This is a genomic window from Marinitoga sp. 38H-ov (assembly GCF_011057715.1).
In the GTDB taxonomy this organism is placed as follows: domain Bacteria; phylum Thermotogota; class Thermotogae; order Petrotogales; family Petrotogaceae; genus Marinitoga.
The window spans coordinates 1-49,800 of record NZ_LNGH01000036.1 but is presented as its reverse complement, the minus strand read 5'-3'; the positions used below and the strand labels follow the sequence as shown (position 1 = coordinate 49,800).

The window sequence follows — 49,800 nt, the reverse complement described above, 5'->3', positions numbered from 1 at the left end:
AATCAAGTTTATCTTTAGAAACATCGATACCAACAAACAACATAGAAACACAACCTTTCAGAATTAGATTCTAACTCTGGGTATATAAGAAAAGAGCCTCGTTATATGTAAGAGCTATAGCTCATTCTCCGGTAGCAATTCAACTTATATACCAAAGTTAGTCAGACTATTCAAGGCACTTAAGTGCAGGAGGTGACAGAATTACTTTAGTTATATAATAACTCAGAGTTAGAATTATTTTTTTAAAAATAAATATCAGATTTATTAATTATATGAAAACATTATACACGAGGAGGTAATTCTGTGAAAAAAACAATTATATACATTGGTGTGTTTTTTTCTATTTTCCTTATTATTTCTATTTTTTTATTTTATATAGGGAGAAATAATTATAATAATTTTATTAGTTCAATTAACAAATACATAATTTCTAACAATGAAAAATTAGTAAATTTCGAAAACATTATTCCAAAAAATATAATTAATGTTTTCGAAGGAAATATTTTAATTAACACCGATGAAGAAAAAACTTTTAATATAAACATAAACGAAGAAGGAGAATATGAATTAATTTTAGAATATTCATATTTAAATAATACTTCAAATAATGGATCTTTAGAAATAAAAATAAATAACAGCGAATATTATTTATCCTCAATAGATAATTACTCTTATTATGAAAACAATATTGATTTAGATAGATATGGAAATGAAATTGTTCCAAATCAAATACAATTAAAATACAATATTTCTTTAGTAAAAGATGGTAAAAGAATAAAAAATAATTTATTCTTTTATTTCAAAAATAATAATACGCTAACAATTAGAAATTTAAAATCTCCTATACAAATAAAAAGAATCTTTTTAAAGAAAAAAGAAAATTTAGTTTCATATTCAGAGTACATAAAAGAATATGAAAACAAACCTATTCATGATTCTACTATAATTCTTGAAGCTGAAGAATTAGCTTTAAAATCTGATTCTTTAATAAGTATAGGTAATTTACAAACATCTCAAATTACTCCATATGAGATTAGAAAGAAAAAATTAAATCATATTTTAGAAAAATCATTTTCTCTTTCTGGACAATCAGTTTTTTGGACATTTAATGTTCAAGAAAGTGGATTATATAATATTGGTTTTAGATATATTCAAACAACAAATAAAGGAATACCTTCCTTTAGGAAAATTGCTATTGATGGCGAAGTTTTGTTCAAAGAGTTAAGTCAATATCCTTTTAAATATACTGGATATAATTGGAAAGATGAAATTCTAGGTAATGATGCTCCATTTTATTTTTATCTAGAAAAAGGAAAACATATTATTTCGATGGAAGTGACTACAGGTCCATATGAAAAATATATTACCTTCCTAACCGAAAAAGTAAAATATTTACAAAATTTGGGATTAGATATTAGAAAATTAATTGGAAATAATTTTGATCCAAATAGAACATGGGATATTGTGAAGTATATACCTACTATTGTTGATGATTTATCTTCATTATCAAAAGAATTAGAAGAAAAGTATAATGAATTAATAAACCTTTTAGGTGAAGATAGTAGATCATCAATTTCTGATTTAATGGTTTCTGCTGAATTAATAAAAGATATTTTAAAGGAACCAGAAAGAATTCCTTTTTATTTAGATGTTATTAGCGAAGGTTCAGCATCAATGTCTCAAAGATTGTCAAATTTGGCTTTAAAACTAAAAGAACAACCAATAGGTTTAGATAAAATATATGTTTTCACAAAATTTCCTGATCTAAATTACAATAGTTTATTAATTTCTGCATATGAAGAATTGTATAAATTATATTTATCATTATTAAATAAAAATGAAAGTTATTCTGTATATGAAGAAGTTGAAGAAAATACATTAAATGTTTGGGTAAATAGACCTGTACAATATGTTGAGACATTACAATATTTAATTGATTCTGATTTTACAAAAAAATATGGAATTAATGTTAAACTTTCAATTATGCAAAATGAACAAAAGCTAATTTTAGCTAGTGCAGCAGGTAATTCTCCTGATATTGCATTAAGTATTAGTAGTTGGATACCTTTTGAACTTGCTATCAGAGGCGCATTATATCCACTATCTAATTTCAAAGATTTTATTCCTACTTTGAGAAATGATTATAATTTAGAAACATTATTACCAATGGTTATAGAAGATAAAATTTATGGAGTTACTGAAACTCAAAACTTTTATATTTTAATGTATAGAAAGGATATATTGAATAAATTAAATATTCCTATTCCTAATACATGGGATGATGTGAAAAAGATTTTGCCAGAATTACAACGTAGAGGTATGAATTTCTTTATTCCTTTATCAGAACAAACTACAAAATATTTTAATACTACAGCACCTTTTATATTTCAAAATAAAGGAAGGATTTATTCAAAGAATGGTCTAAAAGCTGCCATTAGTGATGAAAATTCAATAAAAGGTTTTGAACTAATGACTGAATTATATTCAATTTATGGACTTCCAGAACAGGTTGCTAGTTTCTATAATGAATTTAGATATGGAAGAATACCAATTGGAATTTCGGAATTTAACAATTATAATCTACTTACAAATGCTGCTGATGAAATATATGGTTTATGGGATATTGCTCCATCGCCTGGTGTTAAAATAGGAAATGATGTATATAGATACCAAGTTTCAAGTGATAGAGCAGATGTTATATTTAAATCTTCAAATAAAAAAGAACAAGCGTGGCTATTCTTAAAATGGTGGCTTTCTAAAGAAACTCAAGTAAAATACGCAAAAGCATTAGTAAATAGATATGGACCTGAATATATGTGGAACACAGCGAATATTTCAGCATTTAAAGAATTAGACTATTTCCCTGAAAAACACAAACAAACAATTGTTGAGCAATGGAAATGGATTAGAGAAGTTCAAAGGCATCCTGGTGGATATATGACAGAAAGAGAAGTAAGTAATATATGGAACATGGTTGTTATCGAAGGAAAAGAATTAAGACCTTCTATAGATAGATCTGAAATATTAATAAATAGAGAACTTGAAAGAAAACTTACTGAATTTGGATATATACAGGATGGTAAAGTTATAAAAGATTATCCAATGTATGATTCTATTTTCGATTTACTTGAGAGGTGGAACAATGAATAAAAAAAATCACTGGTTAATTTTATCTCCATATTTGATTTTATTTTTTGCTTTTATACTATTACCAATATTTGTAGCAATTTTCTTATCATTCACATATTTTAACACTATTCAACCACCTAAAATTATTGGATTTCAAAACTATATTACATTATTAACAAGAGACGAAATTTTTATGCAAAAAGTATTACCAAATACTATTAAATTCTCTTTAATTGTTGGACCAGGTGGATATATGTTATCTTTTATTTTAGCCTGGTTAATTGCTCAATTACCTAAAATTCCTAGAACAATATATGCATTAATATTATATTCTCCATCTTTAACAGCTGGTGTAACAATGTCCGTTCTATGGAGAGTTTTATTCAACGGAGATCAACAAGGTTATTTAAATGCTTTACTTTTAAGTTTAGGATTAATTGATAAACCAGTACAATGGCTTCAATCTCCTGATCATCTATTAACAATTATGATTATTGTTTCTCTTTGGAGTAGTATGGGTGTTGGATTCTTAGCTATGTTGGCAGGTATTTTGAATATTGACGAGTCATTGTATGAAGCAGCATATATTGATGGTTTAAAAAATAGATTCCAAGAAATTATATATATTACTATTCCTGCTATGAAACCACAAATGTTATTTGGAGCTGTTATGTCAATAGTTTATACTTTTACATCAGCAGGAATTGGTGTTGCATTATCTGGTACTAATCCTACTCCTCAATATGCAGGGCAATTAATTGTAAATCATATTGAAGATTATGGATTTTTAAGGTATGAAATGGGATATGCTTCAGCAGTTTCAGTAGCTCTTTTAATTATAATTTATATATTCTCCAGGATTTCTTGGAAGTTATTTGGCGAATAGGAGGTATTTATATGATTAAAGCCAAAAATAATCCACAATCATTTCATAAAAGTCAAATAAAATATCATTTAATTTTAATTCCTATTTCTTTTGTTATGCTATTACCTATTATATTCATCTTTTCACAAGCGTTTAAACCTATGGATGAATTATATTTATATCCACCTAGATTTTTAGTTAGAAAACCAACTTTGGATAATTTTTTCGAACTTTTTAGAATGACTCAGGGCTCTTCTATCCCTATTAGTAGATATTTAATAAACAGTATATTAACAGCTATTGCAACTGTTATTTTGACAATAATTATTTCTGTATTAGCTGGTTATGGCTTATCTAAAAAGAAATTTAAATCAAAAAATATAATTTTTTCTTTAAATAATTTAGCTTTAATGTTTGTTCCTACTGCAGTTATTATACCTAGATATTTAATCATTCAAAAGATGGGATTAATTGATACATTTTGGATTAATATACTATCATTATTAGCTATGCCTATAGGTGTATTTTTAATTAAACAGTTTATAGATCAAATACCTGATGCATTAATAGAAGCTGCATATATTGATGGAGCATCAGATTTAAATATAATATTTAATATTGTCATTCCATTGTTAAAACCAGCTATTGCAACTGTTGGTATATTAGCTTTCCAAGCTGCATGGAATAGTGCAGAAGCATCTATTTATTATATAAACAATGAAAATTTAAAAACCTTTGCATTTTATGTAACCAATTTAACTGCTTTAACTGGAAACACTGTTGCTGGTCAAGGTATTGCAGCTGCTGCTAGTTTAATTATGTTTGTTCCTAATTTAATTCTATTTATTTTCATGCAATCCAAAGTTATGAATACTATGGCTCATAGTGGATTGAAATAGGAGGAGTTGTTGTGAAAAGATTAATATTATTCAATTTGATTATATTATTAATAATAATTTCTTTTTCTAGTAATAATACTTTTTTAACTTACTCTTTGAGTAAAAACAATCAATGGAAGGTTACTCAAGATGCATATATAGTTAGTGAGGTATTATTTGGAGACTTAGATTTATATTATCCTCAAGATATGTATATATATAATAATAAAATGTATATTGCAGATAGCGGTAATGCAAGAATATTAGTATATGATATGAAAAATAAAAATTATGAAGAAATTGGTGCCTGGTCGTTATTTACACCTTCAGGAGTATTTGTTACCGATGAATATATTTATGTAGCTGATCCTGGTACATCAGAAGTTGTTATATTTGATCATTATGGTGAAGAAGTCAAAAGAATTGGAAGACCTAAAAGTATTTTATTTGGTAAAAATAATAAATTTAAACCAAAAAAATTAGTTGTTGATAAAAGAGGGAATATTTATATTGTTAGTGAAGGTTCATCAGATGGGATTATCCAGCTTGATAAAAATGGTGAATTTCTTGGATTTTTCGGATCAAATAAAACTTATTTTGGTTTCTTAGATAAAATTTTAGATATTTTTTATTCAGAAGAACAAAAATCAAAATTGTTAAGTAGAATTCCTAGGCCATACAATAACTTAACAATTGACAAAAAAGGTTTAGTTTATACAGTAACAAGAAAATCCGGTGGAGATGCTATTAAAAAACATAATACTATAGGAAATAATATATTATACCTTTCAAGAAAAAATGGTATGATAGATGAAAAAAACTTTGTTGACTTAGCGGTAGACAATTCAGGAAGAATATATGCATTAACTGAAACAGGTTTAATATATGAATATGACTCTGAAGGAAGACTTATTTTTTCTTTTGGTGGAAGAGCTATTTCATCAGAAAAAAATGGTTTAATTTCAGTTGCTACTGCTATTAGCGTTGATGAAAATAACAATATCTATGTGTTAGATAGAGATAGTGGATTAGTTCATGTTTTTACACCATCTATATATGCAGACTTAATTCATCAAGCCTTAGATTTCTATGTACAAGGTAAATATTTAGAAAGTAAAGACATATGGCAAAACGTTTTAAAATATGATGGGTATATAAATATTGCTCATAATGGAATTGCAAAAGCATATTTTCAAGAAAAAAATTATGAACTTGCAGCAAAACATTTTAAGATAGCTTCTAATAGAGAAGGATATTCTGAAGCATTTTGGGAAATAAGAAATTCCTTTCTTCAAAAATATATTCCTCATATATTAGCTATAATTATTTTAATATACATATTATTAGAATTTAAAATTATAAAATTTAAAAAGAAAAAAATAAAATCCAGATTGATTAATGATATATTATACATAAAAAATCTTCTAAAACATCCTATAGATAGTTTTTACTATTTAAAGAAAGGAACACATGGAAGTATATTATCTGCTACAATAATATACTTTATTTTTGCATTAGTTGTGGTTTTTGATTATATGGGTAGAAGTTTTATATTTAATCTAAACACTTCAGAAAGATCTGTATTTTATGTAATGTTTGTAGCTTTAGGACCAACTATATTATTTGTTTTCTCTAATTATTTAGTAAGTTCTATAAATGATGGAAAAGGTACTTTAAAAAATATTTATATATTTACTGCATATTCATTTGCTCCTTATATACTTTTACAACCATTTGTAATTTTATTGTCTTATGGCCTAACATTTAATGAAAGTTTCTTAATTCAATTTTCATCATTATTTATTATTGTTTGGACATTTATAGTGCTATTTTTAGGAATACAAGAAACTCATCACTATAGTGCTGGAGGTACTATCAAAAGTATTTTATTATCATTAGTTTGGATTTTAGTTATTATTCTAATTTACTCAATAGTTTTCATGCTATGGGATCAAATATTTGAAACCATATATAGTATTGTTCAGGAGGTTTTATACCATGCTCGCTAAAAATATATTTACAAAATTATCATATGAAAAGTTAAGAATAATAAAATCAAAAATTATAGTATTAATTGTTTTATTAATTACTACAATTTCCTTTTCTGAAGTTTATTCATCAAATAGATACACTAAGGTTGATAATTTAGCTAAGGTAAAAAATTCATTGAGTTTAGAAAATTACACATTAGTTTTAGAAAATGAATATTTTGAAATATATACAAATGGAAAAGATATAAGAATTAAGAATAAAAAAAGCGGATATATATGGGGCAATCCTGATAATTTAACAGGATTAAACAAAATTTGGTCTAATATAGCATCTTCAATTATTGGTATAGAATATTTTGATGATAAATCATTAAGTTATATAACAGGTATAGATTCAAAAGAAGAAATAATTGATAATGGTATTAAATGGGATATTTTTTCAGAAGAATTAGGTATTAAATTTAATTTATTTTTATATTTAAAAAATGATCATTTGGAATTTTATTTACCTAAAGATTCAATTATCGAAGAAAAAGAGTTTAAATTAGGTTCTGTATATATAATGCCATTTTTAGGAGCAGTTAATGAAGATGAAATACCTGGGTATATATTATTACCTGACGGTGCTGGAGCATTAATAAGGTTTTCTAAAGAAAAAAATTATTCAAATTGGTTTGAAAAAAGAGTTTACGGAAAAGATTATGGCATAGAAAATTTAGCCTTTGCTAATAATTTAAATGTAAATAGGCCAAATGATTTTTTAAAAGAAGAACCTATAATACATGTACCTGTATATGGAATAGTTCATGGAGTTAATCAAAATGCATTTTTTAGTGTGATTAATTCTGGAGCCGAATACTCTTCAATTGTTGCATATCCAAGTGGAGCACTTAGCGGTTATAATTGGGCATCTGTTAAATTTATTTATAGGCAAAAATATTTACAACCAACAAGCAGAAGTGGAAATGGTGTTCAAATTGCACAAAAAGAAAAAAATAGTTTTGATGCTAAATTAAGCTTATACTTTTTAACTGGCGATGATGCTAATTATGTTGGTATTGCAAAAAAATATAAAAAATTACTGTTCAATAATGTTGAAAATAAAGAAATTAATAAAAAAATACCTTTAGCTTTAGAAATAGTTTTAAATGATATAGAAAAAAAGCTATTAGGTTTTTCAAATTTAAAAACCTCTTCTTTGGAGTTCTTAAAATCATTAAATGAATTAAATATTGAAAACAAATTGATATTAATTGATGGCTGGCAAAAAAACGGCGCACATGGAAATAAAATAAAACAAAATAAAGTATACAATAGAGAAATAATTGAATATGCTAAAAATAATTCAAATATTTTCTTTGTAAATAATGTAACTAAGGTTAACGATTTACAAATAAACAAAGGAAATGAAGCTGGAATAAATCTATCTCAATACCCTATATATGAAGATAGGGATAATAAACAATTATGGTATTATAGATCCTTTTATACAAATATTAAACTTGCTAATAAATATTTAAAAGAAAAATTTGAAATGTTTAATAACAATGGAATAAATAATTTTGCAGTTAAATATTTTGGAAACAAATTATACGGAAACTTACATGTTGATGAAAAAATATTTAGAGATGAAGCAAAAAGATTAATTATAAACACTATAGAAAATTACTCAAATAATAATTTATTATTATATTCTCCAAATGATTACTTATGGAAATATATTAAAGGATTTTTAAATATTCCAATGAATAATAGTCAATATATATATGAAACTGATACTGTTCCGTTTTTACAAATTATTTTAAGCGGATATATTGATTACTTTACTCCATATATGAATGTAGGATTTTTTTCTAGATTGGATATATTAAAAACTATTGATTTTGGTGCTTATCCATCATTTATAATTACAGAAATTGATAATTATCTTTTAAGAAATACTGCTTTAGCTGATTATCCTTCAACAAAATATGATGATTGGAAAGATACTATAATAAATATATATAACGAAATTAATTCAGCTTTAAGTGAATTCAGAGGGCATTATATTATAAACAGAATTGTATTAACAGATGGAGTGGTAAAAAATACATATGATAATGGAAAATCTATAATTATTAATTATACTAATAATGATTATGCATATAATACTAATATTATAGTTAAAGCAGAATCATGGAAAATTATTAATGAAGGGGTTAATAATTATGAAAATGAAAACTAAAAAAGCATTTTTTGGATATTTGTTTTTTTCTCCTTGGATAATAGGATTCATATTTTTTACTGCATATCCATTTTTTTATTCATTATATTTGAGTTTTTTCAATGTTAAATTCAAATCAACAGGAATTGAATCAACATTTGTTGGTTTAAAACATTATTTATATGCTTTTAGAGGTGATATTAATTTCCCTATTGCTTTAACAGATACTTTAATAAATATAATATTATCAGTTCCATTAATACTTATATTTTCATTAATAATAGCTATTCTTTTAAACTCACAAATTAAAGCTAGAGCATTTTTTAGATTATTGTATTTTTTACCTGTTGTTATAATTAGTGGTCCAGTTGTTTCAGAATTAGTTTCAAATAATGCTGCTAGAATTGTAGATCCAGGTAAATATTTCATTTATAAATTTTTCACTACTTTACCAGATAGAATAAGTTTCCCTTTTTTGTATATGTTTGATAATTTAGTATTAATACTATGGTTTTCAGGGGTTCAAATTATATTCTTTTTAGCAGGTTTGCAAAAAATCAACTCAAGTGTATATGAAGCTGCAAAGATCGATGGCGCTAATTCATGGATAATTTTTTGGAAAATTACTTTACCTTTAATAAGACCTTTTATACTTGTAAATGCTATATATACAATAATGGAACTCGCTTCATTTGCTAATAATTCTATCAATGGAGTTATAACTATGCATATGTTTGACATTGATAAACCATACTCTTATTCATCTGCATTATCATGGATTTATTTTATATCTATTGCGATTATTATTGCGATTACATATCTTTTATTAAAAGAGAGGCGTAGAGTATGAAATATAGAAAATATTTAAATGCAAAAAGATATTTAAACACAAAAATATTAATCTATGTAATATTAATAGGCGTTGGATATGCATATTTATATCCTATGCTTTATATGATTTCTACTAGTTTCATGAGCTCTGAAGATTTAATAAATCCCACAATTAGATGGTTACCAGTACATCCTTCATTGAGAAACTTTAGATTAGCTTTTGATGTTTTAGAAGTAACCAAAACATTTTTTAATAGTGTTTATTTATCTTTAGTACCAGCTATTTTACAAACTTTAAGTACTGCAATAATAGCATATGGTTTGGCAAGATTTGAATTCCCTTTAAAAAAATTATTTTTTGTATTAGTATTATTAACATTTTTAATTCCAGCACAAACTACCTTAGTTACAAAGTATATGTTATTTAGTAGACTAAAAATTGCAGGTACACCATTGGCATCATTTTTACCAACCTTATTTGGTCAAGGTATAAAAAGTACAATTTTCATATTGTTATATTACAATTTCTTTAGTATGTTACCAAGGGCATTAGATGAAGCTGCTGAAATTGATGGGGCAACACAAACTCAAATCTTTTGGAAGATAATGCTACCATTATCAATCCCAGCTATTGTTACAACTTTTATATTCTCTTTAGTATGGTATTGGAATGAAACATTGCTATCAGGATTACTTGTTGGAAATTCATTAAAAACATTACCTCTTGCATTAAGAGACTTTGTAGCAAAATACGCTGAAATGTTTCCATCACAGATTGGAAACTCTACTAATAGATTAAATGAAGGTATAAGAATGGCTGCGACATTAATAACTATTTTACCGCTATTAATTACTTATTTATTCTTACAAAGGCAATTTATTGAAAGTATTGAAAAAGCTGGAATTACCGGGGAGTGATTTTATGAAAAAATTAGTGTTTTTACTCATAATTATTTTACCATTATTAGGATGCACCAATAGATTTATTTATGGAGATGATGGAATGTCAAATTGGGAGCTAGTTTGGAAAGAAGATTTTAATGAAATTAACACTGATATTTGGAAATTTGAAATTGGTAATGGACACCCTAGAAATCCAGGATGGGGAAATAATGAATTACAATATTATACAGAAGATAATGCATATATAGAAAATGGTTATTTAGTAATTGAAGCTAAAAAAGAAAAAAAATATGATTCATTTGGCTCATATAATTATACTTCTAGCAGAATAAAAACTCAAGGTAAGTTTAAAATAAAATATGGAAAAATTGAAGCTAGAGCAAAATTTCCTTTTGGAAAAGGATTATGGCCTGCAATTTGGTTACTAGGAAATAATATTACTTATGTTGGTTGGCCATTGTGTGGAGAAATTGATATAGTAGAATTTTTAGGTCATGATAAATATTCTGTATACGGTACAGTTCATGGTCCAGGATACTCTGGGAAAAATGGAATATCAAGAAAATATACAGATTATGATTCAAATTTTGTAGATAATTTTCACACATTTGGCTTAGAATGGGATGAAAATCAAATATCTTTTTTAGTTGATGGAAATGTTTATTCAACAGTAAAAAAAGATGTTATAAAGAAAAGAGGATTAAATTGGGTATTTGATAACTATTTCTTTTTTATAGTAAATCTAGCTGTTGGTGGAAATTGGCCCGGATATCCTGATTATAGAACAAAGTTTCCTGCAAAAATGTATGTGGACTATATAAAAGTTTGGCAAAAAAAAGAGGATTAATTTTGAGGTGATATTATGGCAAATATAAAAGATGTTGCTAAACTTTCAAATGTTTCTGTTGCGACGGTTTCACGCGTATTAAATGGAAGTGAAAATGTTTCTGCTGAAACACGAAAAAGAGTTTTAAAAGCTATTAAAAAATTAAATTATAAGCCAAAACCTTCTTTTAGTAATAATATATTATTCAAAACTATAGGTGTTTTAGTGCCGGATATTAGAGGTTATCATTATAGCGATATTGTTATGGCAATTGAAAGTTTTGCATATGAAAAGGGTTTTGACATAATGTTGGCTATTCCAAAAAATGACCCTTTAAATGAAAAAAATATTCTTGATCAATATTTTAAAAGAAAAGTTGACGGAATAATTTTAGCAGAATTCTATGGAGATACTAAATTAATTGATAGGTTTATTAACAGCGGAGTTCCTATTGTGGTTATGGATTTTAATGTTGAAGAGATCAATTTTGATGTTGTTAATGTAGATAATGAAGGTGGAGCATATAAGGCTATTGAATATTTATATAAAAATGGACATAGAAATATATTTGTAATTAGAGGTCCTAATAATTCTCCTGCAGCTATTGAAAGATTAAAAGGGATCAGAAAATTTATGTATAAAAAATCTGATTTGAATGTTATTTTTTCTGAAACTGAAGGATATAATCCAAATGACGGAAGTGATGCAATTTATTCATATTTAGCAAAAAATCCTTTAAACTTTACAGCTGTTTTTGCCGTTAATGACTGGACCGCGTTTGGTGCAATGGATGCTTTAAAAAGCTATGGTTATAAAATACCAGATGATGTTTCTATTATTGGATTTGACGATTCTCCTTTTGCTGAATTTGTAAATCCAAAACTTACTACAATTAAGCAACCTAGAGAAGAAATAGGCATAACAGCTACAGAAATATTAATTGAAAGAATTACAAATAAGAGAAAGAGATTACCTAAAAACGTTGTTCTTCCAACAACCTTAATTGAAAGAAATAGTGTGAGGAGGATTAATAATGAATATTGAAGATTTTATTAATAACATGACATTAGATGAAAAACTAGATTTTATAGTTGGTCCAGGATTACCTGGTCAATTTGGTAATGATGATGTTGAAGTTAGAGGAACAGTAGGAATTATTCGTGGGGTTAAGGGATTACCAGATATTTATCTAGCTGACGGCCCTGCCGGTTTAAGAATTTTCCCTGATAGAGAAAATAATAAATACTATGCAACTTCATTCCCTATTGAATCTATGTTAGCTTCAACTTGGAATAGAGACATTCTTAGAGAAGTTGGAGAAGCAATGGGGGAAGAAACTAAAGAATATGGTGTTGATGTATTATTAGCCCCTGCTTTAAATATTCAAAGGAATCCATTAGGTGGTAGAAACTTTGAATATTATTCTGAAGATCCGCTTGTTTCTGGAGAAATGGCAGCTAGCTTTGTTGAAGGAGTTCAATCAAAAGGAGTTGGAACATCTATTAAACATTTTGTTGCAAACAATCAGGAAACAAATAGAATGAAAATAGATACTATTGTTTCAGAAAGAGCATTAAGAGAAATATATTTAAAAAGTTTTGAAATTGCATTAAAAGCAAAACCTTGGACAGTTATGACAGCATATAATAAGGTTAATGGATATTATTGTTCTCAAAGCGAGTACTTAATAAAAAAGATTTTAAGAGAAGAATGGGGATTTGATGGTTTAGTAATGAGCGATTGGTTTGCAGGTGATTCTGGAGCACATCAAGTAAAAGCCGGAAATGATTTAATTATGCCAGGAAAATCTTATCAAGTCTTAAATTATAGAATTGATGAAAGAGAAGAAATAAAAAAAGGATTAAATGAAGGTATATTAACTGAAGAAGATATTGATGAAGCTATAAGAAACTTATTGAATTTAGTTATAAAAACACCTAAATATAATAATTATAATTATTCAAATAATCCTAATTTAGATGAACATGCAAAAACAGCATATAATGCTGCATTAGAAGGAATTGTGTTATTAAAAAATAATGATGTTTTTCCTATAAAAGATAAAAAAGTAGCTGTATTTGGTACAGCTCAAATTGAAACAATTAAAGGCGGTTTAGGAAGCGGCGACACTCATCCAAAGTATGTAATTAACATAATTGATGGTTTTAAAGAAAAAAATATTGATTTTGATGAAAAACTATATAATATATATAAAAATAAAATTGAAGAATTACGAAAAGAAAAATATAAACCATATCATAATGATTTAGGACATACATTATATCCAAGATTACCCCAAAACGTTATTGATAATATTTCTTATTACGCCGATAATAATGATTTGGCAATTATAGTTATTAGCAGAATATCTGGAGAATTTTTTGATATTGATATTAAAGATTTTTACTTATACGATGATGAAATAAAATTAATAAAAGAGGTTTCAAAAGAATTTAGAAAGAGAAATAAAAAAGTAGGTATTCTTTTAAATATTGGATCACCAATTGAAATGGCAACTTGGGAAGAACTTGTAGATGGAATAATGCTAATATGGCAAGCAGGCCAAGAAACGGGAAGAGCTGTTGCTGATATTGTAAAAGGAAATCATTCTCCATCAGGAAAATTAGCTTTAACAATTGCAAAAAGATTTGAAGATCTACCTTCATTACCATTTCCTGTAAATGGAGATGAGGTTATATATGACGAAGGAATTTATGTTGGATATAGATATTTTGATACATTTAAAAAAGAACCTTTATATGAATTTGGATATGGTTTATCATATACTAAATTTGAATATTCAAATTTAGATATTAAAAAAGATAATGAAAAATTATTTATTTCATTTAACGTAAAAAATATTGGCGGATTCCCAGGAAAAGAAATTTCTCAAATTTATATACGAGCTCCAAAGGGAAAAATAGATAAACCTTTCCAAGAACTTAAAGGATTTGAAAAAACAAAATTATTAAATCCAGGAGAATTTCAAAAAATTAATATTAAAATAAATATTAAAGATTTATCTAGTTACCATGAAGGTTGGATTTTAGAACATGGACAATATGAGATTAGGGTTGGTGCTTCTTCTAGAGACATTAGATTAATTGAAAAAATTGACTTATAATAAATCCCATCTGGCAAGATGGGATATTTCTTTAGTTAAATATATATTTTTTTTAAGAAAAAAATTTCTAATATTAAAATATTGGATAATATTTTTATCAATATTTAAAATAAAATTAATGTATTCTTTTTTTTTAATAAAATAAGGTAAAATTTTTTTGTCCATGGAAAAGAATTTTTCACTTTAAATTTATGACTACGGAAGGTAACATGGATGCTTTAAATTTTATCCAGGGAAATACGGAAATAAACATTTTATTATGCGAACAAAATAAATACTAATTTGCAAATGAGTATTGGAAATATTAATGAAAATAAAAAACTATATGTAAGTATACTTCTAACATAAGTAATTTATTATCAATAGCTACTGATTTTTTGCAAGAGCTTTTACAAAGGAACTTAAAAGAATAAACAAATCTTTTAAAATGAAATTTTTTTTGATAATATAAGTTTAAGATTTTTTTCACAAATAATACTTTATAATAGTAATTTATATAAAGTAAAAATATTGGATAATTTTATATGGCTTTAGACTAAGATGAGTATAATGGAAAATTCAGGCTTTAGTTGAAAAGTATGAAAATATAAATAAGGAAACTGAAATGATATTGAAAAAGCAATTAGAACAAAGTACAGAGAAGAGAAGAGTTTAGAGTTTTTAAAGGAACCAAAAGAACAGGAAAATAATAACAAAATTTGACGAGTAGCTTTGGATAGAAACAATAGATAAGGTAGTTGTGAGTAGAGATGGGAAAACAACTTTTGTAGAAGTAATGAAGAAGAAATAAAAAAGGGGGCTATGAACGTTTAGTAACTTTTAATGTGTCAAAATAAAGTTAGATGTAAATTGAATTATACACGAATTATTGATAGATTAACGTTAAGATATATGTAGAATTATGTAGTAAATAAAAGAAATTTTATTATTGACTGGATATATATAATATAAATCTTCACAAAAAATAAGATGAATTTATCTGTAAATTTTAAAAAGAATTTTATATTTAATATAGATATGGGTAAGAGTTAAAAATAAGTAATATTATTTTATTGAGAAAGAAATGAAATAACAGGAAAGTTATTAAATAAAAATAACTTAAAAAAGATTGGGCATGTAGTAATATTAACATTTTAAGTAGGGATGAATAATGTGCAACCAATAATACTATACAATGTAACAGTATCTAAAATAGTTAAGGACAGTATTAGATGAGTTAATTGTAGATGTAAATGAACAATTAGTTCAAAAAATATTAATAATTTATGATTTTGTATATAATCAACCGGTTGATTTGTATAAATATATTATCATAATAATTAACATTATTATTTAAATGAAGGAGGGAGGCAAATGTTAAAAATTATTGAAGTGCTTGGTGTAAGTTGGTCAACAGGAAATTTAATTTATGATTACCTAACAGGCGCTGCTTGGTGGGCATGGATGATTGATGCTGGATTTTTAGTAGCTGGTATTGTAAGTGGTGGAGTTGCTGCATTAATGAAACAAGCAGTAAAAATGGGATTAAGAGAAGCAATAAAAGGTTTATCTAGAAAAGCCGCAATTCTTCTTTAAGAATAATTTAAGTGAATTATTTAATAAAATATTATTATTATTATTATTATTATTATTATATATGATTAGTTTAAAAGCGGAATATAGGTAGCAATGGATTAAGTGTTGTTACCTATATTCATTGTTAAATTGTTATATAATTAAATGTAGGTGATGAAATGAGTATAGTTAACGTGTTTAGGCTATATATTAGTCTTTTTTTTAATCTTAATAAAAATTATTTTTATGAAAGATATAAATTTCTCAGTAAAAGCTACAAAATCGATAAGATACTTTATGGAATATGGTATTTTACAAAAAATTATTTTATGCTATTTTTATCAATTATATTAGTAACATATTTAATAAAAATGCCATCATTAAACATTTTAATTATTATAATTCCTCTATTATCTACATTTATAAAGATAGACAATAGAGACTGGAAATTGTTTTTTAGAAATGATTTCATTTTAGAGATCCCAAATGAAAAGGAACGGTTTAGAGTTATTTTATTAGGGAATATGTTTATTAATCTCATTATTGAAAATAATGTAATATTATTATCAGTTATTTTAGGTATAGTATTAAATTATAGAGTTTATCAAATAGTAGCTTTTATTTTAATGTATATTATAACATATATAGCATTACTTTCACTTAGTTTTATAATGCAAATTGGAAATATAAAAATTAAACGTATATTTTCTTTTTTAAGCTATTTATTTGAAATGACTACAACTGCTATACTCGTTTATTTAATCATAGATTTTTTTATTAAATTATTTATTACTTTTAGCTTAGAATTAAAATCTAAGAATATTTTGTATAGTTTATTTCAAAATATAATGCTTTCTTTAAACCAGGTTGGAAATTTAATTATTCAAAATAGTTTAAATATAAATATTATAATATTTATATTTGATATTATAATAATTTTTATTACTTTAAGAACTTTAAAAAATATAAATAGTAAATATAATAATTATGAAGAAAACTATCAGTATCGCGTTAATAACTTTTATCTACTGAGTTTATTTAGAAAAATTACTTTTAAGTTTATTAATTTAGATAATTTTTACAAAACTATGATAGATAAAGAGTTTTCGCTGTTTGCTTCTATATATAAATTTAATTTTAAAGATTATTTTTATATATTTATATTAGACAGATCTTTTGCATTTTTAATTGCAGTAATATTAATATTTTTAAAATATCCATTTAACAATTCTTATATAGTTATGTTAATACTTTCATCGATGCTATTAATTACAGACATAAATTCAGCAACTGGTGTAAAGATGATTGCAAACTTATCTTTTATTGCAGACTATAATACATTAATAACTGCAAATACATGTGGGGTTAAAATTAAAGAATTATTAAAAGCTAAAATAATATTTTTTTATATAATGAAAACATTTTCTTATATTTTATTAGTTGGGGGCATTTTCATCTTTTCTTTAATACTTGGAGCTCCAATTTGGTTTATAATACTTTTGGTTTTAGAACTTATATTAATAATAATTTTTATACCTAAGATGTATATAACCAATAACCTTATATATACAAGAATGGATTATAAGAATTATGAAAAGTATTTAGACGAAACAAAAATATTACAATATGGTACTAAAGAATTTTATCCTTTAAACGCAATGTTTAGAATACTAAGTGTGTTATTAATATTTACTATAATAATTTTGCTTCTGTTTGAAAAAATTAATATCCCAATTGTAGTATTAGTAATAAGCTCAATTAAAATAATTACAATAAGTTTTACATACTTAGTAATGCAGAGAATTAGAAATAATATTTTAGAATTTGTTGAAAGGGGTAATTATTCTGCAGACTTTACAAAAATATTTAAAAAATCTAATAGTAAGAAATAAAAATATTGCAATAGCTACAATATTTGTTTATATATTATCATTAATAGCAATTTTTACAATTACTTTTTGTACAAATATCAGCAAATTACCAGATGTATCTGATATATATGAAAAATCTGTTAGTTTTTTTAATGTTTTTATACATAATATAGTATTGGTTATTCAAAATATTTTTTTAGGATTAATAACATTAGGTATTTATGGTTTATATGTTTTAATTCAAAATGTGATTGCGTTAGGGTCAATATCAAATTCGTTGATTTCTCATTCAATGATTATATTTGTTTATAAAATGATTCCACATGGTTTAATAGAACTTTTAGGAATGTCATATTCAGTTGTTATTCCATATGTTTTGTATATTCGTGGATTTAATGCTTTTGTAAAAGTTACAAAAAGAGAGGAAAAGTTACTAAGTGAATTAATAAAGCTAGGGTTATTCATATTAAGGTCTATTATTTTTTTAGTAATTTTATTTTTTATTGCAGCAATTGTAGAAGTTATAGTTTCAAGAATTAAATTTATGAATTAGGGGGAGAAAAATGGAGTGTTTAATTGAAGTAAGAAATTTAACTTTTGGTTATGAAGATATTCCGATTTTAAAAAACTTTAATCTTAAAGTTAACAATGGTGAAATTTTATTAATTGAAGGGGATAATGGAGTTGGTAAGACTACCTTATTAAAATGTATTGGAGCTATATTAAATGGAGGTAAGAACGTTTATTTTGAGGGTAAGCATTTATTAGAACATAAGGATTTAATAAAAAATATTTCTTTTGTGTTGAGTGAAGATACATTATATGAATATTTAACTGTTGGTGAAAATATTAAATTTTACAAAAATTTATTTAATGAAAATCATAATTATGATGCTAAAATAAAAGAGTATATAGAACTTTTTGGCATAGAGCAATATTATGATGTACTAGTTAAAAATTTGTCACAAGGAACTCGTAATAAATTATATCTTGCAATAATGATGTCAAAAAATTTTAAAGCTTTAGTATTAGATGAACCTTTTACTGCTTTAGACAAGATGACTCAAGAAAAAATTATATCAAAAATAAAATTTGAAGCAATGGAAAATAATAAAGCTGTTATTATGGTGACTCATATAGATGAGTTTAAAAAAATTGCTACAAGAAGAATTAATATTACAAAATTTGAGTGTTAAAAAGCAAATTAAATGTTTAATAAAATATTAGATAAAGATGATAAAGCTTAATGTCAAATAGTTTAATAAGACATATAGTGTAATGTCAAGTAATAAAATCGGAAATCAAGAATAAAGCTGCATTCAATCGACTTAAAAAGTCAATAATAATCTAACAAATAAACAGAATTTAACTCACAGGGAATAAATGAAAATATATTAGTTCTTTCTATGTAATTTAAGATTAAATTCGGTAACTAATGCCAAAAAGCTTGAAATTAAAAAATTTTTTGTTCAAAAAATTTAAAAAAAATTAGATTTTTAAACATAAAATGAAAATTTAATGATACCAAAGTTATTTTTGTATCAACTTTTTCTTATGCGGAATCATTTAAATAAATAATAGGATTATCAACTATTTTAGAAAATGGCATAGATTATAAGTAGGTCTCTAATTCTACTTTTAACACTGTAGAAATTATAAAATACATGATTGATGCAAAAATTCTTTGTTTATCAATGTTTATACACATTGAAACATTAAGAATGATGAAGGATATAAAAAAGTTTAAAGGTAAGGAATGATAAATGAATTTAATGAAATTGCAAGATCTAAAAGAGTATGATGCGCGAATTTTCCTATACAGAAAACGGATTAAATCATTGGATTAAAAATCACTTGTTTTTTCATCATATATAATTTTTCTTTATTAATACTTATTTAGAAAAGGTATTTCAAATTATCATTATTATGGGCCTAAAAAAAACAAACTTGAAGAATGGGAAAAGGTAAAACAATTTTATAAAATGCCTAAAAGAAAAAATAATTCACTTTTTAAATTTTTTCTTGATATTGGTAAGCAAATATAAAAAGGATTTATACTATTATTTCTGGATTTTACGAGTAAGTTTTATATAAATTATCTTATTAAATCGTTAATTATATGAGGAGGTAATATATGCTATTAAGAGTTATTTTGAATGCAATATTATTGGTTATTTTTATTATCGTTTTAGTATACTTTAATAATTCGAAGGAAAAATAAGCAATAGAAAAACTATATACATTATATTAAAAAAGTTTATCCTGAATCAAAGGAAAATATTTTACCCCAAACAAAAAAATATGAATATGGAGTATAGAATATGTTTTAGTAGAAGTAACAGATAAAAAAATAAAAGTTTTGGTTAAAGGTGTAGGTAAATCTGAAGATTATGATGTTAGAAAAGCAATACCTATTGATAGATTATTGGATTATATAGAAATATATCATTAGAAGAGAAAGCTTTTGCGAGTGAGTCGCAAGCTAGAAATAGATATACCTATTATGCTTCTGTAGGTAAGAAGGAAGGATACATTCAAATCTCTAACTTTTTTTAGAAACTTCAGAAAAAATACACAAAAATATTCTTTAAATTCTTGAAAGAATCTCTTGACGGAGAAATTATTGATATTAAGGTTGATTTTCCTGTAGGATTAAGCGATACAAAAACTAATTTAATGTATTCTGCAAATGGTGAAAATGAAGAATGGACAAAATTATATCCTGAATTTGCTAAAATAGCTGAAGAAGGTTTTGCTTTAATAGCAGATGCTTTTAGAAGGATTGCTGAAATAGAGAAACATCACGAAGAAAGATTTAGAAATTTATTATCAAATATTGAAAATAATAAAGTATTTAAGAAGGATGAAGAAGTAAAATGGATATGTCTAAATTGTGGATATATATATACGAAGGCGAAGAAGCTCCAAATAAATGTCCAATATTACCTATCCTCACGATTATTTTGAATTATTATCTTTTAATATACAAATATATAGCAATATATATTTTAAAATTTAGATCGATTTTTAGAATAATCGTTATATAATAATCATAGTTTGGAGTCGCTGTTTCAAGTCACATCGACTCCAACATATTTGAATGTTCCATTGATACAATAATCAGACGCTATGAGAAATCATGTTTTTTGATACAAACATAACACATATATACTTTGTCATATAAAAATTTTTAGAAAACAAGGTTCTTATACTTGCGGGTAAAAAAGCATGGCATTACAGTATTAAGCATTCTTAAAAACAAAAAATTAAAGGAGATACAGTACTTCAAAAGAAGTTTACAGTAGATTTTCTAACAAAGAAGTACAATTAAAAAAACAAAAAATAAAAAATTTACCAACATGGCTCTAGTACATACTGGGGCCATATTATTTAATCTCGATTGAAACCTTTCAAGAAATTATGTAATTTTCTATAATATCAATATATTTGTTTTTTATTCTTGAATATAATCATTTCAGATTTTCAAAGAAATTTTCAATTGATGCATTATCAATAGAAATTTTAAATACTTTGAATTATTGATCTAAATTTATATATATTGAAAACCTCTATCAGTATAAAAAATAGCATTTTTTTATGATTGATTATTTTTGAATTTTTTTTGCAAATATATTTCTTCTATATCCATATCCTTCTTTAAATTTAAAATATACTTCTAAAATCTCCTGTATCTTTTTTCATTCCTTTTTTGTATCTATTCCTCGATATCCCGCTATTTTACATAATTTGGATAGATTATTTTATCATTATTTTTATTTTTTTAGGTTCATTTTCCATTTCTTAATAATCTCAAATATTCATTTATTTACCTCGGATTTTTTCTCTGCATTCCTTCTTTTTGTATTTTTTATTCTCTTGTTTTATATATTAATACATTTTTGCCATTGTTTGATACGATAATTTTTCTCCCTTACTACTTCTTCTTTAAACTCTTCTGAATCCTTCCTAAACTTCTGTCCTTTCTTTGCAATTAAAAAACACCTCCTACTTATTTCATCACTTTCGGAGGTGTTTTTTATCGTTTCATTTTTGAGTTCAGATCAATTGGAGGTATTTTACTAATTTTCAAGGGAAGGAGTTAAATCAATACTATCTAATTTTTTAGAAAAAATTAATACATCTAATAATATTAATATAGCTAATATGATAAATAATGTATGAACCTCATATTTATCTACAAAAAAACCCATTAATGCCATACCGATTGGAGTTGCTGCTTGAAATAAAACACCTATTACAGAAAATATTTTTGATCTTTTTTCATTTGGAATAATTTTTTGAAAAAATACTGATATTGGAGTATTAACAAAAGCATTTGTTAATCCCATAATTGTAATTATTGTACCAACAATTATAAATATTTTCCATATAGTAAAATTATTTCTAATTTGCGGAATTAAAAATAAAGCTAATAACAAATTCATGCCTACCATTCCATATATCCCATTTTTTAATAATCTCTTATTTTCACTATTTGAAAAGAATATACCCAAAATAATATTCCCTATCATTATACCTAATGTCCACATTGTTTCTAATAATCCATATTGTTGAGCTGAAAATCCAATTACTTCCCTAAATGTATATGGAAACAATACCACAAACATTGGATTAAATAAAAAATTTAAAAATATTGCCATTATCATTAAATTTCTTAGAACATTATTTTCAAAAATAAATTTAATAGAATCTTTAATATCTCCAAATATTATTTTTGTATTTATTTTTGAATCTAACTTACTTGTTTTGCTATATTTAATAAACATCTCACTAAAAGCCGATAATATAAATGATATCCCATTTAACAAAAATACCCATTTCATTCCTAATAATCCATATATAACTCCACCTAAAACTGGCCCTACTATCATAGAAGCACTACTTGCGCTTTCAGTTGCAGAAATTGCCTTCATTAAATCTTTTTCTGGAACAAGATCTGGTATCATTGCACTAGTAGCTGCTCCAAACAAACTATCAAATAAAGATAAAATTACTTGCATAGAAAATAAAATACCTAAAGTAATTTTATTTGTAAAAGTTAAATATGCTAAAAATAATATCAATACCCCTCTTAAATAATCCATAATAACCATAATATTTCTTCTATTAAATCTATCTCCTAAAACACCTGCAAAAGGAGCAATTATTAGTGCAGGCAACATGCTCACCATAGCAAATAACCCCATTTTTGTTCCCGATCCCGTTAAATCCAATATATATAATGGCATTGCTACCATCTGAATACCACTACCTAGTAATGAAACTATTCTACCAATTACAAAAAGCAAAAAATTTCTTTTTTGATTATTATTCATCTTTTCACTCCTAGTACCTTTTCATTTCTATTAATACATCTTTTATTTCTTCTATTTGATCAAATCCTTCATAATATGAATTTTTTTTATATCTTCTTTTATATCTTTTTTTATATTTCATTTCTTCACCTCCATATTTTTAAAGATATTTTTTATTTTTTTAATAATTTAAAGCAGAATATTTAAAATCTATAATAAGTATATCATAATATCTAAACTTTGTCAACTATAACTTAAAAATTTTTAATATCAATCTTGATTTTTTTAAAATTTACTAAAAATATAATCCGGCAAAGCCGGATTATATTAACAATGATTCAAACTGAGCATTATATAATTTAAAATATTCCCCTTTTTTATTCATTAATTCCTCATGAGTCCCTTCTTCAACTATACCTTTTTCTGTTAATACAATAATTCTCTTAGCATGTTTTACAGTTGCAAGTCTGTGAGCAATTATAAATGTTGTTCTGTTTTTAGATAAATCTTCTATAGACTTTTGAATTATTGCTTCACTTTGATTATCAAGAGATGAAGTAGCTTTATCTAAAATTAGTATAGGTGGGTTTTTTAAAAACGTTCTAGCTATTACAATTCTTTGTTTTTGACCTCCAGATAATTTTATACCCCTTTCATCAATTAATGTATTATAACCATCTATTAGTTCTAAAATAAAATCATGTGCGTTTGCAGCTTTTGCAGCTTGTATTATTTCTTCATCAGTAGCATCCATTTTTCCGTATCTTATATTATCCTTAATAGTCCCTGAAAATAGAAAAACATCTTGCTGTACCAATCCAATATTCTGTCTTAAAGATTTTATTTTTATATCTATTACATCTATCCCATCAATTTTTATGCTTCCTTCAGTGATATCATAAAATCTAGGAATTAAACTACATAATGTTGTTTTACTCCCACCAGATGGACCTACAATAGCAATTGTTTCTCCTGCTGATACATGCAAATTAATATTATGCAATACTTTTTTACCTTCATCATATGAAAAACCTACATTTTCAAAAACTACTTCTCCTTTTACATTTTTTAATTCAATAGCATCTTCCTTATCTATAATTTCTGGTTCAGTAGCCATTATTTCTAAAAATCTCCTAAACCCTTCAGCCCCTTGTTGATACATTTCAACAAAACGAAGTAATACTTTTAACGGTTGCAAAAATCGTACCACAAAAAAGTTATAAGCAATAAAATCACCTATATTTATATCTCCATTATATACAAAAATTACTCCAACAAACATCATTATAAGTATAGCCATGTTACCTAAGAAATTTACTGTCGGATAAAAAGTAAATATTTAAATGCTTCAGCTCTGACATTTTTGAACAATTCATTTCCATAATTAAATCTTTCTATTTCATATTCTTCATTTGTAAATGATTTAACAACTCTAATACCAGCTAAAGATTCTTCAATTCTGGAATTCACATCTGCTATTTTTTCTTTAGCCTTTTTAAATACCATTTCTAATTTACTATTATAATAAATCATAAAATAAATCATTATAGGAATAATAGAAAAAGATATAAGAGTTAATTTCACATTTATAAACAATAAAATAATAAATGCTCCAATAACCTTTATTGAAGATATAAATAAATCTTCCGGTCCATGATGAGCAAGCTCTGATATTTCAAATAAATCATTTATAATCCTTGACATTAAATGACCTATTTTGGAATTATCAAAAAAATTAAAAGTTAATTTTTGTAAATGAGAAAATAAATCTTTTCTCATATCATATTGTATTCTTAAACCTAATACATACCCCCAATATGTAACTACGTATTCCAAAAAAATACATAACAATAAATGTTACAAATAATAAAATACTATAATTTATTAATAACTCCATATTTTTATCTTTTATTCCTACATTTATTATTTCTCTAGTAATCATCGGATAAGCCAAACCTAATACAGATAATGTAAATGCAGATAATAAATCTATAAAAAATAATTTTAAATGCGGTTTGTAATATCTAATAAATTTTTTACCATATTTTCACCTCTAAATAAAGATAGCGGCCAAGCCGCTATCAATTAATACAAATTACTATCCTCTCAATTTCAATTGTTTATTTGCTATAGATTCATTTACTCTTCTAACTGGTGTATTTCTTGGAGCTCCTTTTAAGATATCAGGATCTGTTTTCGCCTCTTCTAATATTTTATGCATTACATCTACAAAGATATCTAATTCTTCTTTTGATTCTGTTTCTGTAGGTTCAATCATCATAGCCTCATGCACAATTAATGGGAAGTAAATTGTTGGTGGATGAATTCCATAATCCAATAATCTTTTTGCAAAATCTAATGTTTTTACACCATATTCTTTTAAGAAAGATCCATCAATAACAAATTCATGTTTACATACATCATCAAAAGCAATGTCAAATTCTTTTTCTAATTTCTTTCTTAAATAATTTGCATTTAAAACAGCCATTTCACTTGCAAATTTCAATCCTTCTTTTCCCATCATCAAAATATATGTATACGCCCTAACCATTACACTAAAGTTTCCATAAAATGTTCTTAATCTACCGCAACTTTTTGGTATATCATAATTAAAGAAATACTTCCCATCTTCATTAATATCAACCACTGGTTTAGGTAAATAATCCTTTAATTTCGCTTTTACTCCAACAGGGCCACTTCCAGGTCCTCCCATTCCGTGAGGAGTGGAAAATGTTTTATGTAAATTAACATGTACTATATCAAATCCCATATCTCCTGGTCTTACTTTACCCATTATTGCATTTAAGTTTGCTCCATCATAATACAATAATGCATTATGTTCATGAGCTATTTTAGCTATTTCTAAAATATCTTTTTCAAATAATCCTAAAGTATTTGGATTTGTAAGCATTATAGCTGCTACAGAGTCATCCATAACCTTTTTATATTCTTCCAAATCAACTCTTCCATCAGGACCTGATTTTACCTCTACCACATCAAAACCAGCCATTTTTGCAGATGCAGGATTTGTTCCATGGGCAGAATCAGGTAAAATAACCTTTGTTTTATTTGTAAAACCATTATCTTCTATATATTTTCTTACAATTAACATACCAGCTAGCTCGCCATGAGCTCCAGCTGCAGGTTGTAATGTAACAGCATCCATACCAGTAATTTCAGCAAGATATTTTTGCAAATTATACATTAACTCTAATGCACCTTGAACATGTTCTTCATCTAAATACGGATGTATATTATTAAACATTGATGCTGTTTCTTCATTTAACATTGGATTATATTTCATTGTACAAGAGCCAAGAGGATAAAACCCACTATCTACAGAATGATTTTTTCTTTCTAATTCATTATAATGTCTAACAACCTCTAATTCACTTACTTGAGGTAAATTAGGTTCTTCTTTCCTTAATAATTCATTTTCTAATTCAATTTTCATTTCTGGAACATCTAATTTCGGCAATGAAAAAGCTGTTCTACCTTTTTTTGATTTTTCATAAAGTAATTTCATCTATTTCACCTACCTTAGAAATCAAATAATCAATTTCTTCTTTGGTATTTAATTCTGTAGCACAGAACAATGCATAATTTTCTAATTTATCACAGAATTTCCCTAAATTTAATGGACCAATAAATTTTTCTTCAAATAATTTTTCATTAAATTTATCTAAATCAAATTTTGGTTTTATTACAAATTCATTGAAAAACTCACTTTCAAATACTGGTTCAAATTTTTCCGTTTCTATTAATTTTTTTGCTAAATAATGGGCTTTTTGATAATTTTGATATGCAATTTCTTTTAACCCTTCTCTACCTATAATACTTAAATAAACAGATGCAATAACTGCCATTAAAGCATGGTTAGAACAAATATTAGAAGTAGCTTTTGCTCTTCTTATATGTTGTTCTCTGGTTTGTAAAACCATTACAAATGCTCTTTTACCTTCTTCATCAACTGTTTCACCTATAATTCTTCCTGGCATTTGTCTAATATATTTTTGTTTAGATGCAAAAAATCCAAATGTTGGACCTCCAAATGACATGTAATTACCTAATGATTGACCTTCACCAACAACTATATCTGCACCTAATTTACCTGGAGCTTCTAATAATCCTAAAGATAATGGATAAGCATTAACAATTAATAATACATTTTCTGGTAAAACTTCTTTTATTTTCTTTATGTTTTCTATTACTCCAAAGAAATTTGGATATGATATAACCACAGAACTAGTATTTTCATCTAATTTATTTTTTAAGTCTTCCAAATCCAATCTTCCTGTTTTTTCATCAAAATTAATTAATTCTATTTCCAAGTCTTGCGATTCTGTATATGTTTTAGAAACTTCTATATACTCAGGATGTATTGATTTTGCTATTAATGATTTGTTTTTCTTATTAACTCTTGCAGCCATTAAAATAGCTTCTGCAACTGCAGTACCTCCATCATACATAGATGAATTTGCAACTTCCATTCCTGTTAATTCACAAATAGCTGTTTGAAATTCATATAATGCTTGTAATGTACCTTGAGACACTTCTGCTTGATAAGGTGTATATGCTGTTATAAAATTTCTTTTTGTAGCTAATTGATATACAGCAGAAGGAACATAATGTTTATATATCCCTGCACCTCTAAACATTGCATATTCTTCTAAATTTATATTTCTACCTGCTAATTCTTTTAATTCTCTTTTTACTTCTATTTCAGATTTTGATTCTGGAATATTTAATTCTCCTTCAAACAACTTAGGAACATCTTTGTATAACTCTTTTATATCATCAATACCTATTACTTTCATCATTTCTTTTATATCTTCTTCTGTATGGGGAATATATGGAAATCTTTTCACTTAATTCACCTCACTCTTAAAATTTCAAAGACCCGGAAACCCGGGCCTAAAGTTATAATAAGTTTTTGTAGTCTTCTTCTGTTAATAATTCATCTAATTCACTTTCATCTGTAATTTCTAATTTAACAATCCAACCTTTTCCTTCTGCATCTTCATTAATAATTTCTGGAGATGCATCTAATTCTGTGTTAACTTCAATAACTTTTCCTGAAATTGGAGAGTAAACATCACTAGCTGATTTAACTGATTCAACAGCACATAGTACTTCACCTTTTTTTACTTCTTTACCTTCTTCTGGCAATTCAACAAATGTAACATCACCTAATTCTTCAGCAGCATGAGTTGTGATCCCTATTGTAGCAATATTTCCTTCTACTTCTACCCATTCGTGAGTTTTTGTAAATTTTTTCATTCTCATACCCTCCTAAGTTATTTTCTATTTTTTACACTACCTCTATAAAATGGAGTTTTTATTACTTTTGCTTTTACTCTTTTTCCTCTAATTTCAACTTCAACTTCTGTGTCTTTTTTGTAATAAGGGTTATCAAGCATTGCTAATGCTATTGGTTTATCTAATGTTGGTGAAACAGACCCACTTGTTATAAATCCAACTTCCTCTTCACCAACAAAAACTTTATACCCATGTCTTGGAATACCTTTTTCTAACATTTCTATTCCTTTTAATCTTCTTCTTATACCTACTTCCTTTTCTTTTAATAATATTTCTTTACCGATAAAATCTTTTTCCATATCTACAGCCCATTTTAACCCTGCTTCTAATGGTGTAATTTCATCAGTCATATCATTTCCGTATAATAAATAAGTTGCTTCTAATCTTAATGTATCCCTAGCACCTAATCCAGCAGGTTTACCATCATATTTACTTAATAATTCAATTAATTTCCTCCACAAAGGAACTGCAGCTTCTTTATCAAAATAGATTTCAAAACCATCTTCACCTGTATACCCTGTTCTTGATATTAAACATTGAATACCGTTTATTCTACCTTCAGTGAAATTATAATATGAAATTTCTTTCAAATCAACCCCTGAAATTTCTTGTAACATTTCTTCTGATTTTGGACCTTGAACAGCAATTTGTGCTGTTTCATCGGAAATATTTTTTACTTCTACATCAAATTTTTCAGCTTGTTTTATTATCCAATTATAATCTTTTTCTATATTAGAAGCGTTTACTACTAATAATACATGTTCATCTGAATATTTATATGCTAATAAATCATCTATTATTCCACCATTTTCATTTAACATAGGTGAATATACAATTTCTCCAGGTTTTAATTTTTCAACATTATTAGTGATTATATAATTTACAAATTTTATAGCATCTTTTCCTTTAATATCTATTTCACCCATATGTGAAACATCAAAAACACCTACTTTATTTCTTACTGTATGATGTTCATCTTTTAATGTTGTATACCACACTGGCATTTCCCAACCACCAAAAGGAACCATTTTTGCTCCTAATCTAACATGTTCTTCATATAGTGGGGTCCTTTTCAAATTTCCCATTACTCTGCCTCCTTATTATTTAATATATCTATTGCTTTATTATAATCTTTTTCATCAACATAAACATTCATTATTGTACCATTACCAAAAAATTCTCTACCTACTCCAATTTCTCTAGGAGATCTAATTAAAACAGTTATTCCTTCTGATTCCAAAAGTTGCTTTATCATCTGTGCTTCAAAATCATTTACATAACTTTTTATCTCTTTCCACATTTATCTCACCTCTTTCCCAATTGTATTATACATCTAAAATTTGTATTTATAAAGAAAAGAAATTTTATAAAAAACATGGTATAATTACAATAAACGGTAATAAATGAAAAAAATTTCATATATTCATAGATTTTCGCGCTTAATAATATAAGGAGGGAGAGAAAATGAAAAAAATAGGAATTATTACCAGTGGTGGAGATGCTCCTGGAATGAACGCTGCAGTAAGAGCTGTAACAAGAACAGCTGCATCTAAAAATATTGAAGTTATTGGTTTTTACAAAGGTTATGCTGGTATATTAGATAAAGATTTTACTCAATTAACTTATTCTTCAGTTGGCGGAATAATGGAAAAAGGAGGAACAATTTTAAGAACAGCTAGAGTTCCGGAATTTAAAAATCCTGAAATTAGAAAAATTGCAGCTAATAATTTAAAAGAATTAGGAATAGACGGTTTAATTGTAATTGGTGGTGAAGGTAGTTTAACAGGTGCAAAGCTATTATATGAAGAACATAACGTACCAGTTATTGGAATTCCTGCATCAATAGACAATGATATTCCTCATACTGATATGGCTATAGGTGTTGACACATGTTTAAATACCGCAGTTGATGCAATGCAAAAATTAAAGGATACTGCTTCTTCACATGAAAGAGCATTTATAGTTGAAGTTATGGGAAGAGGTTCAGGATATATAGCCTTAATGTCAGGTTTATCTGTTGGCGCCGAAGCTGTTATAATACCAGAAATCCCTGTAGATTACAATGAATTAACAGATAAAATTTGGCAAGAAAGAAAAAGAGGAAAAATAAATTGTATTGTTGTTGTTGCAGAAGGTGCTGCAAGCGCATATTCTGTTGCAAGACATTTTGAAAATAAAATTGGGTATGAAACTAGAATAACTATTTTGGGTCATATTCAAAGAGGTGGTTCTCCTACAGCATTTGATAGAATACTATCTTCTAGAATGGGATATGCTGCTGTTAATTTCTTAATAGATGGTAAATTTGGTACAATGGTTGCTTTAGAAAAAGGACAAACAGTTACAGTTCCATTAGAAAAAGTATTGAGCGAAAAGAAAGTATTAGATCCAAAATTAATCGACTTAGTAAATACATTGTCATAAGGAGTGATCATATGAGGAAAACAAGAATTGTTGCAACAATTGGTCCAGCAACAGAATCTGAAGAAATGGTTAGAGAATTAATAAAAGCTGGAGCAGATGTATTAAGGTTAAACACTTCTCATGAATCTCCAGAAGTTCATGAAAGACGTATTAATATAATTAAAAAAGTTAGAAAAGAATTCAATAAACCAGTTGCTATACTCTTAGATTTAGCAGGCCCAAAAATTAGAACTGGAAATTTCTATAAAGATGAGGTAATTTTAGAAGAAGGCAATGAATTTGTACTAACAACTGACGAAATTGTTGGCGATGAAACAAAAGTTTCAATAAATTACAAGGGGCTTCCAAACGATGTAAAACAAGGCAATTTAATTTTATTAAATGATGGGAAATTAAAATTAGAAGTAATAGATACTGACGGCATTAATATTAAAACAAAAATAAAAAACACTGCTACTATTACCCATAGGAGAGGCATAAATGCTCCTGGTGCAGATATCAAAATACCTGCATTAACAGAAAAAGATAAAAAATACATTGAATTTGGAATAAAAAATGATGTTGATTATTTTGCATTATCTTTTGTTAGAAAACCAGAAGATGTTATTGAAATGAGAGAAATTTTAAATTCTTTAAATGCTACAGATGCACAAATAATCAGCAAAATAGAAACCAAACAAGCTATTGATAACGATTTAGAAAAAATAATTGAATTATCAGATGCAGTTATGGTTGCTAGGGGAGATTTAGGTGTTGAAGTTGAAGCAGAAAAAATTCCTGTATTACAAAAAAGAATTATTAGTATTGCAAATAAAAAAGCTAAACCAGTTATAACAGCTACACAAATGTTAGAAACAATGATAGAAAACCCTGTACCTACTAGAGCTGAAACTACTGATATTGCCAATGCTATTTTAGATGGTACTGATGCTGTTATGTTATCTGGAGAAACTTCAATAGGAAAATATCCTTTAGAAGCAGTAAAAGTTATGGATAGAGTGGCTAGAGAAACAGAACCATTTATGAATCTGTATGGATCATTATTTATTGATTTCGATAAAGAGGATTCAACAACAAATGCAATTTCAAAAGCTGCTAACGAAATAGCTATATCAGCTGGAATAAAAACAATTGTTGCAGTTACTGATAAAGGTTATACTGCTAGGGCTGTTTCAAGGTATAGAGAAAATATTAATGTAATAGCAGTAACTCATTCAGTAAAGACGTATAATAGATTAGCTCTGGTTTGGGGTGTAATTCCAATTATTGTTAATGAGTTTGTAAGTACAGATACTATGTTATATATAGTAAAACAAACTTTAAAAAATGAAGGTTTGGTTAAATCTGGAGAAAAAATTATTTTTACAGCAGGAATTCCTTATGGCTTTTCTAGTAAAACAAATTTCTTACATATAGCTGAAATAAAATAATGCTGCGTTTTGCAGCATTATTTTTTAAAAATCCAACTCAGTTTTTATCTTTTTTATTTTTTCTATATTAGATAAAAATAAATCTATTAGAAAAGGATCAAACGCATTTCCCTTCAAAGAAATGATATAATTTGTAGCCTTATCAAATGTCCATGCTTTTCTATATACTCTATCTTGTGTTAAAGCATCAAAAACGTCCGCAATAGAAACAATCCTTGCTTCTAATAGTATATTATCGCCCTTTAAACCAAAAGGGTATCCTTTCCCATTCCATTTTTCATGATGCTGAAGAGCAATTTTTGAAGCAATATCAAAAACCTCCCATTTTGAATCTTTTAATATATTATATCCTATTATAGTATGTTCTTTCATTATTTCAAATTCTTCATCAGTAAGTTTATCGGGTTTATTCAATATTGCATCTGAAATACCTATTTTGCCAATATCATGTAAAGGAGCAGCTAATTTTAATACATCAAGTCTTTTTTTATCCATACCATAGGCTTCTCCTAGTATATACGCAATTTCAGCAACACTTCTAACATGTGCTCCTGTTTCACCCGATCGTGCTTCTATTACATCAGAAAGTTTATATATGATTTCTTTGTGAGATTTATGCATATCAATAAAATAGTTACTTGAAACAAAACTAAGATAAATATTTTCAATAAATGTAGATATAATTCCCGATTCTATAGGATTTATATCATATTTAAATTTTACAAAAAATATACCGCTTTCATCTTTATAATTAAATTCTTTTATAATAGTATTTCCATTTTTATCATTAAATTTCTCTTCACTCAACTCGCCTATTATAAAATCTTTATACTTTATTCCTACTCTATACTCTTTAACTATAGAATAATATTTAATAAACATTTTTACTTTTTCATACCATTCCTCTAAAAAAGCATAAATATCTTCTAAAAATAGCAACTCATGGGGTTCTTTAATAATCTTTTCAAGTCCTTTTACTCCTCTTTCTAACAAAATTATATCCCTATAAGATCTTAATGAAGTTAAAACTGCTGTTCTTAATTTAACTTCATTTAAATCTTTTTTATCGAGATACAAATTAATATCATATGTAGCAACAGTAATATCTTCAGGAGCTTTTTCAGGTCTTGCAGTCTCTAGAATTATCCTTACATTTCTATTATTTATTTCGTTTCTCACATAACTAATTAATTCAAGCCCTGCCAAATCTTTTTCCATAACTAAATCTGATATTAATACAGCTGTGTCTGTATTAATATCCAAAAATTCTTTTGCTTGTTTTAAATTATATGCATGATATAATTCTATTGGTTTGTTCTCAAACTCCAAATCTTTTAAAGCAGATTCTATAAATAAATGGACTAAATTATCGTCATCTACCAATAAAATTTTCCAAGTATCCATATAATGTAACATCCCCCTTATATACTTATAAATATTATACTACATTTTTATTATTTTTCAAAATAATTAAAAATATCAAAAAAATAAGAGCCAAAAGGCTCTTATTCCATAACAATTTCAGCTGGATATTCAATTTCTTCTAACTTTCTTAAAATAACTTCAACATCACAACTTGGTGAATTTATATATACCTTTTTTTCTTCTAATTTTACATCAAAATTTTTCACGCCTAATTCATTTAATGCATTTGTGATTTTCATTACACAGTGTTGACATCCCATATCTGGTACTGATAATACTAAATCCATAAATCTACCTCCCTTTAATTCTCAAAGAATTTAATACCACTGTTATTGAGCTAAATGCCATTGCTGTTTCAGCTATTGCAGGATGCAATAGCCCTGCCATTGCAGCTGGTATTGCAATAACATTATAGAAAAATGCCCAGAATAAATTCGATTTTATTATAGAAAAAGTTTTTCTTGATATTTCAACAGAATCTACTATTTTTGATACTCCACCCTTTACAATAATTATATCAGCATTGTCAATAGCTAAGTCTGTTCCGCTTCCAATAGCCACTCCAATATCAGCCCCTTTTAAAGCTGCTGCATCATTCATTCCGTCTCCAACCATTAATGTTTTATAACCTTTACCTTGATATCTTCTTACAATATTCAATTTATCTTCAGGTTTAACTCCAGCCCAAACTTCTTCAATTCCTACTTCTTTAGCAACTGCTTTTGCAGTTTTTTCATTATCTCCAGTAGCCATTACTGGAATAATTCCTATTTTTTTAAATTCTTCAATAGCTTTTTTAGAATCTTCTCTTATTTTATCTGCTATAGCTATATATCCAAGTAAATTATTATCTTCATATACTTCAATTACAGTATACGCTTTACTATTTAAATCATCATAATTATTTTTAGGTTTTCCTATAAAATACTCTTTGCCATTAAAAACACCTTTTACTCCAGAACCTGATATTTCTTCAATATTTTCAATTTTTACTCTTTTTTCAGTCATTTCTGATATTGCTTTAGCTAAAGGATGATTTGACATACTTTCAATAGATGATATAATTTCTATTTTATCTTCAGGAATATTATGTTCCATTATAACAGGCCTTCCTTGTGTAATAGTACCTGTCTTATCCATTATAACTACCTTAACATCTTTAGATGTTTGAATTGCTTCTGCATTTCTAATAATTAGACCTTTTTTAGCTGCTTGGCCAGTTCCAGCCACCAAAGCCATTGGTGTTGCTAACCCTAAAGCACATGGACAAGCTATAACAATTGTAGCTACAAATACAAAAACACTAAAAGATAACGGATCATTAGTATTTAAAATCCAAGGAAATATATCTCTCATATTAGTTATAAACCCTGTAAGAGAATCAAAGTTAAAATACCATATTAATCCACTTAACACTGCCAAAGTCATAACAATAGGAACAAACCATAATGTTATTCTATCTGCTAATGCTTGTATAGGGACCTTTGCACCTTGTGCTTCTTGTATTAACTTAACCATTTGTGATAAAAATGTGTCTTCCCCAACTTTTGTTACCTTTATTTTTAAAACCCCTGTTAAATTTAAAGATCCACCAATTACTTTTTCATCTTCGGATTTTTCAACAGGAATTGATTCACCAGTAATCATAGATTCATCAATTGAAGATTTCCCTTCTAAAATTTCCCCATCAACAGGAATTCTTTCACCAGGTTTTACTAAAACAATAAACCCTTCTTTTATAGCTTCTATTGGCATAAATAATTCTTCATCATCTACTAAAACTCTTGCTTCTTTTGCCTGCATGTTCATTAACGCTTTTATTTCCTTTGCTGCTTTATCTCTCAAATGCGATTCAATAAATCTACCTGTTAAATGTAAAGCCATAATCATTGCACCAATTGTACCGAAGGATGCAATTGGCAAACCAAATGAATTTAATAATGCTGTAAGCCAAGAGGCTACAGATCCAAATAAAATCAATGTATCCATATTGGTATGGAAGTGAGATAAAGCTATCCATGCTCCTTTAATTGTTTTTTTACCAGTATAGAATATAACAAATCCACCTATAATAACTTCTATTACAGAAAATCCCGGTATCTCTTTCCATAACATATGAATTAACATCATAACAGAGATTGGAATTGTAAATAATAATGATAAAATTAGGTTTTTCTTTGTTTCTTCATACCTTTTTTTCTCTACATCTTGACTAACATCGAGTGAAATATCATATCCAACTTTTTGAACAGCTTTTTTTAATTCTTCAAATGGTATTTCATTATCAGAAACTATAAAAGCTGTTTCAGTAGCTAAATTAACTGCAGAAAATTTTACTCCATCTACTTTTTTTAATGTTTTCTCTACAGTTTTTGCACATGTTGCGCATGTCATTCCTATAACTCTAAAATTTTGTTTACTTTCATTTTTTACTTGATCGCTCATTTTTCCCCTCCTACTCAACACAACAACTCATTTTTGTAATATCCCTTTTAAAATCTTGTGCACCTAATTTTATAATTTCTGATAATGTTGGAAATACGTGAACTGTTTCTATTACTTCATTTATTTTCATCTTATTTTTCACTATCATTGTAGCTTCATGAATAATATCTGCTGCTATAGGAGATAATAATTGTATACCTATTATTGTTTCATTACTATCAACAACTATTCTAATTGCTCCTCTAGTATCTTTAATAGCTATAGCTTTAGGTAAATTTTCTATTTTTACAAAATTACATTTGAACTTTATTTTTCTTTTTTTAGCTTCATTTTCTGTTATTCCAACACTTGCAAATTGAGGATCTGTAAATATTGCAAATGGAATAATATCATAATCAATTTTTTTCTTTTCATCTAAAAACATATTATTTACCGCAAGAAACCCTTCTTTTGCAGCTACGGTTTCTAACATTGGATTACCAATTACATCTCCAGCAGCCCAAATATTTTTTTCTGCTTGATAATATTCGTCTACAACAATTTCATATTTCTTTCCTAATTTTATACCTGTATTTTCTAACCCCAAATCTTTAGTATTTGGTATTCTTCCAGTTGCTAATAATATTTCATCAAAGTCTATAATTTCATCATTTTCTAAAATTATTTTATTTTCTTTCACTTCCATTATTTTTGCATTTCTCTTAATCTTAATTCCCTCTTTTTTAAAATAAATATTCATCATTTTTTCAAAATCACTATCTATTCCACCCATTATATGTTCACTTGCTTCTATAATAATAACGTTAGATCCAAATCTTGAAAACATTTGTGCAAATTCCAACCCTAATGCTCCTGCTCCTATAACAACTAATTTTTCTGGTATTTTCTTCAATTCTAAAGCAGTTTTATTTGTTAAATAATTTACTTTTTCTATACCTTTAATAGGCGGAATAAATGTCTTTGAACCAGTTGCAATTAAAAACTTCTCACCATAAATTCTCTTGCCATTAACTATTATTGAATGATTATCAACAAACTTCGCCTTACCATTAATGAATTTAACATTTTCTAAATTAGATAAAACCTTTTTATATTTTTCTTCTCTTGCATCTTCTACTAATTTATTTTTTTCTTCAACAATCTTTTCATATTCTATTTTTACATTTGCTGTTATTCCATTAAATAAATTGCTTTTTATCTTGTGTATTAAATCTGCCTTATATAACATGTGCTTTGTGGGAAAACACCCTACATTTACACAAGTACCTCCTACTTCTACATCACTATTATCATTAATCATCAACGTTTTTTTATTTAATTCATTTGCTTTCATCGCTGCAGCAAATCCAGCAGCTCCACCACCTAAAATAACCAAATCATATTTCATAATCTTACTCCTTTCCCCCTATATAGGGGATATAAATAATTATATACATTATACTTTACACTTTTATTAAGAAAATATTATCCGATTATTTTTCTCATATATAATTTAAATAAAAAATATTGGAGTGATTGTTTAAATCACTCCAATATATCTTATTGCTCTACCCACACAGAGACTGAACCTCCATTCACCTTAAACTCTGCCCAACCATCAGAATTTGACCATACCTCATCACTTCTATTTCCCAAATAATCTACAAATTTAGTATTTTTCTTTCCAACATACATCCATTTACTTCCACCTGGACCATCTGTTAAAATTACCGCCATTGCTTTTGGATGTTCTACATCACCTAATCTTGTCCAACCAATTATATCCCAATGATCTAAATAATCATATTGTTCACCATATGCATACAATTTTCTTGCTTCTATAAGTTTTTTTATAACATCATATTGTGCTGTTATACCTGGAGCGCCATACATATCTCCATAAAAAACACATGGATATCCATCTTTTCTTAATAAAATCAATGCATAAGCTAAAGGTTTAAACCAATCTTGAACAGAGGAATACAATGATTGACCTGGCTGTGTATCGTGATTTTCTACAAAAGTTACTGCCTTTATTGGATTTGATTGCACAAGAGTTCCGTTAAAAATATTTCTCATATCATAATATCCACCCGAATTAGAAGCTTCATGAAAATTCTGATGTAATGGAACGTCAAATAAGGACATCCTTCCTTGAGTTTTTGAAATATAATTATTTAATTTATTTATATCAGTACTCCAATATTCTCCAACTGTAAATAATTCCTTTCCTGTAGCATTTCTCATATAGTCCAACCAGTCATTAAAAAAATCAAATTTTATGTGTTTTACTGCATCTAATCTAAAACCATCAACATTTGTAAAATCAACATACCATTTTCCCCAATTTTTTAATTCTTTAATAACATCAGGGTGTTCCATATCCAAATCCGCACCCATTAAATAATCGTAATTTGAATTCTCTGTATCAACTTCCCAATCCCAAGATTTACCTATACCATTAAATTTAAATATTGCTTTTTCTTGAACACTTTGATCCCAATCTACTCCATCAAAATAATACCATCTCCACTTAAAATCTGAATATTTATTTGCCCTTCCTGGAAAATTAAAAACAGTCCATGCTTCAATGTCTCTATTTTCAAATTCCAAATTTCTGTCATTCCATGAAACTTTTGTAGCATTAACCCATTCTGTTGCATCTGCTCCCATTCTATGATTAAATACTACATCAGCATATACATGAATATTGTATAAATGAGCTGAATTTATTACATTTAAATATTGATCTTTAGTTCCATATTTTGTTGCAATACTTCCCTTTTGATTAAACTCTCCAAGATCATACATATCATATACACCATATCCAACATCACTTTTCCCTGCCTGACCTTTATAAGCAGGAGGTAACCACAACGATGTTATCCCCATAGAAGATAAATCTTGCATCTTTTCAGAAAGTTCTACCCATAACCCTCTTTGGGTGTTCTCATCATATTCTGGCAAATACCATTGAAATGCTTGTAACATTACTCCATTTATAGGACTAGTATATTTTTTTATATCTATATTATGCGTATCATCATAAAAAGTTATCTTATATGTTGTATATGGTTCTACTTCATAATCTGTTACAGGATAGCTTTCACTCCAATCACCATAATGATCTATTTTGAATCGCGGAGCTCCGTATCCATCGCCATTACCAAATTTAATTATAATTTCCCATGTGTTTGGTGCAACTTTCTTCATCAATGTAATTCCCCAATTATTTGGAGTTCCTCGGAAATATGCCTGACTCCATTCACCTTTAATAACAGTTGTGGAATTTTCTTCAGTTTTTTTATCAATATTTTTTACACAACCCGCTAACAATAATAATATTAATAAAATAACAACGAAAAAAGAACGCTTCACTTGTCAATACCTCCTTAAATATGATTTATTAATATAAAGCAATAAAATTATACTATTCGTAATATATTTTTATATATATTATAATCGGAAAATAAATAATAAAATTTTTAAGATATGATCTATATTTAATAATAATTAGATATTTTAAGCAATAATAACAAAAAATCCCATATTATCTTTAAATGGGATTTTTGCTATTATTTGTGTTTATACAATAAAAATCCCCCTCTGAGATCCAGAGGGGGATTTATTTTATTTACTTAAGAAAAATTCTAAATCTTCTTCAACTGTTTTTATTGGAGCGATATCAAAGTTTTCTACTAATACTTTTAATACATTAGGTGAAACAAATGCTGGTAGAACTGGACCTAACTTAATTCCTTTAACACCTAAGTATAATAATGCTAATAATACTGCTACCGCTTTTTGTTCATACCAAGCTATATTATATTCAATTGGTAATTCATTTATATCATCTAAACCAAATGCTTCTTTTAATTTTAATGCTGTAACTACTAATGAATATGAATCATTACATTGACCAGCATCCAATACTCTCGGAATTCCTCCAATATCTCCTAAGTCTAGCATATTATATCTATATTTTGCACAACCAGCTGTTAATATTACATTGTCTTTTGGAAGTTTTTGTGCAAATTCTGTATAATATTCTCTTCCAGGATGTCTTCCGTCACAACCACCCATAACAAAGAATTTCTTAATTGCTCCAGTTTTTACTGCTTCAACAACTTTATCTGCAACTTGTGAAACTTGTTCGTGAGCAAAACCTATAACAATTTTCTTACCTTTTCTTTCTGGAATTGGTCCTAATTCTAATGCTTTTTTAATTACTGGTGAAAAGTCCTTTGGCTTTCCATCTGTTCTATTTGGAATATGAGTTAATTTATCAAATCCAACTAATCCTGTTGTGAATACTCTATCTTTATATGATTCTTTTGGAGGAACTAAACAGTTTGTAGTCATTAAAATTGCTCCACCAAATTCTTCAAATTCTTGTGGTTGTTTCCACCATGCACTTCCAAAGTTACCTGCAAGATGTTTGTATTTCTTTAATTCTGGATATGCATTTGCTGGTAACATTTCACCATGAGTATATACCATTATACCTGTACCTTCTGTTTGTTTTAATAATTCTTCTAAATCCAATAAATCATGACCACTTACTAATATACCAGGTGCATTGTATGTTCCTGTATAAACTTCAGTAATTTCAGGATTTCCATATGTTGATGTGTTTGCTTTATCTAATAATTCCATAGCTTCTACCGCATATTTTCCAGCTTCTAATACTAATCCAATTAATTCATCTACTGTTATATCATCTCTTAATGTTTCTACCAAACCTTTTTGAATGAAATATAATATATCATCATTTGCATATTTTAATACATATGCGTGATCTGTATATGCTGCAATACCTTTTAATCCGTATATTAATAATTGTTTTAATGATCTAATATCTTCATTTTCATCAGCATATACTCCAACTTCTGCCCCTTTTAATTCATATATTTCTGCTCCACCAGGTTTATACCATTCAGCAGCTTCAGGAATCTTTTCATCAAATGGTTTTCCTTCTTTTGTAGCATATGCATCTAAGAATAAGTGTTTTACTTTATCTCTTAATTCAATCGCTCTATCAATAAACTCTACCATTCTATCAACTGAGAAATTTACATTTGTAATAGTGCTAAATAATGCCTCAGCAACATATAAGTTTGCTTCATCATCTTTTACACCATATTCTTTTGCTTTTAATGTCCAATAAGATAATCCCTTAGTTACCCAAATTAACATATCTTGTAATGTAGCAACTTCTGGGGTTTTACCACAAACACCTATAACATTACATCCTACACCTTTTGAAGCTTCTGAACATTGATAACAAAACATACCCATACTAACACCTCCATAATATTATTATTTTTCGTCATAAATTCTTTTTTCACCGGTAATTTCTTGAATAGGTTTAATATCCTGAGTTACTTCTAATGTACCTAAATACTCACCTTTTTCATTTCTAACTGCAAAATATCTAATATATACATATTTTTCTCCTAAATTCAACCAAAAATCTGCATTATCTCTTTTTCCTGATTTAAAATCATTAACTATTTTATTTACAATTTCTATACTTTTTGATGGATGACAATTTTGCACCTTTCTTCCTATTATCGCTCTACTTCTAACAAATATTCTTTCCTTTGATTCACTAAAATACTTAACTTCGTCATTTGCATCAACAAAAGTAATATCTATTGGTAAAGTATTTAACATAAATTTTAATTGTTCAATAGTTAATTCTCCACTAGGTAATTTTATTTTCCCTTCTATAACTTCTTCAACATCTTTTTTTTCTATATTCATTGATTCAGGATCAAATCCACAATATCCTATTTCATCAAATTGATGTCTAATATCTATCCATTCGTCTTCACTTATTAATTTTAATGCTGTTGGAAATAGTACTGAATGCTCTTTATGTACATGATTCATAAAAAATTCTAACATGGCTAATGACAAATTATATAATTCCTGTTTTGCTTGTTCAAAATTTCTATTATCTTTAATAGCTATTAACTGTTTTCTAAAATCTCTAACTTGATCATGTTCTTGCCACATTATTGATGGCGGCTTGGTTATTCCATGTTTTTCTATATATGGAAATAAGACATTTTCTTCTTTCAAAAAGTAATTTTCTGCTGCCATTAAATCGTCAAAGTATAAATTTAATTTCATAAATAATGGAAATGCTTCTTGAATTGACTTTTTAGCTAAAACTTGTTTTGCTACATCTCTAATTTTTTCAGCTGTTTTAATTATAAAATCATGCTCCTTCATTAATATATAAATAGGGTGCCATGGTTCAACTTCTATTTTTTCTTGATCAATATATTCTTTAAATAATCCAAGATGAACATCACAAACAGATTGTATTTGATCAATTGTCATTCCTTCATTGTCCATTAAATCTTGTTCAACTATAGCTATTTCCTCTGCAGATAATTCTTTAATAGCTTTTTGAAGTTCTTGCTTTAATTTTTCATTATCCTTTTCAACGTTAGATCTTTTTATTAAATTTTTTAAATATTCTTTCTTATTAAATAATTCACTCATATTATCTCCTCGCTTTGTGAAAAATATTTTTTATTACGCTTTAATTATAACTCTTTTTATCGCATTTGTCCGTAATCAAGGTTACACTAAAAAAATTTCTCCTCAATTTGAGGAGAAATTAATAAATATATCTTCATCAATTATATGTATTATATTTCCATCTTTTTTTATTATACCTTCTTCTTCAAGTTTTGAAAATGCCCTTGATAAAGCTGGTCTTGTAACTCCAAATAAATGGGATAATTGTTCAATTGAATAATCTAAGACAATTGATTTTTCATTGTTTTTTCGTAATTCATTTAAATAAAAAAGTATTTTACTTTTTAAATTATTTAATGTAATAAACCATAGTTTTTGAGATATAAAATTAAATTTAGTACCTAAATGCATTACTAATTCTTTCAAAAATTCTTTATTTTCCATACATAAATCAAAAACTATTTCTTTTTGAATATACGCAATCAAAGACTGTTCTGTTGTTATTATATCTACAGGAAGTATTGAATCTTTAGAAAATGTTGCTCCTAGCGCTAAAATTGTGGGGGCTTTCATATCTTCTATTTGTATTACTTTTCCATCTAATTCGGTCATTTCAGTTATTACTTTCCCTGCTATTAATATCATAACCTCATTTAATATTTCTCCCCTAGCTTTAACCAACGAATCTTTTTCATACTTTTTTATAATTAATAAATTTTTTTCAAGTAATTTTTCTATTTCAGATAATTTTAATTTTCTAAAAATCTCTAATTTAGAAAATTGTCCTACCAATGGATGCATAATATCACCTCAGAAATATTATATAATATTTAGATTAATTTTGTCAAATTTATATATCTCATATATTTATATAAATGTGATAAAATTATATTAGATAATTTAATTAGATAATTTAAAAGGAGGAATTTTATGCATATATTAACATCAGAAGAAATGAAAAAAATAGATGAATTAACTTCTAAAGAATATGGAATAAGTTCAGAGGTTTTGATGGAACAAGCTGCTATTTCTATATATAATGAAATAATAAAAGAGTTTAATAAACAAACCCATTTATTATTTGTTTTAGGAACTGGAAATAATGGTGGAGATGGATTAGCAGCTGCTAGACTATTATATAATGAGGGGTATAGAAATATAAAAATTGCTATAACAGGTAATAACAAAAGCAAATTATTCCAAAAACAATATGATACTTTAATTAAATTCGGATTTAATAATTTTATTGAAATTGATAATAATTTCAATAATCATGTAAGCACATCAGAATGTATAATAGATGGTATTGTTGGAATAGGTCTAAATGGAGAATTAAAAAAAGAAACGCAAGAAGTAATTGAAACTATTAATAAATACAAAAGAGGATATGTTATATCAATTGATATTCCTTCTGGGATTGATTCAAATACAGGAAAAGTTTTAGGTAATGCTGTAATGGCAGACAAAACTATAACATTTGGTAGTTATAAGTTGGGACATATATTTTTCCCAGGAAGAGAATATTCAGGAAAAGTAGTAGTTTCACCATTATCTTTTCCAAAATCATTATTTAATATTTCACATAGAGAATTAGTAACAAAAGAAATGGTTAAATCTTTGTTACCCAAAAGACCTAAATTTTCTCATAAATTTGATTTCGGAAATGTTTTAATATTAGCAGGTTCTTCTGAATTCCCTGGTGCATCAGTTTTATCTGCTATAGGTGCACAAAAAATAGGCACTGGACTTGTTAAATTAATTACACCTTCCGCATTATCTTCAAGTATTTTATTACACGAACCTGGTATTATTTATAAATCTTTAAATAAGAAGTTTTTCTCACTAAAAGATTTAGATTTAATATCAAAAGATATAAGAAAAGCATCTGTTATTGTTATTGGTCCAGGACTTGGACGTTCTAATGAAACAATGCAATTTGTTAGAGCTGTTGTGGAAAATTCTAAAGTACCTATTGTTGTTGATGCTGACGCTTTATATGCTGTTGACGCTTTGAAATTAAGAGATAATATAGTATTAACTCCTCATGTTGGAGAAATGCAAAGAATTGTCAGAACTGATGAAATTGATGTTAGACAAAATTATGAATATACTGAATATTTTGCAAAATATAGAAAAGCTACTATATTATTTAAGGATGTTACTACAATAATTACAAATGGAGAAAAAACACTCTTTAATATTACTGGTAATACTGCTTTATCTAAAGGTGGAAGTGGTGACCTATTAACAGGAATTATTGCTGGCTTAATTGCTCAAAAATTAAGTGTATTAGAAGCAAGTATAGTAGCATCTTATTTATCTGGTAGAACTGCGGAGATTTTAAGTTCTGAAAAATCAGAATATTTTACTACCCCTATTGATATAGCAAAAAACTTATACAAAGCATTAACGGAGGTTCTTAATGCTTAAAAGGAAATTAATACAAAAATTAAAACAAAAACAAACACTTAATCAAAAACAAATACAAGCATTAAATATTATCCAAATTCCTTTAATTAAACTCAATAATGAAATTAAAGAATTCATTTTGGAAAATGTATTCTTAAAATTCGAAGATGATTCTTTGCAATATTATAGTTTAGATTACTTAGATTATATTTTAGAAACTACTACATATAATGTTAGTTTCCTCGATGAATTAAAACCTATTTATTTAGCAATAGTTCCAGATTATCTTGAAAATATTGCCGAAACTTTATTTAATTATTTGGATAAAAATGGCATTTTAACAATTTCAAAAAAAGATTTTATTAAAGAATATAATATATCAAATAAGGATTATAATTTACTTATAAATACTTTGAAAGAACTAGGTCCAACTGGTTTTGCAGAAGAATCATTAGAAAAAGCTCTAATTTTAAGAGAAGAAAAAGGCGAAACAGGATTACCATTATCAAGTTTAGAAAATGAAGAAAATATTTCATATATAAATGCGAAACCTGATATCGTTTTTTTTCAAGAAAGTAACAATATTAAATGGGAAATAAATGTTCCTAATATCCCCGAAATAGATGAAATATATTTAAAAAACCTAAAAAATATTCATGATAAAAATATTAAAAATTATATTGAAAAAGAAATGGAAAAATTATATATTTTAAAAAATGCTATTAACAAAAGAAAAGAATACCTAAATATTTTAGCAGAAATAATAGTAAATGAAAATTTAGAATTTATAACTACTGGAAAAAATCCAAAAAGACTTGGTATTAGAGATTTAGCTAAAAATTTAAATTTATCCCCTTCAACCATTAGTCGTTCTATTTCATCTAAATATTTTATGAATATAAAAAAGATTATATTTCCTTTCTCAAGCATTTTTAATACAAGAGAAGCACAAGAAAATGAAAAAGATATAATATTTAAATTTATTAAAAAACATATGAATATTTCTGATAATAAATTAGCTAATCTAATTGAAAATGAACTTAAAATAAAAATATCAAGACGTACTGTAAATAAATATAAAAATCAAATAAAGAAGGAAGGTATTTAAAATGAAAGCATTTATTGTTTCCGGTGGAAAACCTAAAAGTTCATTGAAATTCTATAAAAATATTATCAATGAATCTGATATTTTAATTGCAGTTGATAAAGGAATTGAATTGTATAAAAAAATTGACATAGAACCCGACTATCTAATAGGAGACTTAGATTCTGCATCTCAAGAATCTATTGAATGGGCTGAATCTAATGATGTAGAAATTATAAAATATAGACCTGAAAAAGATTTTACTGATATAGATTTGGCAATTGATTTTGCAATTGAGAAAAATTCAGATAATATTATTATATCTGGATTTTTAGGCGATAGATTAGATCATATTTTTGGTGCAATCTTATTACTTAAAAAGTATAATAAACTGATTACTTTCAAAGAAGAATTTTTAGAAATTTCAAAAGTACCTAAAAATTTTGAGATGAATGTAAAAACGGGCGAAACATGGTCAATATTTTCTTTAACCGAAAAAACAGAAGGTATTTATTTAAATGGTTTTAAATATTCTTTAAAAAATGGAACTTTATTTTTCAACAATCCAATCGGAATTAGCAATGAAACTGTAAATAAAACAATAGAAATTTCTTATGAAAAAGGATGTTTAGTTTATTTTAGGTGGAAGAATCTTTTAGGAGTGAAAAATAATGCCTAAAATAAAAAAATATACTAAAAAACTCGGCACTCCACCAGCAACATTAATATACACTGGAAAATTTTATGAAGATGTTGAAATCGAAATATTTGATTATGATAAAGATAAATATAATTTTATACGTACTAAAAATATTGAAGAATGTTTTTTAAAAAAAGAAGAGAAAAAAACAAGATGGATAAATTTTATAGGTATTCATGATACAAATTCTGTAAAGATATTATGTGATCAATATAATATTGATCCTTTAGTTGTAGAAGATATATTAAATATACACCAGCACCCTAAAATAGAAGTATTTGATGAATATATTTTTATTGTTTTAAAAATGTTATCTTTCAATAACGTTACCTCTTCTGTAGAAATAGAACAAATTAGCGTAATTTTGGGGAAAGATTATATTATCACATTTCAGGAAAAAAAAGGCGATGTTTTTGATTTTGTGAGAAAACGAATAAAATCAAACAATGGAATTATTAGAAAGAAAAAAAATGATTATTTGTTATTTGCTTTAATGGATTCTATAATTGATTTTTATTTTGTTATATTAGAAGAATTCGAAGAAATCTTGAATAATATTGAAGAAAATTTATTGATAAAATCTTCTCCAGAAAAAGAAAAGGAATTATATTATATAAAAAAGAATTTAAATATTATAATTAAATCAATTCTGCATATGAAAGATGTAATTACTTTAATTATTAATGATAAGCCTAATTTAATAAAAGATTCATACCCATACTTTAAAGATTTATTTGATCATATTATACAAATTATTGATATGTTTGAAATACTCATAAATTCTGCAAACGATTTATTTAACTTCTATTTATATATAGTAAATAATAAGATGAACTCTGTAATGAAAATACTTACTATTATTTCAACAATATTTATTCCTTTAACTTTAATCACTGGAATATATGGTATGAATTTTAAATATATGCCAGAACTTGAATCAAAATACGGATATCCTATTGTCCTTATAGTTATGGCTATAATCTCTGCTATAATGTTATATATATTTAAAAGGAAAAAATGGATGTAAAAAAGCTCCCAAAAGGGAGCTTTTCCAAAAGGAGTGGGACGGATTTATTTATTAAATGGATATAATGAATCCATATATATTTGTCTTACAACATCTTCATTAACTTCTATAGGTGCAACACTTAATAGTGTATCTAAAGAAGGAGTATTAAATGTTAAATATACTAATTTATCAATATCGCTTTCTTTAAAACCTTCATCTGTTAATTTTTGTTTTACTCCAACACTTTGTAACCATTTTTCAATTCCTTTAGCTATATATTCTGCTTCTTCAGGATTTCCTTTTAAATTTGGAACAATTGGGCTATACATTTCTGCTAAAACTTCTGGTTTTGCTTTATATATAGCTTTTACTACTGCTGGTAATAACATTGCTAAACCTAAACCATGAGGCAAATCTGGTTTTATACCACTTAATGGATGTTCTAAAGCGTGTGTAAAGTGTAATAACCCGTTATCAAATGCAATACCAGCTATTGATGATGCATATAATAAATAATATCTTGCTGTTAAATCTTCGGGATTTTCTTGAGCTATTGGTAAATATTTGCTAATTAACCTTATAGTTTCTTTAGCTAATAAAATAGAATATGGAGAAGCTACTAATGTTGTTGCTGCTTCAGTAACATGATTTATTGCATCTATTGCTGTATATGTTGTTTGTGACCAAGGTAATGTTTTAGTTATTTCTGGGTCGTCAATTGCAAATATAGGATATATACAATCATATGCAATAGCAGGTTTATACCCTTTCTCTTCAATACTTGCAACAGCAAACCTATCTACTTCTGTTCCAGTACCATGAGTTGTATTAATAGCTATTATAGGTAATGCTGCATCTGGCACAAATTTTAATTCATATAAATCAGTTCCAGTATAACCTTTATAATCTTCATGTAATAATATAGCTACGCTTTTTGCAGTATCTATATGGCTTCCTCCACCTATTCCAATAACTGCTTGTGCTCCAAAATCTAATCCTAATTTTTTTGATTCATCAATCATATTGACATTTGGATTTGGTTTAATATCATAATATATTACAAATTCAATACCTGCTTCCTTTAAATATTTTTCAACTTTTTCTTTTATACCAGTTACTGTATAAACTATTTCATCTGTAACAATTAATACTTTTGAAATACCTTTTTTATTAAAAAATTCACAAATATCTTTAAATTTATTTATTGCACCTACTCCAAAATATGCTGTTGTTTTTCCTCTTAACTCAAAAACGTTATTAATATCAATTTTACTCTCCCAATTAAAAAACATAATAACACCTCCTCGTGTATAATGTTTTCATATAATTAATAAATCTGATATTTATTTTTAAAAAAATAATTCTAACTCTGAGTTATTATATAACTAAAGTAATTCTGTCACCTCCTGCACTTAAGTGCCTTGAATAGTCTGACTAACTTTGGTATATAAGTTGAATTGCTACCGGAGAATGAGCTATAGCTCTTACATATAACGAGGCTCTTTTCTTATATACCCAGAGTTAGAATCTAATTCTGAAAGGTTGTGTTTCTATGTTGTTTGTTGGTATCGATGTTTCTAAAGATAAACTT

General features: G+C 26.5%; 35 protein-coding genes and 2 pseudogenes. 21 read left to right on the top strand and 16 right to left on the bottom strand.

All coding sequences use genetic code 11. The features are described 5' to 3' along the window. Positions 1–303: 303 nt before the first annotated feature. The 15 genes and pseudogenes from AS160_RS09130 to rbr all read left to right on the top strand — a co-directional run bounded on the left by AS160_RS09130 (position 304) and on the right by rbr (position 21,194). Positions 304–3,150 carry an extracellular solute-binding protein gene (locus AS160_RS09130; protein WP_165148003.1) on the top strand — a complete coding sequence of 949 codons (2,847 nt, stop codon included), beginning with the start codon at positions 304–306 and terminating at the stop codon, positions 3,148–3,150. After that, on the top strand, positions 3,143–4,015 hold the full coding sequence (locus AS160_RS09125) for a sugar ABC transporter permease (RefSeq protein WP_165148000.1): 873 nt from the start codon (positions 3,143–3,145) through the stop codon (positions 4,013–4,015). The genes AS160_RS09130 and AS160_RS09125 overlap by 8 nt, the downstream gene beginning before the upstream one ends. Positions 4,016–4,026: 11 nt before the next feature. Further along, entirely contained in the window at positions 4,027–4,893 is an 867-nt protein-coding gene (locus AS160_RS09120) for a carbohydrate ABC transporter permease (RefSeq protein ID WP_165147997.1), read from the top strand. A gap of 11 nt (positions 4,894–4,904) precedes the next feature. Further along, positions 4,905–6,881, top strand: a complete 1,977-nt coding sequence (locus AS160_RS09115; RefSeq protein ID WP_206528159.1) for a YIP1 family protein — start codon at positions 4,905–4,907, stop codon at positions 6,879–6,881. Continuing rightward, the gene (locus AS160_RS09110) at positions 6,871–9,087 is read left to right on the top strand and encodes a DUF5696 domain-containing protein (RefSeq protein ID WP_206528158.1); all 2,217 of its coding nucleotides are present in this window, start codon (positions 6,871–6,873) and stop codon (positions 9,085–9,087) included. Before AS160_RS09115 ends, AS160_RS09110 begins: the two co-directional genes overlap by 11 nt. Beyond that, on the top strand, positions 9,071–9,916 hold the full coding sequence (locus tag AS160_RS09105) for a sugar ABC transporter permease (protein WP_165147994.1): 846 nt from the start codon (positions 9,071–9,073) through the stop codon (positions 9,914–9,916). Before AS160_RS09110 ends, AS160_RS09105 begins: the two co-directional genes overlap by 17 nt. Continuing rightward, entirely contained in the window at positions 9,913–10,815 is a 903-nt protein-coding gene (locus AS160_RS09100; protein ID WP_165147991.1) for a carbohydrate ABC transporter permease, read from the top strand. Before AS160_RS09105 ends, AS160_RS09100 begins: the two co-directional genes overlap by 4 nt. A 4-nt stretch (positions 10,816–10,819) precedes the next feature. Beyond that, the gene (locus tag AS160_RS09095) at positions 10,820–11,647 is read left to right on the top strand and encodes a glycoside hydrolase family 16 protein (RefSeq protein WP_165147988.1); all 828 of its coding nucleotides are present in this window, start codon (positions 10,820–10,822) and stop codon (positions 11,645–11,647) included. Positions 11,648–11,662: 15 nt separating this feature from the next. Further along, positions 11,663–12,670: a LacI family DNA-binding transcriptional regulator gene (locus AS160_RS09090; protein WP_165147985.1), complete on the top strand. Its 1,008-nt coding sequence runs from the start codon at positions 11,663–11,665 to the stop codon at positions 12,668–12,670. After that, positions 12,660–14,750, top strand: coding sequence for a beta-glucosidase (locus tag AS160_RS09085; protein WP_165147982.1), 2,091 nt, complete (start codon positions 12,660–12,662; stop codon positions 14,748–14,750). Before AS160_RS09090 ends, AS160_RS09085 begins: the two co-directional genes overlap by 11 nt. Before the next feature lie 1,353 nt (positions 14,751–16,103). After that, positions 16,104–16,325, top strand: a complete 222-nt coding sequence (locus AS160_RS09080; RefSeq protein WP_165147979.1) for a hypothetical protein — start codon at positions 16,104–16,106, stop codon at positions 16,323–16,325. Between the two features lie 308 nt (positions 16,326–16,633). Then, positions 16,634–18,196 (top strand): hypothetical protein, encoded by a 1,563-nt coding sequence (locus AS160_RS09075; protein ID WP_165147976.1) that lies wholly within the window; start codon positions 16,634–16,636, stop codon positions 18,194–18,196. Continuing rightward, positions 18,132–18,728 (top strand): stage II sporulation protein M, encoded by a 597-nt coding sequence (locus tag AS160_RS09070; protein WP_206528157.1) that lies wholly within the window; start codon positions 18,132–18,134, stop codon positions 18,726–18,728. The genes AS160_RS09075 and AS160_RS09070 overlap by 65 nt, the downstream gene beginning before the upstream one ends. A 10-nt stretch (positions 18,729–18,738) precedes the next feature. Then, positions 18,739–19,371, top strand: a complete 633-nt coding sequence (locus AS160_RS09065; protein ID WP_165147970.1) for an ABC transporter ATP-binding protein — start codon at positions 18,739–18,741, stop codon at positions 19,369–19,371. Between the two features lie 1,225 nt (positions 19,372–20,596). Further along, positions 20,597–21,194 (top strand): annotated as a pseudogene (gene rbr / locus AS160_RS11645) (rubrerythrin). Between the two features lie 1,060 nt (positions 21,195–22,254). Here rbr and AS160_RS09055 read toward each other — a convergent pair. The 7 genes and pseudogenes from AS160_RS09055 to AS160_RS09025 form a co-directional block, all read right to left on the bottom strand. After that, positions 22,255–23,511: an MFS transporter gene (locus AS160_RS09055; RefSeq protein ID WP_165147967.1), complete on the bottom strand. Its 1,257-nt coding sequence runs from the start codon at positions 23,509–23,511 to the stop codon at positions 22,255–22,257. A 301-nt stretch (positions 23,512–23,812) separates the two neighbouring features. After that, positions 23,813–25,519 (bottom strand): annotated as a pseudogene (locus AS160_RS11640) (ABC transporter ATP-binding protein). A 69-nt stretch (positions 25,520–25,588) separates the two neighbouring features. Then, the gene (gcvPB, locus tag AS160_RS09045; protein ID WP_165147964.1) at positions 25,589–27,016 is read right to left on the bottom strand and encodes an aminomethyl-transferring glycine dehydrogenase subunit GcvPB; all 1,428 of its coding nucleotides are present in this window, start codon (positions 27,014–27,016) and stop codon (positions 25,589–25,591) included. Next, positions 27,000–28,358, bottom strand: a complete 1,359-nt coding sequence (gene gcvPA / locus AS160_RS09040) for an aminomethyl-transferring glycine dehydrogenase subunit GcvPA (RefSeq protein WP_165147961.1) — start codon at positions 28,356–28,358, stop codon at positions 27,000–27,002. The genes gcvPB and gcvPA overlap by 17 nt, the downstream gene beginning before the upstream one ends. Before the next feature lie 52 nt (positions 28,359–28,410). After that, positions 28,411–28,776 (bottom strand): glycine cleavage system protein GcvH, encoded by a 366-nt coding sequence (gene gcvH, locus AS160_RS09035; protein ID WP_346774433.1) that lies wholly within the window; start codon positions 28,774–28,776, stop codon positions 28,411–28,413. An 11-nt stretch (positions 28,777–28,787) separates the two neighbouring features. Further along, positions 28,788–29,894: a glycine cleavage system aminomethyltransferase GcvT gene (gene gcvT / locus AS160_RS09030; RefSeq protein WP_165147955.1), complete on the bottom strand. Its 1,107-nt coding sequence runs from the start codon at positions 29,892–29,894 to the stop codon at positions 28,788–28,790. Then, entirely contained in the window at positions 29,894–30,109 is a 216-nt protein-coding gene (locus AS160_RS09025; protein WP_165147952.1) for a DUF2007 domain-containing protein, read from the bottom strand. Before AS160_RS09025 ends, gcvT begins: the two co-directional genes overlap by 1 nt. Positions 30,110–30,273: 164 nt before the next feature. Between AS160_RS09025 and pfkA the strand changes: the two genes are divergently transcribed. After that, positions 30,274–31,233, top strand: coding sequence for a 6-phosphofructokinase (gene pfkA / locus AS160_RS09020; protein ID WP_165147949.1), 960 nt, complete (start codon positions 30,274–30,276; stop codon positions 31,231–31,233). Between the two features lie 11 nt (positions 31,234–31,244). Further along, positions 31,245–32,663 carry a pyruvate kinase gene (gene pyk, locus AS160_RS09015; RefSeq protein ID WP_165147946.1) on the top strand — a complete coding sequence of 473 codons (1,419 nt, stop codon included), beginning with the start codon at positions 31,245–31,247 and terminating at the stop codon, positions 32,661–32,663. Between the two features lie 24 nt (positions 32,664–32,687). Here the strand turns inward: pyk and AS160_RS09010 are convergent, their stop codons facing one another. The 8 genes from AS160_RS09010 to AS160_RS08975 all read right to left on the bottom strand — a co-directional run bounded on the left by AS160_RS09010 (position 32,688) and on the right by AS160_RS08975 (position 43,808). Then, on the bottom strand, positions 32,688–34,067 hold the full coding sequence (locus AS160_RS09010) for an HD domain-containing phosphohydrolase (protein WP_165147943.1): 1,380 nt from the start codon (positions 34,065–34,067) through the stop codon (positions 32,688–32,690). A gap of 101 nt (positions 34,068–34,168) precedes the next feature. Continuing rightward, positions 34,169–34,375: a heavy-metal-associated domain-containing protein gene (locus AS160_RS09005; protein ID WP_165147940.1), complete on the bottom strand. Its 207-nt coding sequence runs from the start codon at positions 34,373–34,375 to the stop codon at positions 34,169–34,171. Positions 34,376–34,379: 4 nt separating this feature from the next. Continuing rightward, a complete protein-coding gene (locus tag AS160_RS09000) occupies positions 34,380–36,533 on the bottom strand; it encodes a heavy metal translocating P-type ATPase (RefSeq protein ID WP_206528154.1) in 2,154 nt (717 codons plus the stop codon). Between the two features lie 10 nt (positions 36,534–36,543). Then, positions 36,544–37,920, bottom strand: a complete 1,377-nt coding sequence (merA, locus tag AS160_RS08995) for a mercury(II) reductase (RefSeq protein ID WP_165147934.1) — start codon at positions 37,918–37,920, stop codon at positions 36,544–36,546. 152 nt (positions 37,921–38,072) lie between these two features. Then, entirely contained in the window at positions 38,073–39,890 is a 1,818-nt protein-coding gene (locus AS160_RS08990) for an alpha-amylase (RefSeq protein WP_206528153.1), read from the bottom strand. 252 nt (positions 39,891–40,142) lie between these two features. Continuing rightward, entirely contained in the window at positions 40,143–41,804 is a 1,662-nt protein-coding gene (gene hcp, locus AS160_RS08985) for a hydroxylamine reductase (protein ID WP_165148006.1), read from the bottom strand. A 27-nt stretch (positions 41,805–41,831) separates the two neighbouring features. After that, positions 41,832–43,028, bottom strand: coding sequence for a DUF438 domain-containing protein (locus AS160_RS08980; RefSeq protein ID WP_165147931.1), 1,197 nt, complete (start codon positions 43,026–43,028; stop codon positions 41,832–41,834). Between the two features lie 102 nt (positions 43,029–43,130). Next, positions 43,131–43,808 (bottom strand): Crp/Fnr family transcriptional regulator, encoded by a 678-nt coding sequence (locus tag AS160_RS08975; RefSeq protein WP_165147928.1) that lies wholly within the window; start codon positions 43,806–43,808, stop codon positions 43,131–43,133. A gap of 129 nt (positions 43,809–43,937) precedes the next feature. Between AS160_RS08975 and AS160_RS08970 the strand changes: the two genes are divergently transcribed. From AS160_RS08970 to corA, 4 genes are read left to right on the top strand one after another with little or no spacing between them, the layout of a single operon-like run. Beyond that, positions 43,938–45,437 (top strand): NAD(P)H-hydrate dehydratase, encoded by a 1,500-nt coding sequence (locus tag AS160_RS08970; protein ID WP_165147925.1) that lies wholly within the window; start codon positions 43,938–43,940, stop codon positions 45,435–45,437. After that, positions 45,430–46,524 carry a hypothetical protein gene (locus AS160_RS08965; protein ID WP_165147922.1) on the top strand — a complete coding sequence of 365 codons (1,095 nt, stop codon included), beginning with the start codon at positions 45,430–45,432 and terminating at the stop codon, positions 46,522–46,524. The genes AS160_RS08970 and AS160_RS08965 overlap by 8 nt, the downstream gene beginning before the upstream one ends. 1 nt (position 46,525) lies before the next feature. Further along, positions 46,526–47,179, top strand: a complete 654-nt coding sequence (locus tag AS160_RS08960; RefSeq protein WP_165147919.1) for a thiamine diphosphokinase — start codon at positions 46,526–46,528, stop codon at positions 47,177–47,179. Continuing rightward, entirely contained in the window at positions 47,172–48,227 is a 1,056-nt protein-coding gene (corA, locus tag AS160_RS08955) for a magnesium/cobalt transporter CorA (protein ID WP_165147916.1), read from the top strand. The genes AS160_RS08960 and corA overlap by 8 nt, the downstream gene beginning before the upstream one ends. A 44-nt stretch (positions 48,228–48,271) precedes the next feature. On the opposite strand, the gene AS160_RS08950 is transcribed toward corA, so the two are convergent. Beyond that, positions 48,272–49,501, bottom strand: a complete 1,230-nt coding sequence (locus AS160_RS08950; protein ID WP_165147913.1) for an iron-containing alcohol dehydrogenase — start codon at positions 49,499–49,501, stop codon at positions 48,272–48,274. Between the last annotated feature and the right edge of the window lie 299 nt (positions 49,502–49,800).

Excerpts from the sequence above, each read along its gene's own strand:
- AS160_RS09125 (WP_165148000.1), top strand. The coding sequence starts at position 3,143 with ATGAATAAAAAAAATCACTGGTTAATTTTATCTCCATATTTGATTTTA.
- AS160_RS09120 (WP_165147997.1), top strand. The coding sequence starts at position 4,027 with ATGATTAAAGCCAAAAATAATCCACAATCATTTCATAAAAGTCAAATA.
- AS160_RS09110 (WP_206528158.1), top strand. The coding sequence starts at position 6,871 with ATGCTCGCTAAAAATATATTTACAAAATTATCATATGAAAAGTTAAGA.
- AS160_RS09105 (WP_165147994.1), top strand. The coding sequence starts at position 9,071 with ATGAAAATGAAAACTAAAAAAGCATTTTTTGGATATTTGTTTTTTTCT.
- AS160_RS09100 (WP_165147991.1), top strand. The coding sequence starts at position 9,913 with ATGAAATATAGAAAATATTTAAATGCAAAAAGATATTTAAACACAAAA.
- AS160_RS09095 (WP_165147988.1), top strand. The coding sequence starts at position 10,820 with ATGAAAAAATTAGTGTTTTTACTCATAATTATTTTACCATTATTAGGA.
- AS160_RS09090 (WP_165147985.1), top strand. The coding sequence starts at position 11,663 with ATGGCAAATATAAAAGATGTTGCTAAACTTTCAAATGTTTCTGTTGCG.
- AS160_RS09085 (WP_165147982.1), top strand. The coding sequence starts at position 12,660 with ATGAATATTGAAGATTTTATTAATAACATGACATTAGATGAAAAACTA.
- AS160_RS09080 (WP_165147979.1), top strand. The coding sequence starts at position 16,104 with ATGTTAAAAATTATTGAAGTGCTTGGTGTAAGTTGGTCAACAGGAAAT.
- AS160_RS09075 (WP_165147976.1), top strand. The coding sequence starts at position 16,634 with ATGCTATTTTTATCAATTATATTAGTAACATATTTAATAAAAATGCCA.
- AS160_RS09065 (WP_165147970.1), top strand. The coding sequence starts at position 18,739 with ATGGAGTGTTTAATTGAAGTAAGAAATTTAACTTTTGGTTATGAAGAT.
- AS160_RS09055 (WP_165147967.1), bottom strand. The coding sequence starts at position 23,511 with ATGAATAATAATCAAAAAAGAAATTTTTTGCTTTTTGTAATTGGTAGA.
- gcvPB (WP_165147964.1), bottom strand. The coding sequence starts at position 27,016 with ATGAAATTACTTTATGAAAAATCAAAAAAAGGTAGAACAGCTTTTTCA.
- gcvH (WP_346774433.1), bottom strand. The coding sequence starts at position 28,776 with ATGAGAATGAAAAAATTTACAAAAACTCACGAATGGGTAGAAGTAGAA.
- gcvT (WP_165147955.1), bottom strand. The coding sequence starts at position 29,894 with ATGGGAAATTTGAAAAGGACCCCACTATATGAAGAACATGTTAGATTA.
- AS160_RS09025 (WP_165147952.1), bottom strand. The coding sequence starts at position 30,109 with ATGTGGAAAGAGATAAAAAGTTATGTAAATGATTTTGAAGCACAGATG.
- pfkA (WP_165147949.1), top strand. The coding sequence starts at position 30,274 with ATGAAAAAAATAGGAATTATTACCAGTGGTGGAGATGCTCCTGGAATG.
- pyk (WP_165147946.1), top strand. The coding sequence starts at position 31,245 with ATGAGGAAAACAAGAATTGTTGCAACAATTGGTCCAGCAACAGAATCT.
- AS160_RS09010 (WP_165147943.1), bottom strand. The coding sequence starts at position 34,067 with ATGGATACTTGGAAAATTTTATTGGTAGATGACGATAATTTAGTCCAT.
- AS160_RS09005 (WP_165147940.1), bottom strand. The coding sequence starts at position 34,375 with ATGGATTTAGTATTATCAGTACCAGATATGGGATGTCAACACTGTGTA.
- AS160_RS09000 (WP_206528154.1), bottom strand. The coding sequence starts at position 36,533 with ATGAGCGATCAAGTAAAAAATGAAAGTAAACAAAATTTTAGAGTTATA.
- merA (WP_165147934.1), bottom strand. The coding sequence starts at position 37,920 with ATGAAATATGATTTGGTTATTTTAGGTGGTGGAGCTGCTGGATTTGCT.
- hcp (WP_165148006.1), bottom strand. The coding sequence starts at position 41,804 with ATGTTTTGTTATCAATGTTCAGAAGCTTCAAAAGGTGTAGGATGTAAT.
- AS160_RS08980 (WP_165147931.1), bottom strand. The coding sequence starts at position 43,028 with ATGAGTGAATTATTTAATAAGAAAGAATATTTAAAAAATTTAATAAAA.
- AS160_RS08975 (WP_165147928.1), bottom strand. The coding sequence starts at position 43,808 with ATGCATCCATTGGTAGGACAATTTTCTAAATTAGAGATTTTTAGAAAA.
- AS160_RS08970 (WP_165147925.1), top strand. The coding sequence starts at position 43,938 with ATGCATATATTAACATCAGAAGAAATGAAAAAAATAGATGAATTAACT.
- AS160_RS08965 (WP_165147922.1), top strand. The coding sequence starts at position 45,430 with ATGCTTAAAAGGAAATTAATACAAAAATTAAAACAAAAACAAACACTT.
- AS160_RS08960 (WP_165147919.1), top strand. The coding sequence starts at position 46,526 with ATGAAAGCATTTATTGTTTCCGGTGGAAAACCTAAAAGTTCATTGAAA.
- corA (WP_165147916.1), top strand. The coding sequence starts at position 47,172 with ATGCCTAAAATAAAAAAATATACTAAAAAACTCGGCACTCCACCAGCA.
- AS160_RS08950 (WP_165147913.1), bottom strand. The coding sequence starts at position 49,501 with ATGTTTTTTAATTGGGAGAGTAAAATTGATATTAATAACGTTTTTGAG.